The 56,216-nt window shown below is 61.0% G+C and carries 56 protein-coding genes (1 of these 56 running past the window's edge); 21 read left to right on the top strand and 35 right to left on the bottom strand.

The features are described from left to right. Positions 1-212: 212 nt before the first annotated feature. Complete coding sequence (locus N5D22_RS20055; RefSeq protein ID WP_279657491.1) at positions 213-2,162, bottom strand: methyl-accepting chemotaxis protein; 1,950 nt, start codon at positions 2,160-2,162, stop codon at positions 213-215. Positions 2,163-3,217: 1,055 nt separating this feature from the next. On the opposite strand from N5D22_RS20055, the gene N5D22_RS20060 reads away from it, so the two are divergent. Continuing rightward, positions 3,218-4,288 (top strand): GNAT family N-acetyltransferase, encoded by a 1,071-nt coding sequence (locus N5D22_RS20060; RefSeq protein WP_279657542.1) that lies wholly within the window; start codon positions 3,218-3,220, stop codon positions 4,286-4,288. 41 nt (positions 4,289-4,329) lie between these two features. On the opposite strand, the gene uppG is transcribed toward N5D22_RS20060, so the two are convergent. Then, entirely contained in the window at positions 4,330-5,409 is a 1,080-nt protein-coding gene (uppG, locus tag N5D22_RS20065) for a polysaccharide biosynthesis glycosyltransferase UppG (RefSeq protein ID WP_279657541.1), read from the bottom strand. A 2-nt stretch (positions 5,410-5,411) separates the two neighbouring features. After that, complete coding sequence (gene uppI / locus N5D22_RS20070; protein WP_279657490.1) at positions 5,412-6,482, bottom strand: polysaccharide biosynthesis UDP-hexose transferase UppI; 1,071 nt, start codon at positions 6,480-6,482, stop codon at positions 5,412-5,414. 213 nt (positions 6,483-6,695) lie between these two features. Here uppI and uppH point away from each other — a divergent pair, with 213 nt between their 5' ends. Beyond that, positions 6,696-7,607 (top strand): polysaccharide biosynthesis endo-1,4-beta-xylanase UppH, encoded by a 912-nt coding sequence (gene uppH, locus N5D22_RS20075; RefSeq protein ID WP_279657489.1) that lies wholly within the window; start codon positions 6,696-6,698, stop codon positions 7,605-7,607. An 8-nt stretch (positions 7,608-7,615) separates the two neighbouring features. Beyond that, the gene (uppJ, locus tag N5D22_RS20080) at positions 7,616-8,560 is read left to right on the top strand and encodes a polysaccharide biosynthesis UDP-hexose transferase UppJ (protein WP_279657488.1); all 945 of its coding nucleotides are present in this window, start codon (positions 7,616-7,618) and stop codon (positions 8,558-8,560) included. Between the two features lie 24 nt (positions 8,561-8,584). Here uppJ and N5D22_RS20085 read toward each other — a convergent pair whose 3' ends face one another. After that, on the bottom strand, positions 8,585-8,833 hold the full coding sequence (locus tag N5D22_RS20085; protein WP_279657487.1) for a hypothetical protein: 249 nt from the start codon (positions 8,831-8,833) through the stop codon (positions 8,585-8,587). A gap of 177 nt (positions 8,834-9,010) precedes the next feature. Then, positions 9,011-9,811, bottom strand: a complete 801-nt coding sequence (gene uppL / locus N5D22_RS20090; protein ID WP_279657540.1) for a polysaccharide biosynthesis UDP-hexose transferase UppL — start codon at positions 9,809-9,811, stop codon at positions 9,011-9,013. A gap of 245 nt (positions 9,812-10,056) precedes the next feature. Here uppL and N5D22_RS20095 point away from each other — a divergent pair, with 245 nt between their 5' ends. After that, entirely contained in the window at positions 10,057-10,266 is a 210-nt protein-coding gene (locus N5D22_RS20095) for a hypothetical protein (RefSeq protein ID WP_003509414.1), read from the top strand. Positions 10,267-10,285: 19 nt separating this feature from the next. Here the strand turns inward: N5D22_RS20095 and uppM are convergent, their stop codons facing one another. Continuing rightward, on the bottom strand, positions 10,286-11,914 hold the full coding sequence (gene uppM / locus N5D22_RS20100; RefSeq protein WP_279657486.1) for a polysaccharide biosynthesis protein UppM: 1,629 nt from the start codon (positions 11,912-11,914) through the stop codon (positions 10,286-10,288). Between the two features lie 256 nt (positions 11,915-12,170). On the opposite strand from uppM, the gene uppO reads away from it, so the two are divergent. From uppO to N5D22_RS20125, 5 genes are all read left to right on the top strand, one after another. Further along, positions 12,171-13,586, top strand: coding sequence for a polysaccharide biosynthesis phosphomannomutase UppO (gene uppO, locus N5D22_RS20105; RefSeq protein WP_279657485.1), 1,416 nt, complete (start codon positions 12,171-12,173; stop codon positions 13,584-13,586). A 38-nt stretch (positions 13,587-13,624) separates the two neighbouring features. Next, the gene (locus N5D22_RS20110; RefSeq protein ID WP_279657484.1) at positions 13,625-13,921 is read left to right on the top strand and encodes a nucleotidyltransferase family protein; all 297 of its coding nucleotides are present in this window, start codon (positions 13,625-13,627) and stop codon (positions 13,919-13,921) included. Between the two features lie 202 nt (positions 13,922-14,123). Continuing rightward, positions 14,124-14,273: a HepT-like ribonuclease domain-containing protein gene (locus tag N5D22_RS20115; protein ID WP_279681058.1), complete on the top strand. Its 150-nt coding sequence runs from the start codon at positions 14,124-14,126 to the stop codon at positions 14,271-14,273. Between the two features lie 103 nt (positions 14,274-14,376). Continuing rightward, positions 14,377-14,778 (top strand): group II truncated hemoglobin, encoded by a 402-nt coding sequence (locus tag N5D22_RS20120; RefSeq protein WP_279657482.1) that lies wholly within the window; start codon positions 14,377-14,379, stop codon positions 14,776-14,778. Further along, complete coding sequence (locus tag N5D22_RS20125) at positions 14,775-15,185, top strand: DUF423 domain-containing protein (protein ID WP_279657481.1); 411 nt, start codon at positions 14,775-14,777, stop codon at positions 15,183-15,185. The genes N5D22_RS20120 and N5D22_RS20125 overlap by 4 nt, the downstream gene beginning before the upstream one ends. Before the next feature lie 6 nt (positions 15,186-15,191). On the opposite strand, the gene N5D22_RS20130 is transcribed toward N5D22_RS20125, so the two are convergent. The 3 genes from N5D22_RS20130 to N5D22_RS20140 form a co-directional block, all read right to left on the bottom strand. Next, positions 15,192-15,479 carry a hypothetical protein gene (locus tag N5D22_RS20130; RefSeq protein ID WP_279657480.1) on the bottom strand — a complete coding sequence of 96 codons (288 nt, stop codon included), beginning with the start codon at positions 15,477-15,479 and terminating at the stop codon, positions 15,192-15,194. Continuing rightward, positions 15,460-15,885, bottom strand: a complete 426-nt coding sequence (locus N5D22_RS20135) for a DUF2325 domain-containing protein (RefSeq protein WP_279657479.1) — start codon at positions 15,883-15,885, stop codon at positions 15,460-15,462. The genes N5D22_RS20130 and N5D22_RS20135 overlap by 20 nt, the downstream gene beginning before the upstream one ends. A 161-nt stretch (positions 15,886-16,046) precedes the next feature. Then, the gene (locus N5D22_RS20140) at positions 16,047-16,688 is read right to left on the bottom strand and encodes a TetR family transcriptional regulator C-terminal domain-containing protein (RefSeq protein WP_279657478.1); all 642 of its coding nucleotides are present in this window, start codon (positions 16,686-16,688) and stop codon (positions 16,047-16,049) included. Between the two features lie 255 nt (positions 16,689-16,943). On the opposite strand from N5D22_RS20140, the gene N5D22_RS20145 reads away from it, so the two are divergent. The 6 genes from N5D22_RS20145 (at position 16,944) to N5D22_RS20170 (ending at position 26,171) form a co-directional block, all read left to right on the top strand. Continuing rightward, positions 16,944-18,191, top strand: a complete 1,248-nt coding sequence (locus tag N5D22_RS20145; RefSeq protein WP_279657477.1) for a Zn-dependent hydrolase — start codon at positions 16,944-16,946, stop codon at positions 18,189-18,191. Continuing rightward, the gene (gene hydA / locus N5D22_RS20150) at positions 18,188-19,645 is read left to right on the top strand and encodes a dihydropyrimidinase (RefSeq protein ID WP_279657476.1); all 1,458 of its coding nucleotides are present in this window, start codon (positions 18,188-18,190) and stop codon (positions 19,643-19,645) included. Before N5D22_RS20145 ends, hydA begins: the two co-directional genes overlap by 4 nt. After that, positions 19,642-20,082 (top strand): NUDIX domain-containing protein, encoded by a 441-nt coding sequence (locus tag N5D22_RS20155; RefSeq protein WP_279657475.1) that lies wholly within the window; start codon positions 19,642-19,644, stop codon positions 20,080-20,082. Before hydA ends, N5D22_RS20155 begins: the two co-directional genes overlap by 4 nt. Positions 20,083-20,531: 449 nt before the next feature. Further along, positions 20,532-21,725, top strand: a complete 1,194-nt coding sequence (locus N5D22_RS20160; RefSeq protein ID WP_279657474.1) for an efflux RND transporter periplasmic adaptor subunit — start codon at positions 20,532-20,534, stop codon at positions 21,723-21,725. Positions 21,726-21,738: 13 nt separating this feature from the next. Continuing rightward, positions 21,739-25,059 (top strand): efflux RND transporter permease subunit, encoded by a 3,321-nt coding sequence (locus tag N5D22_RS20165; protein ID WP_279657473.1) that lies wholly within the window; start codon positions 21,739-21,741, stop codon positions 25,057-25,059. A gap of 422 nt (positions 25,060-25,481) precedes the next feature. Then, on the top strand, positions 25,482-26,171 hold the full coding sequence (locus N5D22_RS20170; RefSeq protein ID WP_279657472.1) for a Crp/Fnr family transcriptional regulator: 690 nt from the start codon (positions 25,482-25,484) through the stop codon (positions 26,169-26,171). Between the two features lie 70 nt (positions 26,172-26,241). On the opposite strand, the gene N5D22_RS20175 is transcribed toward N5D22_RS20170, so the two are convergent. From N5D22_RS20175 to urtE, 16 genes are all read right to left on the bottom strand, one after another. Continuing rightward, complete coding sequence (locus tag N5D22_RS20175; protein ID WP_279657471.1) at positions 26,242-27,066, bottom strand: MBL fold metallo-hydrolase; 825 nt, start codon at positions 27,064-27,066, stop codon at positions 26,242-26,244. 3 nt (positions 27,067-27,069) lie between these two features. Next, entirely contained in the window at positions 27,070-27,681 is a 612-nt protein-coding gene (gene ureG / locus N5D22_RS20180; protein WP_003520595.1) for an urease accessory protein UreG, read from the bottom strand. 255 nt (positions 27,682-27,936) lie between these two features. Then, positions 27,937-28,608, bottom strand: coding sequence for an urease accessory protein UreF (locus N5D22_RS20185; protein ID WP_279657470.1), 672 nt, complete (start codon positions 28,606-28,608; stop codon positions 27,937-27,939). Between the two features lie 3 nt (positions 28,609-28,611). Beyond that, on the bottom strand, positions 28,612-29,097 hold the full coding sequence (ureE, locus tag N5D22_RS20190) for an urease accessory protein UreE (protein ID WP_003520598.1): 486 nt from the start codon (positions 29,095-29,097) through the stop codon (positions 28,612-28,614). Between the two features lie 297 nt (positions 29,098-29,394). Next, positions 29,395-29,931: a peroxiredoxin gene (locus tag N5D22_RS20195; RefSeq protein ID WP_279657469.1), complete on the bottom strand. Its 537-nt coding sequence runs from the start codon at positions 29,929-29,931 to the stop codon at positions 29,395-29,397. A gap of 143 nt (positions 29,932-30,074) precedes the next feature. Further along, on the bottom strand, positions 30,075-30,755 hold the full coding sequence (locus tag N5D22_RS20200) for a TIGR02117 family protein (protein ID WP_279657468.1): 681 nt from the start codon (positions 30,753-30,755) through the stop codon (positions 30,075-30,077). A gap of 9 nt (positions 30,756-30,764) precedes the next feature. Next, positions 30,765-32,474, bottom strand: a complete 1,710-nt coding sequence (gene ureC, locus N5D22_RS20205) for an urease subunit alpha (RefSeq protein ID WP_279657467.1) — start codon at positions 32,472-32,474, stop codon at positions 30,765-30,767. A 4-nt stretch (positions 32,475-32,478) separates the two neighbouring features. Next, positions 32,479-33,123 carry a Urease operon accessory protein gene (locus N5D22_RS20210; protein WP_279657466.1) on the bottom strand — a complete coding sequence of 215 codons (645 nt, stop codon included), beginning with the start codon at positions 33,121-33,123 and terminating at the stop codon, positions 32,479-32,481. A 4-nt stretch (positions 33,124-33,127) separates the two neighbouring features. Next, complete coding sequence (locus N5D22_RS20215) at positions 33,128-33,550, bottom strand: lysozyme inhibitor LprI family protein (RefSeq protein WP_279657465.1); 423 nt, start codon at positions 33,548-33,550, stop codon at positions 33,128-33,130. Positions 33,551-33,553: 3 nt separating this feature from the next. After that, positions 33,554-33,910, bottom strand: coding sequence for a GFA family protein (locus N5D22_RS20220; RefSeq protein WP_003520606.1), 357 nt, complete (start codon positions 33,908-33,910; stop codon positions 33,554-33,556). A 1-nt stretch (position 33,911) separates the two neighbouring features. Further along, positions 33,912-34,217 carry an urease subunit beta gene (locus N5D22_RS20225; protein WP_020808767.1) on the bottom strand — a complete coding sequence of 102 codons (306 nt, stop codon included), beginning with the start codon at positions 34,215-34,217 and terminating at the stop codon, positions 33,912-33,914. Positions 34,218-34,236: 19 nt separating this feature from the next. Further along, the gene (locus tag N5D22_RS20230; RefSeq protein WP_279657464.1) at positions 34,237-34,494 is read right to left on the bottom strand and encodes a DUF1272 domain-containing protein; all 258 of its coding nucleotides are present in this window, start codon (positions 34,492-34,494) and stop codon (positions 34,237-34,239) included. A 9-nt stretch (positions 34,495-34,503) separates the two neighbouring features. Beyond that, positions 34,504-34,806, bottom strand: coding sequence for an urease subunit gamma (locus N5D22_RS20235; protein ID WP_279657463.1), 303 nt, complete (start codon positions 34,804-34,806; stop codon positions 34,504-34,506). Between the two features lie 108 nt (positions 34,807-34,914). Beyond that, on the bottom strand, positions 34,915-35,766 hold the full coding sequence (locus N5D22_RS20240) for an urease accessory protein UreD (RefSeq protein WP_279657462.1): 852 nt from the start codon (positions 35,764-35,766) through the stop codon (positions 34,915-34,917). After that, on the bottom strand, positions 35,673-36,926 hold the full coding sequence (locus N5D22_RS20245; RefSeq protein ID WP_279657461.1) for a PHB depolymerase family esterase: 1,254 nt from the start codon (positions 36,924-36,926) through the stop codon (positions 35,673-35,675). Before N5D22_RS20245 ends, N5D22_RS20240 begins: the two co-directional genes overlap by 94 nt. Positions 36,927-37,181: 255 nt before the next feature. Continuing rightward, positions 37,182-37,877: an urea ABC transporter ATP-binding subunit UrtE gene (gene urtE, locus N5D22_RS20250; protein WP_279657460.1), complete on the bottom strand. Its 696-nt coding sequence runs from the start codon at positions 37,875-37,877 to the stop codon at positions 37,182-37,184. Between the two features lie 250 nt (positions 37,878-38,127). Here urtE and N5D22_RS20255 point away from each other — a divergent pair, with 250 nt between their 5' ends. Further along, positions 38,128-38,412, top strand: coding sequence for a GIY-YIG nuclease family protein (locus N5D22_RS20255; RefSeq protein ID WP_059754500.1), 285 nt, complete (start codon positions 38,128-38,130; stop codon positions 38,410-38,412). A 149-nt stretch (positions 38,413-38,561) separates the two neighbouring features. On the opposite strand, the gene urtD is transcribed toward N5D22_RS20255, so the two are convergent. The 5 genes from urtD to N5D22_RS20280 form a co-directional block, all read right to left on the bottom strand. After that, complete coding sequence (urtD, locus tag N5D22_RS20260) at positions 38,562-39,323, bottom strand: urea ABC transporter ATP-binding protein UrtD (protein ID WP_020808761.1); 762 nt, start codon at positions 39,321-39,323, stop codon at positions 38,562-38,564. Between the two features lie 7 nt (positions 39,324-39,330). Further along, complete coding sequence (gene urtC, locus N5D22_RS20265; RefSeq protein ID WP_279657459.1) at positions 39,331-40,506, bottom strand: urea ABC transporter permease subunit UrtC; 1,176 nt, start codon at positions 40,504-40,506, stop codon at positions 39,331-39,333. After that, entirely contained in the window at positions 40,503-42,116 is a 1,614-nt protein-coding gene (urtB, locus tag N5D22_RS20270; RefSeq protein ID WP_279657458.1) for an urea ABC transporter permease subunit UrtB, read from the bottom strand. The genes urtC and urtB overlap by 4 nt, the downstream gene beginning before the upstream one ends. Positions 42,117-42,399: 283 nt before the next feature. Beyond that, on the bottom strand, positions 42,400-43,689 hold the full coding sequence (gene urtA / locus N5D22_RS20275) for an urea ABC transporter substrate-binding protein (protein WP_035219970.1): 1,290 nt from the start codon (positions 43,687-43,689) through the stop codon (positions 42,400-42,402). Positions 43,690-44,056: 367 nt separating this feature from the next. Beyond that, positions 44,057-44,263 (bottom strand): DUF2735 domain-containing protein, encoded by a 207-nt coding sequence (locus N5D22_RS20280; protein ID WP_279657457.1) that lies wholly within the window; start codon positions 44,261-44,263, stop codon positions 44,057-44,059. Positions 44,264-44,743: 480 nt separating this feature from the next. On the opposite strand from N5D22_RS20280, the gene N5D22_RS20285 reads away from it, so the two are divergent. From N5D22_RS20285 to N5D22_RS20305, 5 genes are all read left to right on the top strand, one after another. After that, a complete protein-coding gene (locus N5D22_RS20285) occupies positions 44,744-45,778 on the top strand; it encodes a glutamine synthetase beta-grasp domain-containing protein (RefSeq protein ID WP_279657456.1) in 1,035 nt (344 codons plus the stop codon). Positions 45,779-45,938: 160 nt separating this feature from the next. Continuing rightward, positions 45,939-46,709: an SDR family oxidoreductase gene (locus N5D22_RS20290; RefSeq protein WP_279657455.1), complete on the top strand. Its 771-nt coding sequence runs from the start codon at positions 45,939-45,941 to the stop codon at positions 46,707-46,709. Positions 46,710-47,100: 391 nt separating this feature from the next. Next, the gene (locus N5D22_RS20295; RefSeq protein WP_279657454.1) at positions 47,101-50,496 is read left to right on the top strand and encodes an ATP-binding protein; all 3,396 of its coding nucleotides are present in this window, start codon (positions 47,101-47,103) and stop codon (positions 50,494-50,496) included. Then, positions 50,493-51,422, top strand: coding sequence for a response regulator (locus tag N5D22_RS20300; protein ID WP_279657453.1), 930 nt, complete (start codon positions 50,493-50,495; stop codon positions 51,420-51,422). The genes N5D22_RS20295 and N5D22_RS20300 overlap by 4 nt, the downstream gene beginning before the upstream one ends. A 280-nt stretch (positions 51,423-51,702) precedes the next feature. Further along, positions 51,703-52,227: an AAA family ATPase gene (locus tag N5D22_RS20305; protein WP_279657452.1), complete on the top strand. Its 525-nt coding sequence runs from the start codon at positions 51,703-51,705 to the stop codon at positions 52,225-52,227. A 30-nt stretch (positions 52,228-52,257) separates the two neighbouring features. Here the strand turns inward: N5D22_RS20305 and N5D22_RS20310 are convergent, their stop codons facing one another. From N5D22_RS20310 to N5D22_RS20330, 5 genes are all read right to left on the bottom strand, one after another. Next, positions 52,258-52,974, bottom strand: coding sequence for a polysaccharide deacetylase family protein (locus N5D22_RS20310; RefSeq protein WP_279657451.1), 717 nt, complete (start codon positions 52,972-52,974; stop codon positions 52,258-52,260). 126 nt (positions 52,975-53,100) lie between these two features. Further along, a complete protein-coding gene (locus N5D22_RS20315) occupies positions 53,101-54,219 on the bottom strand; it encodes a branched-chain amino acid ABC transporter substrate-binding protein (RefSeq protein ID WP_279657450.1) in 1,119 nt (372 codons plus the stop codon). 118 nt (positions 54,220-54,337) lie between these two features. Then, positions 54,338-54,691, bottom strand: coding sequence for a DUF6867 family protein (locus N5D22_RS20320; protein WP_279657449.1), 354 nt, complete (start codon positions 54,689-54,691; stop codon positions 54,338-54,340). Positions 54,692-54,873: 182 nt separating this feature from the next. After that, positions 54,874-55,602 (bottom strand): ABC transporter ATP-binding protein, encoded by a 729-nt coding sequence (locus N5D22_RS20325; RefSeq protein ID WP_279657448.1) that lies wholly within the window; start codon positions 55,600-55,602, stop codon positions 54,874-54,876. Further along, on the bottom strand, positions 55,602-56,216 hold the 3' portion of the coding sequence (locus N5D22_RS20330) for an ABC transporter ATP-binding protein (protein ID WP_279657447.1). 252 nt of this gene lie beyond the right edge of the window; 615 of the gene's 867 nt are visible here — the last part of the coding sequence; the start codon falls outside the window, past its right edge — the gene reads right to left on this strand; it ends in the stop codon at positions 55,602-55,604. The genes N5D22_RS20325 and N5D22_RS20330 overlap by 1 nt, the downstream gene beginning before the upstream one ends.

Below are 56,216 nucleotides of genomic sequence, written 5' to 3' on the forward strand. Positions count from 1 at the left end.
AAACCGAGCGCGAATATCCACGGGCCCTGCAGCGAAAATTTCGATTTCAACAGGTGGATGTTTTCTCACGCGAACCGGTGCTGGAGAGCCAGGACATCTGGATTGGCGGAGATGCCGTCACATGCGTTGACGGCGCAGTCTCTCTTTAATCGTCGTTGAGCACCGGCGGGGATGTCTCCCCGCCGAAACTCCTGCCGGCAACCCGTCGCCGCTCAGAACTCCTGCCAGTCGCCCTTCGACGTATCCACGGCGGCATTGCCGGAGAATGCGGAGGCGATCTTGCGGCCCAGCGCCCGGACGGGGGAGGCCACATATTTGTCGCCGCCGCCGGCGCTGCGCACCGGTGCCGGCTGGCTTTTCGGCTGATGGGCAAGATCGGCGAGCCTGAACTGGGAGAGCAGCTGGTTGAGCGACGCCACTTCCTTGGCAAGGCCGTGGCTTGCGGCATTGGTCTCTTCCACCATGGCCGCATTTTTCTGCGTGTCCTGGTCCATCTGGTTGACGGCGGTATTGATCTGCTGCAGGCCGGAAGATTGTTCCTGGGCGGCCTCCACGATGGAAACCACATGCCGGTTGATTTCCTGCACTTCCGAAACGATGGTCTGCAGCGCTTTGCCGGTGTCGCCCACCAGCTGCACGCCCTGCTGCACCTGATCATTCGAGGTGGTGATCAAGGCCTTGATTTCCTTGGCCGCATGGGCGGAGCGCTGGGCAAGTTCGCGGACTTCCTGGGCAACCACGGCAAAACCCTTGCCGGCCTCTCCCGCACGGGCGGCTTCCACGCCGGCATTCAGCGCCAGCAGATTGGTCTGGAAGGCGATTTCGTCGATCACACCGATGATATTGCTGATCTCATTGGCGGATTTGGCGATCTGCTCCATGGCGACCACGGCGCGGCGCACCACTTCGCCGGATTGTTCGGCGCCCGCCTTGGCGCGGCTGACGATCTGGCCGGCCTCCTGCGCGCGCTTGGTGGAATCCCGCACCGTCGTGGTGATTTCTTCGAGGGCGGCGGCGGTTTCCTCCACGGCGGCGGCCTGCTGCTCGGTGCGCCTGGCCAGATCGTCGGCGGCCGACTTGATCTCGTCCGCGCCGGCGCCGATGCCGTTGGCGTTCTGCGCCACCTTCGTTAATGCCGCCTGCAGTTTTTCGGCGGACATGTTGAAATCATTGCGAACGGCATCGAGCGTGACCGTGAACGGCTGGTCGATGCGATAGGAAACATCGCCTTCCGAAAGCTTGGAGAGGCCGGCTGCGAGATTGTCGACGGCGAATTTGACGTCGGCCGCCTCCCTCGCCTTCTGCTGCTCGCGCTCGATCCGGTCTTTTTCCGAGAGGCTGCGATTGGCTTCGGTTTCCTGTTCGAGACGAATGCGCTCGATGGCATTTTCGCGGAAGACCTGAACGGCCTTCGCCATCTGGCCCACTTCATCCCGCCGCGTCGTGCCGTCGATTTCGCTCGCCGTCTCGCCGCCGGCAAGCGACACCATGCGCTGACGCAGACGGGCGATCGGCGTCGTAATACCGCGGGACGCCACAAAGAGCGCCAGAAGGATGCCGATCGCAAAAGCGATGCCGACAATCACCAGCGAGGTCAGGATGGTCGAATTGGTCTGGTCCGTCAGGTCGCCGCTTCCCTTGGCGACACCCGCGGTGAGTTTGTCCAGAAACGTCATCATGGCGGCCGAAGTCACCTGGATCGAGGCGTCCGCCTTGAAGAGCTCCGCGGCGGATTCATCGTTGCGGTCCGCCAAACCAAGTTCGACAGCCTTGTCCGTCAGGGCCACTATGGCCTGTGACTGCGTTATGAAGGCATCCACCGCGGCGGCCTCCTCGGGGAAGGTCGCCTTCACGTTGTTGAGACGCCGCCAAAGCAATTCCTTGCTTTCACTGTAAGTCTGTCTGGCGACCTTTATTTCCGGCCCGTTCGCGTCATAGGCCATGACCTGATAGGCGCCGTAGGCCACCGCCAGCAGGTTGCGATTGGCGCGCGCAAGCTCCACCAGAGCGGCATTGTCGTTGGCGATAAAGAACGAATAGGCGGTGTCCGCTTCCTTGTATCGGGTGGACATGAAGGCAGCGGCGCTGAGGCCGACGATGCAGAGCGGGAGAATAAGCGACAGGATTTTGGTGCGGATACTGGCGTTTTGAAGGAAGGACACGGAAAACCTCACGTCAATGAAAACCGCTCCTTCCCCGTGCCGGAGGTGTTCGGCAAGACTGGCATTGCACGTCGAGCGCCCCGATCATCAGGGCTCCGCTAGCCACATCATGGGCTCTGGCCGCATCCGCATCATGCATGCGCCGAAGAAAGCCGCCGTCCCTTTAATTACGGACAGACCGCCGCTCCGGGTGGCGTGGCGGCCCGTCAGCAAACGGAAACGCCAGGCCGATTTTCCAAGGAGGAGGAAGCAACCTCTCTCAACCGCTGCTTTCATATTGTTCCCCGGCAAAATGATTATAATCAAAAACTTTACAATTCCTTCACGCTGCCGCAGACAAAATACGGGTCCTTTCTCTTCCAGACGCGTCGTCAGACGCCCGGCATTAAAAGGTCGGGCGCTTCCCACCGCCACCCAGCGCCGCTAGATGGCAGTCACGCACCGCAAGTCCGGCCATGGGCGACGTTCAGGGGGCGAGAACTGCCGGAAACAGCGTTCCGCCAGTAACTCCACAGGGGACCTTTCTTCCCCTTCTTTCCTGAATCCATCCGCGTTGAAACTCGTGCTTCGCGTATTCGACAATACGAATACCCGTGCGGATCCTTGTTGGGCTATCCTTCATACACGTGAAAATAGCATCGTGATTGTGCGTTTTTCCTGGAGAGATCGGAATCGGGAGATAAAGGACAAGGCGGCCACTTTGAGACGTTGAGCTTCCAACCCTAAAAAAGCGTCTACAAAAATTTCTCCCTATTTCACCCATCGGTTGCTTTCTTGAGTATATTTTGTTAACCTCAATTATGTCGGGTTAAATCAATTAATACACTGATATCTTTAAGATTTATCTTCAATTATATATTTTCCACTCGGTCGGATTACTGGTTTTATATCTATATTAAGATATTCAAATATACGCTGCCTATGGTTGATTTCGTCAATGCGTAAAAAGCTGGAGACCGGCGGTGAACGTTCCGATACACACCAATATGGACGATGGCGATAGCGTTCAGTCGGCACAACGCCCGGTTCAGTGCAGTGTGTCCGGTGTCCGCCCCATGCGCAGGGATGATGTGCCGGCTGTCGAAGCCGTGCTCAACAGCGCATTCAAGAAGAACGGGCAAGAGCGGAACTTCAATTTCCGCGCCTATATCGAAAAGCTCTTCTTCGGCAGTCCCGCCTTCAGTCCTGAGAATGGCAGCGTTGTCTACGACGCCGGCGAAAACAGGGTCACAAGCGTGATCCTCGCCGTGCCCATGCGTTTCGTCGTGAACGGGAAAACCGTCACCGCAAGGCTGCTCTGCGCCTTCGCATCCGATGGCAAACAGGGGGCGCTCGGGGCGGCGCGCCTGTCCCGCGGCATGCGGGCATCGAAACACGACATGCTGTTTTCGGATACGGCTTCACCCGTCAGCGCCGATCACTGGGTGGCGACCGGCGGCAACATGTTGCCGATTGAAAGCCTGCAATGGCACAAGGCGCTCAAGCCCTTCTGCACCATCGCGCTACGCATGCCGCGCCGTTCTAAACTGGCCAAAACCACGCTTGCCCTGACCACGCTCGGTTTTGTGGATGGAATCCTGCGGCGGTGGAAAAAGGGGCTGAGACCGCAGGAAGCCGCCGGCGCCAGGGTAAGAACCGTGGACTACGAAACCTTCCGTCGCAGGGCGCTCGCGATGATCGAGCGTTTTTCCATTCGCCCGGAATGGTCCTACGAGGAATTCCACTGGCTGATAGAGATGAGCAGGGCCAATGAAAGCCTCGGTGAGCTGAAAGGCGTGATGATCGAGAATGCCGAAGGCCATGCCATGGGCGCCGCGCTGTTTTTCGGCCAGCGGGGAAAAACGGCCTATGTGCTCAATCTCGTCTGCGATGCCGGCCGCGAAAACGATGTGCTCAACACCCTGTTCCGCCATTTCGATGACGAGAACTATGCCCATGTCACCGGCATGGCGCAGCCCTTCCTCATCAATGCGCTTTACCGCCAGAACCATATGAGCTTCCGCCATGACGGTTATTTCTGCATGGCGACCCGGGATGACGCCCTGAGGGAAAAAGCGCTGGCCGGCGATATCTATATTGGCGGCCTCTGCTCTGAAAGCTGGAGCAAGCTCATCACCGACTATTGAGGCCCCCGCCCCATGGCGGGACGGGGTAGCGGCACGCCGCGTCAGGCCTTGCCGAACCGCCCGACATTGGCCGAAATCAGATGGCGCAGCGCTTTGGCGTAGCGTTTGGAGCGCGTCTTGGCCGCCAGCGCGCTCGTCCAGTCCACCATCGATCCGTTGATATCGAAATCGCCAAGCTGGCCCTCGGGAATATCGCCCTTTTCGATGCGTTCGACGATGGAGGCCAGCGCCGCGTAGAATTCCGGCGAGCGATAGGGCGGATGCAGCGAATACATGCCCTTGCCCGTGCCGAGAAAATCGAGGCGGTAAACGCCGCTGCGCATCATGTTTGTGCTCAGCACTTCTTCGGCGGGCATCGAGACGGGCTGCTGGTTATAGGCATAGGAGCGGATGCGCCGTTTGACATCGGGCCTGAGCAGTTCCAGCGAGCCGATCCGCTTGGCAAAACGCTCCATGTCGATCATGAAAAGCCGGGTGGAAACGGTGGCGAAACGCCAGGTGGGAATGCGCGACGGCAGCTTGCGCGGCGCAGGGATGTCCTTCACCCCGGGCATGCCGACATGGCGGGAAATATCGAGGTCGCCACGCACCGTCGGCGGCCCGGAAAAGGGCGTGATGCACAGCGCATCCGGATTGGCCTTCTGCAGCGCGATGGCCTCGTCGAACCAGCTCTGGCTGCCGCCGCCGAACATCATGTCGCTGTCCATATGCAGCACATAACGGGCATTGGCGCGTTTGATACCGTGGAAATAGACATGGAAAGGCCCGCCATCGAAAGCCTTGGCGGGATAGGGGATCGGCGAGCGCGAAAAGAAGGTTTCCGTCACCGCGTCGCGCGCCGCATCGCTGTAATCGACGATGTCGACATGCAGATGCGGATAATTGGTCTGCATTTCCTCCAGCATGGCGAAGAGACGCTGGCGCGCCGCATCGAAACCATTGCCCTTGTAGCGACCGGCCCCCACCTGGCCGGTATCGACCGTCAGGAGAATGCGGTCCACCTGCCCGCCCCAGACCCGGAGCTGATGCGGCAGCGTCAGGGCCGCATGCGGGGCATCGAAGGGATGGAGATTGATCTGCAGCGCCTTTTGCACGGGAGGAAGCGGCATTTCAGCATTCATAGTCATGCACCACGGTTGCGGAATTCATTGATGACGGCCATCATCGGTTTTTCGTTGAAACTCCAGTCGAGCGGCAGCGGCCGGTTGGCGGTGCCGTCGCGGCGCGGATAGGCCCAGCGGATCCAGCTATATTGATCCGAAATACCCCATGTGGTGATGGAGGAAAGCGGGCCGCCCGCCGTGGCCGCCTGAAGAAACTCGCGGACCTGGCCGTTGATCAGCGCGTCACGCTCGGCTTCCGGCGCGGGCAGCGTCTGGTCCGTCACGTCAAGTTCCGTCACCAGAACGGCAAGGCCGTAACTGCGCATTTCCGTCGTGAAGGCGGCAAGCTCGTCCTTGGCGATCGGCCAGCCGCCACGCAAATGCCCCTGCAGGCCGACGGCATTGATCGGCGCGCCCTTCTCGAGCAGTTCCAGGATGAGATTGCGGAAGGCCGCGCGCTTGGCCGGCGATTTCTCGGCGGCAAATTCCACATCATATTCGTTGAGCACCAGCTGCGCCTTCGGATCGACGGCATGGGCGATCTCGAAGGCCTTCTTGATGGCGTCAGGCCCGGCGCCATAATACCAGGCGTCACGCCGCGCGCGCACATTGGCCGGAACGTCGGGGATCGGCTCATTGACCACGTCCCAGCTATGGATCACGTCCTTATAGCGCTCCATCACCGTGACGATATGGGTCTCCATCAGCTTCTCGACTTTCGCGCCGCCGCCGATGCTCGCAAGCCACGGCGCGTTGGAGGCATACCAGATCAGCGGATGGCCATGCATGGAAAGCTTGTGCTGGCGCGCGAAATTGGCGATTGCATCCGCGGCGGCGAAATCGAACACGTCGGCCGAAGGCCGCATCACCTCCCATTTCATCTCGGTGACAGGGGTGATGCGCGAGCAATATTTCACCACCGCTTCGCCGATGCGGCTGTCGGCATTGAGATCCGGCAGATAGACGGCCGCGCCAAAAGGAGCGGTTTTGATTGCCGCTTTCTTCTGCGCGGCAAAGGCCGGGCCAGCCATGGCATGCAACAGGCCGGCGCTTGCCGCACCGCCCATAAAATTCCGCCGCCCGATCCGCATCAACCCGCCTCCGCAACCCCGGCGCATCGGCATCCTTAAGGACGCACCCCCGCGCTAATTCTCAAAACATAACATTTCAATCATGCCAAAAGGATATTAAAGATTTGCAAGGTTAACCGACGCTATACCACGTCATAATTGGTGAGACCCGCTTAATGCGGTAGTAACTTGGCTGTGAGAATTCTTGGGCCGCCACTCATGGAGTTGAAAAGCTTGGTTTCCGTTTCGATTGTCATTCCCGTTCGCAATGGCGAACGTTACATCGTGGAAGCGATCGAAAGCGTCTTGCTGCAGGGCGAGACCATCCGCGAGGTGCTTGTCGTTGATGACGGCTCCACCGACGCCACCGCGCAAAGGGTGGAAGGCTTTTCCGATCCGCGCGTCAAGCTCCTGGCCCGGCCGCAGGGCAGGCAGGGCGTTTCCGCGGTACGCAATTTCGGCCTGTCCCAGGCGCGCGGTGAATGGACGATGTTTCTCGATGCCGACGACCGCCTGAAACCCGGCGCCATCGCGGCCCTTTGCGCCGGCATTTCCGGGCCGGATGTCGTCGCCGTCTATGGCGATTACGAGCGCATCGACGAGAACGGCGTGAAAATCGGCCGGCGCAACCTCATCCGCCGCCGGGAAAAGCCTGACGGTTTCATTCTTCAGCCGCTGCTCGGCGGCAATTTCATCGTCAATGGCGGCATCATGCTGGTCAAAACCCGCATCTTTCAGGAGTTCGGCGGTTTCGACGAAACATTGCGTTATGCGGAAGACTGGTATGGCTGGTGCAGGCTCGCCGCCGCCGGCCGTTTCGTTTATCTGCCCGGCTGCCATGTGCTGGACTACCGGGTGCACAGGACAAGCGTGATGATGAACCGGCTTTTGACCTTCCGGGATTGCGAACCGGCCATCGAGGCGGTTTTTTCAGATCCCGCCATCGTCGCCGCCATTTCCCCGCAGGAGCTGCGGCGGCTTCGCCGCCGATCCGAAAACCACATGAATGCCTATACCGTGGCGCAGGCCTTCCGCGCCCGCCGTTACCGCGAGGCGTTTTCGGCGCTCGCCGATACCTTCCTCAACCGCCCGCGCCAAAGCCTCAGGGCCGTCGTTTTTTCCGCCGCGGCGCTTGCCGGAATTTAGGAGTTTCCATGTCCGAGACCATGCCGGAAGCGGTGGTGTGCATTCCGAGTTTCCGCCGGCCGGAAGGCCTGAAAAAGACGCTCGCATCGCTCGCAGCCCAGAAGGTCGATTTTCCCTTCGCCATTGTCGTGGTCGACAATGACGGCGCGGGCCAGGCGGGCCTTGCGGTCGCGCGCGCCTTTTTCGCCGAAAGCGACGTGGCCGGAGAGGCATTGGTCGAACCGACGCAGGGCAATTGTTACGCCATCAACACCGCCTTCCACACCGCCCGGCAGAACTATCCTTCCGCCCGGTGGTTCCTGATGATCGATGACGACGAAGCCGCCTCCCCCGTCTGGCTTGCCGAAATGGTCGCGGCGGCAAAATCCTTCGACGTCGATATTGTCGGCGGACCGGTCAACCGCGAATTCGACGCACCGGCTTCGAAGGCGGTCCTGTCGCATCCGCTGTTCGGCTCCATCGAAGCACCGACCGGCCCCGTCGAGCAAATCCATGGATCGGGCAATTGCCTGATATCGCGCCGGGTGTTCGAAACCCTGCCGAAACCGGAATTCGACGTGCAGTTCAATTTCCTCGGCGGCGGCGACATGGATTTCTTCACCCGCTGCCGCAAGGCCGGTTTTAAATTCGCCTGGAATGCGCAAGCCGTCATCATCGAATATGTGCCGGAAAGCCGCATGGCGCCGCGCTGGATCATGGAACGCTCGCTCCGCACCGGCATCATCAATTACAGCATCGACCGCGCCCGCCGGCCCGGCCTGAAGGGCGGGCTGATGCTGGCCGCCAAAAACGCCGTCAGCCTGTGCCTGTCCCTCATTCGCGCCGTTTCCGCCGGGTTGAAAACCGGCGCATGGCTGCCCGCCACCCATCCGCCGCTGATGTCCATCGGCCGGGTCATGGCGAGCCTCGGCATCACGCTCACGCCTTACAAGGCGCCGGCGAAAAAGAGCTGAACCGCAATCGTTCCCGCCACCGGGTTAGCTGAGGGTTTTTTCCCTGCCAAGCGGCAGCATGGTCGTGCACCGTTTCGGCAAGCCGAGCGACGAAAAGGCCGTCGCGAGAACGAGAAGCGGCACGAGCACCGGCCAGAAGAAACAAAGGACGATACCGGTCACCCGATAAAAATCCCAACTTTTGTCGCGGCGTGCACCTTCGATATAGGTCATGGCAAGAGAGGTGGCGGTGCCAATTCCATATATGAAAAGAGAAATGGACGTAATCACCATGGGTGCCCCCAAAATATCTCTGATTCGAATAAATTTCTAATATCGGGCCAGTGTAGCGCGGTCCTTCGCAGTTGCAACGAATTTCAGCGGTCAAGCCCGCCGCTTCAACATCTTAGGGAAGTCTGATGCATCTGGCGCTATGCGACTGGCCCGCCGCATAAAAGAGAATTGGCGGCTTTAGCCGCCCTGGCCCGACGCCGCGAAGCGATGTTTCAGCAGCGAATATATGGCGATGGGATTGGTCAGCAGGTACCGTTTCCCAAGACGCTTCGGCTCGAGCATGGCGCGGTAGAGCCATTCCAGCCCCATATCCTGCATCCATTGCGGCGCCCGGCTGTTCTTGCCGGCAAGGAAATCGAAAAGGCCGCCGCAGGTCTTGATCACGGCGACGCCGGAAAGCCTGTCCAGATTGCGCGAAACGAAACGCTGCTCCAGCGGTATGCCGAAACCAACCCAGAGAATATCCGTTCTCGACGCGACTATATCGGCGAGGATCGCCTCTTCTTCGGCCCGGCTGAAATAACCGTTGCGCCGGCCCGAAAAGACGAGGCGCGGATAGAGCCGCTGCATTTCCTCGACGGCTGCGCGGTTCACCTCTTCGGAACCGCCAAGGAAATAAAACCGGCTGCCCGTCTCTTCGGCGCGCTTGGCCGCCGCGTGGACGAGATCCGTCGTTGCGACCCGTTCTCTCAGCGCCTTCGGGCAGAATTTGCGGGAAAAGATCACCAGCGACATGCCATCGGCATGAATCTGGTCCGCCTGCCGCAGCATGGCGTCGAATTCCCTGTCGTGATGGCAGAGCGCGATGACCTGGCCGTTTGCCGATGTCGAATAAAACGGTCTTGCCCCGGCCGCACGCGCCGTCGTCGCACGCTGGATGAAATCCCGCGCCGTTTCATCGATGGTCGCGTCAGTGATGGGCAGCGCCGCAAGCGGGATGACCGGCCAGACCTGGCCCGGCCCTTCCGCATCCGACATATCTCTCCCTGTCATAATCTGTCCGGTGTCCAAGATAGGCATCGTTTCATTGTTATATTCACGCATATGCTTAGGGTATAAGGCTTCAAACACTACGAAGAACTATCATTAATATTTTTATAAATCCCCTGCTCGAAGCAGACAATTTACCCATCTGAAGGTTGCTCATCCTTTTACTGCCTATTCCGCTTTCCCGGCCGATGGGTTAAGGGACGCCTTCATCAAACCACGGAAAGGCTCCGGCCATGGAAACAATCTCGATCGACAATCGCGGCGATTTCGGCCTCTGGGCGATAGAACGGGCCAAGGAAATCGTGGCCAACGAGGCCTCCGATCTGGCGATTTCGGTTCGTGACGGCGATGAGGCCGGCATTCGCGACGCCGGCAATGCGCTGGGCGCGGCCATCGCCGCCGCCCTGCTCGAGGTCTATGACGGCCTGATTTCGGAAGAATAGGCAAGATGCGGCGTCACCCTCAGGCGTGATGCGCCGCGACCTCCGCATGATCGTCCCGGCGCAGATAACCCCAGAGGCCGAGCGCCAGGGCAATTGCAAGGCCGAGGAACAGGCCGCCCATGCCACCGGCAATCAGGAAGGTCAGCTTGCCCGGCGGCCAGCTTCTGGAATTGGGCGCGACCGGCTGCGAAATCACCCGCACATTGGTGGAATCGATCGATTGCTGTTCGGCAAGCTGGCGCGAGCGGGTGAGATAGGTCTCGTAGATCGCCGCCGCCGAGCGGGCATCGCGCTCGAGATCGCGCAGCCGCACCTGCGCTTCATTGTCGGTAAAGACATTGGCGCGCTCGGCCACCGCCTTCAATCGCAGGGCGTCGAGCGAGGAGCGGGCCTCGGCGACATTGATCTTGGCCGCCTGCAGAATGCGCCGCGCCTCGTCCGCCATGCCCTGTTCGAGCATGGCTCGTTCCGCACCCGCCGTCGCCAGACGCGGATGGCGCGAACCATAGGTCAGCGTCATCGCACCGATCTGCTGCTGCAGGGTGCTATATTGGGCGCGAATGGTATTCATGGTCTGGCTGTCGAAGATGGCGTCGCTCTGCGTGCGGTTCTGGGCAATCGCCGCCTCCATCTGCTTGAGACGCGATTCTTCCTGGATGACCCGCTGCTGGGCGGCAAGCACCTGGGCATTCAGCTCGCTGGAGGCGAGATTGCTGACCAGCTGGCCGTTATTTTCCTGCAAACCGTTCTCGCGGCGAAAATCGGCCACGCGCTTTTCCGCGGCGGTCACATTCTCGCGCATTTCCTCAAGCCGTTTCCGGAGATCGTCGACGACACGCTGGCTGCTGTCGGAGGTCGTCTGGAAGAGCTCGCTTTCGAAGGCTTTCACGATGGCCTTGGAAACCGTCACCGATTTTTCCGCATCGTTGGTCCAGACCGAAAGCGTGACCACGAAGGACCGCGGGTCGCGCTCCGCCGCCACCCGCTCGCCGAGCGAGCGAAGCGCGCCGACCCGGTTGTCGCCATCCTCGGGCGCCGATGAAAACGCCGCCTTCAGCCGCGCGAGCGGCGGCGGCGCGGTGAATTCGGGGTCCTGATCGAGCTTCAGCTCGTCCACCACCCGCGCCAGCACGTTGCGCGAGGTGATGGTGCGCAGCTTGCTCTCCACTTCCAGAATCTGCGTGTCCCGCTGCTGGCTGGGCGAAAACACCCCGTCATTGACGACATTCAGGTTGGAGGGATTAACGACGATATCCGTATAGGCCTTGTAGCGCGGCGGCGTCATATAGGCATAGGTGAGCGCGCCGGCGACGCAGAGAACGATCGCCAGCACGATCCAGACAATGCCCCTGCGCAGCCAGATGAGCACATCGTCAACGCCGATCCTGTCGATATATCTGAGGCCGGGCAGCGCATTGGCCAGACTACCGGTCGGCGAGGCCGTCTTCACCGGTGTCTGCGCCGCTGCGGGCTCGGGCGCACTCGCCGCCGGTTTCGGCTCGAGATGTTCCTTCAGCACGGTGCGCTCGAAAACCGCGTCCTCATCCGCCAGATCGTCCAGCAGGGAACCATGGGTTTTCGCGGCGGGCGGCATTTTTTCCTCGAGCGGACGTGCCTGCTTATGTCCCGCCTTTTGAAGCCTGTACATCAGCCAATCCAACTCGAACGAACCACAAAAAAGGCCGGCGACGCAGGATACCCATCGTCGCCAAAGCCGCTATCGACGGACAAGTCTAAATATGACGAGTGAATTTTAGGTTACCCGCGTCATTTCCGCCATCATCGCCTATTCGCGGCCGCCATGAAAGCGATGATTGACTTGAATGGATCGATACGGTTCTTTCAACCGTTATATTTTTAGATTATCCATTTGCCCTCAAAGATTTATGGAAACGGAGTTTGGAATGAGCCTGAAATTCGGAACGAGCGGCCTTCGCGGTCTCTCCGTCGATCTGAAAGGAAAAGCCTCCGCCGTCTACGCCACGGCATTTGCAAGGCATCTTCTCGCATCGGGCCAGGCAAAGGCAGGCGATCCCATTCTCGTCGGCCGCGATTTCCGCGATTCGAGCCCGGATGTTTCCGCCACCTGCATCGCCGCGCTGAAAAAGGCCGGCCTCACCCCGTTCGACTGCGGCGCCGTGCCGACGCCGGCGCTGGCGCTTTACGGCCTGTCGCTGAAGGCGGGCGCGCTGATGATAACAGGCTCGCACATCCCCGCCGACCGCAACGGCATCAAGTTCTACCGCCCGGACGGCGAAATCGACAAGCAGGACGAAACGGCAATCGCCGCCCTTGCGGCCGAAATCGAAGCGGAAGGCATCAGCGACGAGGCGGCGACGGCAGAAGACCATTCCGCCATTGCAGCCGAACTTTTTTATGAACGCAACATCGCTCTGCTGCCCGAAAAGGCGCTCTCCGGCCTCAGGATCGGCGTTTACCAGCACAGCACGGTAGCGCGCGATCTCTTTGTCGACGTTCTCGCCCATTATGGCGCCGACGTTGTGCCACTCGGCCGCTCCGAAAGCTTCATCCCCGTCGATACCGAGGCCGTTTCGCCTGAAACGCTCTCGCTTCTCAAAAAATGGTCGCCCGAGCACGGCCTCGACGCCATCGTTTCCGCCGATGGCGACGGCGACCGTCCTCTGCTGACCGATGAAAAGGGCGTACCGCTGCGCGGCGACCTGATCGGCCTCATCACCGCCAATTTCCTCGATGCCGGCGTCGTCGTCACCCCCGTCACCTCCAATTCGGGTATCGAGGCGAGCGGCTCCTTCGAGGTCGTCCGGACCAGGGTCGGCTCCCCCTTCGTGATCGCCGGCATGGCGCAGGCGCTTGCCGAGGGAAAAAACGGCGTCATGGGCTTCGAGGCCAATGGCGGCCTGCTGACGGCTTCCGCCTTCACCCTGAACGGCAGGCCGCTTTCGCCGCTGCCGACGCGCGACAGCTTCCTGCCGGTGCTTGCCGTGCTGCTTCTGTCGGCCGAGCAGAAGAAACCCCTGTCGCAGATCGCCGCCGCCTACAGGCTGCCGGTCGCCGCCGCCGACCGCCTGGAAAATTTCGCGCGGGAAAAGAGCGCCGCCCTGATGGCGCATCTGCGCGCATCGCGGACCAATCTCGACGCCTTCCTCGCACCGGTCGGCACCGTCAAGGGACTGAGCGACATTGACGGGCTGCGCGTGGCGTTGACCGATGGCAGCACCATCCATTTCCGCCCTTCAGGCAACGCGCCCGAAATGCGCTGTTACGTCGAAGCCGCCAATCAGGATGAGGCCGAAACGCTTCTGAACAAGGGGCTCGATCTCATCCGCAATTTCGGGTGAGAGTGGATGCCGCATACGCGATGGTGTAAGCTGCGCGCATGAAGAGAACGGACGCAATAAGGAAACTCAAGCGACACGCCCAAGCAGTGAAAAGCATGGGCGTGACGTCGCTCTATCTTTTTGGATCGACGGCCCGCGATGAGGCCCTTGCCTCCAGCGATCTGGACATCTTCATCGACTATGATCCGGGCCGCCGTTTTTCGTTGATCGATCTCGTCGGTATCAAGCAGTTTCTGGAAAAAGAATTGGCCGTGGAAGTCGACGTGACGACACGCAACAGCCTCCACCCGCTGCTCCGGAACGACATCGAACAATCCGCCGTACGGATATTTTGATGACCAGACGCAGGATCGGGCCGGTTCTCGCGGAAATTCTGGAGGCCATAAACGGCATTGAGACCCACACCGCAGGCCTGTCACTCGTTGATTTCCAGCAAAATTAGCTCCTCAAACTCGCCGTACAACGCGCCCTCGAAATCGTTTCCGAGGCGTCCCGTCACCTACCCGATGACTTGCTGGAGCTTACGCCGGACGTACCGTGGAAACAGATTCGCGGAATCGGCATATTCTGCGTCATGAGTACCACAAGATCGCTAATGACGTCGTTTGGGCCGTGGTCACCGAACATGTGGCGCCGCTCAAAATCGCTGTTGAGGCTCTTCAACGATCCGTCGAAAATGAAAACTGAGGACTTATCAGTGCGGTGTCCCAGATGTCGCACCCCGCTAGTGCCCTGTTGCTCTTCCGGCTCCATGGAGCGATAAGAACCGCAGGGCCACAAGAGGCGGATGATGAGCGGCGAGACCATTACCCTTTATGAAGCGATCGGTGGCGATGCGACCGTCAGGGCGCTCACCCGGCGCTTCTATGAATTGATGGACACCCTGCCGGAGGCGGCGCGCTGCCGCGCCATTCACCCGGCCGATCTTTCCGGCAGCGAGGCGAAGTTTTACGATTATCTGACGGGATATCTTGGCGGACCGCCCGTCTATGTCGAAAAACACGGCCACCCGATGCTGCGCCGCCGCCATTTCGTCGCCCCCATCGGCCCCGCCGAACGCGATGAATGGCTGCTGTGCTTCCGCCGCGCGATGGACGAGAACATCGAGAACCCGAAGCTGCGGGAGATCATCTGGGCGCCGATCGAACGGCTGGCCTTTCACATGCAGAACCAGGAGGCGGACAGCCCATGACCCATTCAAGCATGAGCAACGCAGGTTCGACCGGCACGGCACTGCCGCGTGAAAGGCTGCGGGCCCTCATTCTGCTGCTCGGCGGCCTTTTGGGGGCTGCCGGCGTCATGCTTGCCGCCGCCGCCACCCATACGGGTGAGACCTATATGCTGGGCAATGCCTCGGCCATGGCGCTGGCGCATGCGCCGGTGCTGGTGGCGCTCCATATCGGCGCGGATCGTATCAGGACCGCCATCCCGGCAGGCCTGATCCTCGGGCTCGGCACCGCAATCTTCGTCGGTGACCTCGTGCTCAGGCATTTTTCCGGCAACAGCCTGTTCCCCTTCGCCGCGCCCGTGGGCGGCCTCGGCATGATTGCCGGATGGCTCGTGCTCTGCACCGGGGCGTTTCTGAAACCGAAGGGTTGAGCGGCCCTAGCGCCGTCTCCAGCAGAACGGCAGGATATTGCGACCCTCTTCGGCCGCCGTGCCGATGACGAAGGTCGGCGCTTCGCCAGGCTGGCGGGTTCGCAGATAGGGGAAGGCCACGATATTGCGGCTTTGGATGACGGCGCGGTTGCGTCTTTCGCGCTCGCCGACGATTTCATAGAGGTCGGCCAGGGCCGGGTCGCCGGCCTGCTCGGCCATCTTGTGCAGTTCCACGCGGCAGGCCTCTGCCGCCGCGCGCTCTTCACCGTGGAAATTATTGCGCTCGTCGCTCATCGATGGAGGTCCGTTCATTCATCGTCTGCAGCGCCCGCTCCAGACTGGATTTGCTGCCGTTGCGCAGCGGAATGAACGTCTTGCCGAATTTCTTGCAACCGGACTTCACCCGCAGACACGCATCGTGGCTGATACAGTCGATCGGGCAGAAGACGCAGTCGACGGAGGGAAGCACGGTATCGATGCGCGACACCGCCTCACGCAGGCCGCCATCGTGATGGATCAGTTCCGCGCCGAAATTGCTGGCGATCTGACGGAGATGGGCAACCTGACAGTCACGGCCGCCGACATAAAGAAAGCTTTTCGGACCGGAAAGCTGCTGTTCCGCCGCTTCCCTTTCGGTCTGAGGCGCGCCCTTGCCCTGCTTGTCGCCGCGTCCCGCCTTCTTCTTTTCCTTGCGTGCCATACCCTCACCTGCCGGTTGTTTTCCATGCCCCGACATCAGGGCCCCTGAGCGGAATGCCGGCACCATAATAAAGATGAGTTTTGGAGTAAAGTATAAAGATGATAATTTTCCTCATGTTTTGACATGGGAAATCGATCACATATTCGCGAGAACCATCCCGCTCAGCCGTTTATCCGCAATCCGCCCATGAAAAGCTGTTCCAGATGCCGGGCCGCATCTTCGAAACGGCCCTCGCCGCCATTCTTCTCGCCCAGCACCGCCCGCACCTGCACATCGAAATCCGCATAATGCTGCGTGGTCGACCAGATCGAGAAAATGAGGTGATAGGGATCGCATTTGGCGATCCGCCCGGCCTTCACCCAGGCGCGGATCACCTCGGCCTTTTCATCCACCAGTTGTTTGAGCGGCCCTTTCAGCTCGTCCTCTATATGCGGCGCGCCCTGCAGGATTTCATTGGCGAAGAGGCGGCTTTCACGCGGAAAATCGCGCGACATTTCCAGCTTGCGGCGAATATAGGAGCGGATCTCGCTTTCGGGATTGCCCCCGGCATCGAAAGCGCGCAACGGGTCGAGCCATGTGTCCAGCACCCGCTCGATCAGGGCGCGATGCATCGCCTCCTTGGTGCGGAAATAATAAAGCACGTTCGGCTTCGACATGCCGGCCGCCTCGGCAATCTGGTCGATGGTGGAGCCCCGAAAGCCATTGGTGGAAAACACACTGAGCGCAGCCTCGAGAATAGCCTCCTGCTTCTCTTCCTGGATGCGGGTCCGCTTCTGTGTTTTCGCTGCTCGCGGTATGGCCATTCTCTGCTCTCTGTTTTCGGTGCAATTGCCGCTACGGCATGCTTAAAAAATAATCTTCGCGTACAGCTTAGGCAAAATTAGTGCGATTCGTCACAAAAGTCCCTTGCTGACGCCGCCGCGAATTTGCAATGTTTACCGGCCGGTCAATTTATCCATCATCGCCGCCACAAGGCAATGGCTGTTATCTTAGCCGGCAAAAACGGGAACGGCACGAGCTTTGCTTCGACAAGGCAAAACGGGTGAGGACGACATTTCATGACGGCGGGTATGAACTTGACGGTCAATGGCGACCGTCTGTGGGACAGTCTGATGGACATGGCGAAGATCGGCCCCGGCATTGCCGGCGGCAACAATCGCCGCACGCTGACGGATGAGGATGCGGAGGGACGCCGGCTGTTCCAGCGCTGGTGCGAGGCGGCCGGCCTGACGATGGGCGTCGACCGCATGGGCACGATGTTTGCGACCCGCGCCGGTGAGGACCCGGATGCGCTTCCCGTCTATATCGGCAGCCATCTCGATACCCAGCCGACGGGGGGCAAGTTCGATGGCGTGCTCGGCGTGCTGGCAGGGCTGGAAGTGGTGCGCAGCCTGAACGACCTCAATATCAAAACCAGACATCCGATCGTCGTCACCAACTGGTCCAATGAAGAGGGCGCGCGCTTTGCCCCGGCCATGCTGGCATCGGGCGTCTTCGCCGGCATTCACGATCTCGAATACGCCTATGGCCGCACCGATACCGACGGCAGGACCTATGGCGACGAGCTGGAGCGTATCGGCTGGCTGGGCGAGGAAGAGGTGGGCGCGCGCAAAATGCACGCCTATTTCGAATATCACATCGAGCAGGGACCTATTCTGGAGACGCAGGATAAGCAGATCGGCGTCGTCACCCATTGCCAGGGCCTGTGGTGGCTGGAAGTGACGCTGACCGGCAAGGAGGCCCATACCGGTTCGACGCCGATGGCCATGCGCGTCAATGCCGGCCTTGCCGCCGCCCGCATCCTTGAAAAGGTGCAGGAAGTGGCCATGGCCCACCAGCCCGGCGCCGTCGCCGGCGTCGGCCAGATGATCTTCACGCCCAATTCCCGCAACGTGTTGCCCGGCAAGGTGGTCTTCACCATCGACCTCAGAACCCCCTCACAGGCGAAACTCGACAGCATGCGCGCCATCTTCGAACGCGAGGCGCCTGAGATCGCCGCAGAACTCGGCGTCGGCTGCTCGATCGAGGCCATCGGCCATTTCGACCCTGTTACCTTCGATCCCGTGCTGGTCGGCCGCGTGCGCTCAGCCGCGGAAAGACTGGGTTACAGCCACATGGACATCATCTCCGGCGCCGGCCACGATGCCTGCTGGACGGCAAGGGTCGCGCCCTCCACCATGATCTTCTGCCCCTGTGTGGATGGACTTTCCCACAACGAGGCCGAGGAGATTTCACCGGAATGGGCAGCAGCCGGCTGCGACGTGCTGCTGCATGCGGTGCTGGAGACTGCGGAGATCGTCGAATGACCGCCACCATCATCAAGAACGGCACCATCGTCACCGCCGACCTCACCTATAAGGCCGATGTGAAGATCGAAGGCGGCAGGATCACCGAGATCGGCCCCGATCTGACGGGCGGCACGGTACTCGATGCCACCGGATGTTACGTCATGCCCGGCGGCATCGATCCGCATGTGCATCTGGAAATGCCCTTCATGGGCACCTATTCCGCCGATGATTTCGAGAGCGGCACGCGGGCGGCGCTTGCCGGCGGCACCACCATGGTGGTGGATTTCTGCCTGCCCGAACCCGGCCAGTCGCTGCTTGAGGCGCTGGCGCGATGGGACAACAAGGCGACCCGCGCCAATTGCGATTATTCCTTCCACATGGCCGTCACCTGGTGGGGCGAGCAGGTCTTCGACGAGATGAAGACGGTGGTGCAGGACAAGGGCATCAATTCCTTCAAGCACTTCATGGCCTATAAGGGCGCGCTGATGGTGAATGACGACGAGATGTTCGCCTCCTTCTCGCGCTGCGCGGAACTCGGCGCCATCCCCTTCGTGCATGCGGAAAACGGCGATATCGTCGCGCAGATGCAGGAGAGACTGATGGCGCAGGGCAATGTCGGGCCGGAGGCGCACGCCTATTCCCGCCCGCCCGCCGTGGAGGGAGAAGCCACCAACCGCGCCATCATCATTGCAGACATGGCGGGCGCGCCGCTTTATGTCGTGCATACCTCCTGCGAGCAGGCGCATGAGGCGATCCGCCGTGCCCGGAGCAGCGGCATGCGCGTTTATGGCGAACCGTTGATCCAGCACCTGATCCTCGACGAAGGCGAATATGCCAATGCCGACTGGGATCATGCCGCCCGACGGGTCATGTCGCCGCCCTTCCGCAACCGGCAGCATCAGGACAGCCTCTGGGCGGGCCTCGCCTCCGGCTCGCTGCAATGCGTGGCGACCGACCATTGCGCCTTCACCACCGAGCAGAAGCGCTTCGGCATCGGCGATTTCCGCAGGATACCGAACGGCACCGGCGGACTGGAAGACCGCATGCCGCTGCTCTGGACCCACGGCGTGGCGACCGGCCGCCTGACGATGAACGAATTTGTCGCCGTCACCTCCACCAATATCGCCAAGATCCTCAATATCTATCCGAAAAAGGGCGCGATCCTCGTCGGCAGCGATGCCGATATCGTCGTCTGGGATCCGCAGCTCACAAAGACCATCAGCGCGGCAAGCCAGCAGTCGGCCATCGATTACAACGTGTTCGAGGGAAAGAAGGTGAAGGGCCTGCCGCGCTACACCCTGTCGCGCGGCCTCGTCAGCGTCGAGGAGGCCACCATCGAAACGCAGGAAGGCCACGGCCGGTTCGTGGCGCGCGATCCCTATCCCGCTGTCAGCCGGGCGCTTTCCACCTGGAAGGAACTCGTTTCGCCGCGCCGGGTGGAACGCAGCGGCATTCCGGCATCGGGAGTATGACCGTGAGCACCGAACAGAAACGCGAAATCGTCATCGCCGCCGCCATTCTCCTCAATGAGCAGCGGCAGATGCTGGTCGTGCGCAAGCGCGGCACCACGCAATTCATGCAGCCGGGCGGCAAGATCGACCCGGGCGAAACCCCCGAGCAGGCGCTTCACCGGGAACTTGCCGAGGAAATCGGGCTGGCGCTGCCCGGACATGTCTTTCGGTACGAGGGCGTCTTTCGCGAGGAAGCCGCCAATGAGCCGGGAGCCGACGTCGTCGCCCACGCCTTCACCGCCAGGCTTCACACCGAGGTCGTGCCGCAGGCGGAAATCGAGGAGGTGCGCTGGCTGGATCTCGACCGCCGGCCCGGCGTGGCAATCGCCAGGCTGACGGAAACCCAAATGCTGCCGCTGGCGCGCGCGCTGACGGCAAGCGACAAAAAGCCGCGCTGAAAGAGGCCTCTCCGTGCCCGACGCTTCCGTCAGAAACGGGCTGAGCTTCGAAACGGGAGAGGACCCGGCGCATGCAGTGTCGAATGAGGCGGCAAAGGCGATGAAATCAACGATTTGCGGCATCCCAGAACGCTCATGCCGCTGGTAACCCAATTGACGAATTACAATATCCGTACCTATACAAAAATGTATATCAACCATCGCGGCTATGCGGATTGATTTGTACGACAACAAGAATTACAGTCCCGCCCACAAGACTGCCAAATTTGATCTTGTAAAAAAAGCACTCGGCAAAGGTGCTTGAGATTCGCGTTGAGGGGCGTTTGAATCGGGAGGATCGAAAAGGAAGTATTGTGATCCCTTGTTTCACATTCGCCATCGCATGACCTTTTGAGATACGGCCCCGAGCCTGCAGGACATGTGAGCGAATATTGCGCGAGCCAAGACACATGCAGCATAAAGTCACGTTTAACCGCTTTGTATTCCTGCTTCTTTCCGCAACGGCGCTCCCTTTTTCCGCAGCCGCCCAAGGAGAGGTGCAGGCGCCGGTCAAACAGCAGAACCTGCCCTCCATCATCGTCGCGCATGCCGCAAAACGCGATCTCGTGGACCGCATCATCGCCACCGGCACGATCCGTCCCGTGGACGAGATTTACGTCCAGCCGCTGGTCGACGGCCTGTCGATCGACACGCTGAATGCCGATATCGGCGACCGGGTGGAAGCGAATTCGGTTCTGGCCGTGCTGTCCTCCGACAGCCTCGTGCTGCAAAAGAGCCAGCTTGAGGCCAACAAGGCCAAGGCTGAAGCCTCCGTCACCCAGTCGAAGGCGCAGGTGCTGGAAGCGCAGGCCAATCTCAACGATGCCCTTCGCCAGCGCGACCGCGCCGCCAAGCTCGGCCAGAGCGGTTCCGGCTCCGTTTCCGAGACGGAAAAGACCGAGGCAGCCGCTCAAGTGGCGCAGGCCCGCCTGGATGCGGCCAAACAGGCCGTTTCCGCCGGCGAGGCAGACATCAAGGTCGTCGACGCGCAGATTGACGACATCGATCTGAAGCTGACGCGCACCGGCGTGAAAACCCCGGTCGCCGGCATCGTCTCCGCCAAGAACGCCAAGGTCGGCGCCATCGCCAGCGGCGCCGGCAATCCGCTGTTTACCGTCATCAAGGACGGGGCGATCGAACTCGTCGCCGATCTGTCCGAAACCGATATCCAGAAGGTCAAGGCGGGCCAGAAAGCCTATTTGACGGTTGCCGGCGGAGCTGAGAAAATAGAGGGCAAGGTGCGCCTCGTTTCGCCCACCGTCGATCCGACGACGCGCCTCGGCTCCGTGCATGTGGTTCTGCCGAACGACAGCCCGGCGCGCTCCGGCATGTATGCCAGCGCGGCGATCATCGTCGAGGAGACGAATGCGCTCGCTTTGCCGCTGTCGGCCGTCACCTCCGGGCGTGAGGGCTCGACCACCCGCAAGGTGGAAGGTGATGTCGTCAAGCAGGTGAAGATCGAGACCGGCATCGAAGACGGCGGTTTCATCGAGATTGTCAGCGGTCTTGCCGCTGGCGACAAGGTTGTCGAGAAGGCTGGGGCATTCGTGCGTGATGGTGACCGGATAAAGCCGGTTGAAGCCCAGACGGCTGCGTCCAACTGACTGAGGGATTGAAATGAACTTTTCCGCATGGTCAATCCGTAACCCGATTGCGCCGCTGCTCGGCTTCGCGCTTTTGATGATCCTCGGCATGCAGGCGTTCAACACGCTGCCGATCACCCGTTTTCCGAATATCGACGTTCCCGTCGTCGCCGTCACCGTGACCCAGAGCGGCGCTTCGCCGTCCGAGCTGGAAATGCAGGTGACGAAGGAGATCGAGGACGCCGTCGCCGCCATTAGCGGCGTCGACGAAATCCAGTCCACCGTGGTCGACGGCCAGTCGACGACGACTGTTGTCTTCCGCATCGAAAAGCCGACGGAAGAAGCGGTTCAGGACACCAAGGACGCCATCGACAAGATCCGCAGCGATCTGCCCGCCGATATCGAAGTGCCCGTCGTCAGCAAGATCGACGTCGAGGGCCAGGCGATCCAGACCTTTGCCGTCTCTTCGCCCAACATGACGCTGGAGGAACTGTCCTGGTTCGTGGATGACACGATCAAGCGTTCGCTCCAGGGCCAGTCCGGCATCGGCAAGGTCGACCGTTACGGCGGCGCCGACCGCGAGGTGCGCGTTTCGCTGAGCCCGGAAAAGCTCGACGCCTATGGCATCACCGCCACCGAGGTGAACAGCCAGCTGCGCGGCACCAACATCGATCTCGGCTCCGGCCGCGGCCAGGTCGGCGGTAACGAACAGACCATCCGCACGCTCGGCGATACGCGCGATGTGAGCCAGCTCGCCAACACCACGATTGCGCTTTCCAACGGCCGTTTCGTCAAGCTTTCAGAGCTCGGCACGGTCTCGGATACCTATGAGGAGCAGAAATCCTTCTCACGCTTCAACGGCAACCCCGCCGTCACCTTCGCGGTATTCCGCTCCAAGGGCGCGAGCGAGGTCTCGGTCGCCGAAACCGTGGCGGCAAGCCTCGATGAGGTGCGCAAGAATCATCCGGACGTCTCGATCGAAATGGTCGATGACGCCGTCTATTTCACCTATGGCAACTACAAGGCGGCGCTCGATACGCTGATCGAAGGCGCGATCCTCGCCGTCATCGTCGTCCTGCTCTTCCTGCGCAACTGGCGCGCAACCCTGATTGCCGCCGTGGCCCTGCCGCTTTCCGCGATCCCGACCTTCTGGATCATGGACATCATGGGCTTCTCGCTCAACCTCGTCAGCTTCCTCGCCCTGACGCTCGCCACGGGTATTCTCGTCGACGACGCCATCGTGGAAATCGAGAACATCGCCCGCCATATCAAGATGGGCAAGACCCCCTATCGGGCGGCGCTCGAAGCGGCGGACGAGATCGGCCTTGCCGTCATCGCCACCAGCTTCACCATCATCGCGGTCTTCGTGCCTGTCTCGTTCATGCCCGGCATTCCCGGTCAGTACTTCATCCAGTTCGGTCTCACCGTCGCCTTCTCGGTGTTCTTCTCGCTTGCCGTGGCCCGTCTCATCACACCCTTGATGGCGGCCTATCTGATGCGCGCCGAAGACGCGATGGACGATCACCACGACAATGACAGCCGGTTGATGAAGGCCTATACGCGCATGGTGACCGCCACCACCCGCAAGTGGTGGGCGCGCTATCTGACCCTGCTCGGCGCCATCGGCTTCCTCGTCGCTTCCGTCGTTCTCCTTGCCGGCGTTCCGGGCAGCTTCCTGCCGCCGGACGACGCCTCGCGCGTGACGCTTTCGGTGGAACTGCCGCCCAATGCGACGCTCGATGAAACCGACCGGACGACGACGCAGATTTACCACGCCATCCGTGACATCAACGGCGTGGAAAGCGTCTTCATCCTCGGCGGCGCTTCGCCCAAGGGCGATCTGGAGCTTCGCCGCGCCACCGTCAACGTCATCCTCGAGCATATCGACCATTCGCTGCTGAAGGTGCTGGTCAACAAGGGTCTCGGCTCCATTCCGCTCATCGGCCAATATCTGCCGAAGGTGGAGGAAAAGGGCCGCTTACGTCCACAATGGGACGTGGAACGGGATATTTTCGCGCAGGTGCGCGGCATTCCGGATGTCCGCATCATCAAGCTGAACGACCGTGCGGAACGCGAGCTCTCCTTCAACTTCCTCTCGACCAACGAGAAGGATCTGAACGACGCCGTCGGTGTGCTTGAAAGCCGCCTGCGCGCCTCGCCCATCCTCGCCAATGTCAGCTCGGAAGGTGCGTTGCCCCGCCCCGAGCTGCAGATCCGCCCGCGCAAGGATGAGATCGCCCGCCTCGGCATCACGCCGCAGCAGATTTCGCAGACCGTGCGTGTCGCCACCATCGGCGATATCGATGCGCAGCTGACGAAGATCTCGCTGGATGACCGGCAGATTCCGATCCGCGTGCAGGCCTCGCTCGATACCCGCCGCGATCTCGCCACCATCCGCGCGCTGAAGATCAAGACCGCCTCCGGGTCGCTGGTGCCGCTCTATAGCGTTGCCGATATCGACTATTCGGAAGGTCCAAGCTCGATCAAGCGCAACGATCGCAACCGCGTCGTCTCCATCGGCTCCGACGTTCCCTTCGGCACGGCGCTCGATACATCGACGGCCGAGTTCAAGCGCATCGTGTCGGAAACCGACCTGCCGGCAAGCGTTCGCCTTGCCGAAAGCGGCGACGCCAAGGTGCAGGGCGAAATGCAGCAGGGCTTCGTCAACGCCATGCTGCTTGGCCTGATGCTGGTGCTGGTGGTGCTCATCCTGCTGTTCAAGGATGTCATCCAGCCCTTCACCATCCTGTTCTCGCTGCCGCTTGCCATCGGCGGCGTGGCCGTCGCGCTCATCATCACGCAGAACGCGCTGTCCATGCCCGTTCTCATCGGCATCCTGATGCTGATGGGCATCGTGACGAAGAACGCCATCCTGCTGGTGGATTTCGCCATCGAAATGCGCCGTCACGGCATGGAACGGGTGCATGCCATGGTCGAGGCCGGCCGCAAGCGCGCGCGCCCGATCATCATGACCTCCATCGCCATGTCGGCCGGCATGTTGCCTTCCGCACTCGGCGTCGGCGAAGGCGGCTCCTTCCGCGCGCCGATGGCGATTGCGGTGATCGGCGGCATCATCGTCTCGACGGTGCTGTCGCTCATCGTGGTGCCGGCCTTCTTCCTGATCATGGACGACCTGTCGCGCCTTCTCGCCCACCTTTTCGGCCGCTTCGTCGGCAAGAAGGAAGAGGAGGAAGAGGCCCTCTCCAACGAGAAACTGTCGGAGATCGCCCGCGAAAACAGCCTGGCGCTCTCCTCGCTGGAGGCGCGCGTCGCCAGCATGGAAAAGGGCGCCGGCGACAAGGCCGCGGACAAGGGCAGCAACATATTGCGGCTGCCGCCGCTTGCTGCGGAGTGAGAGTTGCGACTTAGAGATTTGAAATGCCGGGTCCTGTACCCGGCATTTCTTTTTGTGGCAAAATCCCTCTTCCGTCATCCTCGGGCTTGACCCGAGGATCCATGACGCCGCCAGTTTACGGTCGAGGGATAGATCCTCGGGTCAAGCCCGAGGATGACATCGAGCAAGTGGAAATTTTCCACGACTGAAGCTGAGGCACAACTGCCGCCCCGCCGCATCTCTCCCCCCGACCTAACAACACCAGAACCCATTTGATCGAAATCAATTCGCTTTCCAGGTGAACTGCTAATCTCCCTCGCATCGGGAATTGCCGGTCGAGGGATAATGCGATGAGTTCTGTGCAGATAGGCGCGAGGGAAAAGGAACATCCCCGGTTTCGTATTGCTTCAGACAGCCCGGCAAAAGGTTTGAGCGGGAGCCGGATGGACGTGAACAAGACCGTGAAGCTGAGCAACAGGGACAGGAACATTCTGCTGCGTGCCCCCCTGATCGGGATAGCGGATGATGCGGCGGCGCTGAAGCTGATGGAGGCGGCGACCATCGCCAATGTAAACGCCCGCCACGTGCTCTTCAAGGAAGGCGAAGCGGCGCAGCATTTCTACTGTGTCCTGTCGGGTTATATCAGGCTTTACCGGCTCGACCGGCACGGGCGCGAGGCGGATGTGCGCGTCAGCGGCCCCGGCGATACTTTCAACGAATGCCTGATTTTCGGCAGCGATACCTATCGTTACAGCGCGCAGGCGGCGGAAAGCTGCACCGTGGCGCGGTTCGAACTTGCGAGAATTCGCGGCCTGATCGATCAGGAGCCGGCCATCGCCAGGGCTGTCATGCGCTGCCTGTCCAACAGCCTGCTGGCCACCATGGACTGCATCGCCAACGACCGGCTGCAGACGGCGCCGCAACGTGTCGCCCACTATCTCATCAACCAGGGCCCGCGCGACGCGACATCCTTTTCGCTGCGGCTGCCGTTCCAGAAAAGCCTGCTCGCCGGCAAGCTCGGCCTTGCGCCGGAAGCGCTGTCGCGCGCCTTTTCAGCACTGAAAAAGGCCGGCGTCACCGTGCGCGGCCGCATCGTGCAGGTCAATGACGTCGCCGCATTGAAGAAGATCTGAAAATACCGGGAGAGGACGATGGGCGGGATGCCTTAGCGCATTCCGCCCATTTGCATGTCCGAAATCGGAATCAGTCCGGTTGCGGCACGAAGCGGAAGCTGTCGCCCTGCCGCTCGACACGGAAAAATCCGCCGAGATGACCGCCCGACACCAGCCAGCCGCGATCGGCAGCCTCGGCCAGCGCCTTGAGGCGTGTTTGGTAACCAAGCGCGGCATCGATATCATAGACGAAACCGACACCGGGGTCCCTCACCTGCAATTCGCTGACATGCAGCACATCGCCCCACAATAACAGCCGCTCATCGCCATTGCCGATCAGGTAACCGGTATGTCCCGGCGTGTGGCCGGGCATGGCGATTGCCTCGATATCCTCGGCAACCACACCGATGGGGATCGGCCGCAGCATCGGGCCGCAAATGTCGAGCAGCCGCGCGGCAAGATCGAAGCCGCCCTGCCGGGCGGGCGGCACGGTCTTGCGCGCCTCCGCGCTGCTGAAAAATCCAAGATCGGCCTCGGGAACCCATATCTCCGCATTGGGAAAATAAGGCCGCTCACCATCGATAAGCCCCAGCGCATGGTCGCCATGAATATGGGTAAGGATGACACGCGTCACATCGGCCGGCTGAATGCCGGCGGCAATCATCGCCGCGCGGGCATGGCCATAGGCCTCACCCCAGGCCGTGCCGCAACCGGCATCGATCAGCCAGATGCCGTCAGGCCCGGGCAGCGCAAAGCAGTTGACGTCCATATCCACCGTTTCGCCCTGATGGCCCGCAAGAGCCGCAGCCAGCGCTTCGGCGCCCTGCCGGTGGATGAGATGGCCGACCGGCGCCTTGTAGACGCCGTCGACAAAACGGGAAACCTCGTAAGCGCCGAAACGGCGGGACATTGCCATATTTCAGAGCCCCCCCTGCTCTTTCAGGAAACCGACGATGCGATCCACGCCGTCGCCGCGTTTCATATCGGTGAACACGAAAGGCATGGCGTTGCGCATGCGGGTCGCATCGCTGTCCATGACGGTGAGGTCAGCACCGACATAGGGTGCGAGGTCCTTCTTGTTGATGACCAGCAGGTCCGAGCGGGTAATGCCCGGCCCGCCCTTGCGCGGAATTTCCTCGCCCTGGCAGACGGAGATGACGTAGATGGTGATATCGGCCAGATCGGGCGAAAAGGTCGCGGCGAGATTGTCGCCGCCGGATTCGATGAAGACCACATCGAGATCGGGAAAGCGCGCATTGAGCCCGGCAATCGCCTGCAGATTGATCGTCGCATCCTCACGAATGGCGGTATGCGGGCAACCGCCCGTCTCGACCCCGACGATACGCTCGGACGGCAGCGCCTGCATGCGCACCAGCGCCTCGGCATCTTCCTTGGTGTAGATATCGTTGGTGACGACCGCGACGGAATAATCCGCGCTCATCGCCTTGCAGAGCTTCTCCGTCAGCGCCGTCTTGCCAGAACCGACCGGCCCGCCAATGCCGACGCGCAGCGGCCCATTACCCGATTTCATCACTCTGTTCCCTTCGACATGCTTTGGTCTTGTTTCACCATAGTCCCTCAACGGGACGCTTCAATATATGCAAGGACCGTGCCGCGCGTTTCTTCTCCCCGCCGGGGAGAAGGTGGCCCGAAGGGTCGGATGAGGGGGTACCCTCTCCGAATATCGCTACCCTTGCCCCCTCATCCCGCTGCCGCGACCTTCTCCCCGGCGGGGAGAAGAAACAAGCGGCATCCGCTCGTTCAATACGATCGTCATGCAGCACGATCAGGACCGGAAAAGCCGGGTGCCCTGCGTTTCATGGCGCATGGTTGCCGTATCGGCGATGATCGTCGCGCTGCCGAGATCGTCGAGCGTGGATTGCATCGCCCGCGCGGCCATCTCCGCGATGATCGCCTCGCTTGCGGCCAGAATGGTAACGCCATCCTTCTGTCCCGCGACCCCAAGGCGGATGCCCGCTGAAAGGATCTGCGAGACGCCGGCATGCAAAAAGGCGGCGACCGTTTCCCTGAGCGGCACGGCGTGAGCGGAAGCAACCGCCCCGACGGCGACGGGATAGGGAACGTCTTTCGGCAGCAGGGCCAGAACCGCATGCGGCCATGCGCCGGCGGCGGCAACGAAAGCATCGCCCAGAAGCACCGTCTCACGATAGCGCTCCGCCGAGCCGGCCAGCGCCCGCGCCAGATCGGCCGTTTCGCTTAGGACGTTGGCCTCCCCCGCGCTTCGCCAGGCATGCGCCAGGAACACCGCATCGTTCCACAGGCTGCCGTGGCGCAGCAGCGTTTCGAGCCAATCGCGCAGGGCCGCCGCATCGCCGACGCGCCGATCCTCCACCGCCTTTTCAAGCCCGCCGGAATAGGAAAAACCACCGACAGGAAAAGCCGGCGACATCCAGGCCATGAGCCGCAGCAGCGCGGCAACGCCGCGATCTTCGCTCACGGCTCAGCCGTGATCGTGATGGTGATGGCCGTGGTCATGACCATGGGAATGGCCGCCATGGGCGTGGTAAGCGCCGCGCGCCGGCTGGAATGGCTCTTCCACCTCACGCACGGTGGCGCCCAGACCTTCCAGCATGGCGCGGATAACGTGGTCACGCAGGATGAGAATGCGTTCCTCCTCGATCTGCGCGGAGAGATGCCGGTTGCCCAGATGCCAGGCAAGCTCGATCAGGTGAAGACGGTCCTTCGCCTTGATTTCAAACAGCTTTTCATCCGCCGCACGGACCTCGATCAAGTCGCCGTTCTCCACCACCAGAAGATCGCCATGGGCAAACAGCACGGCTTCCTTCAGGTCCAGCATCACCATCTCGTCATTTTGCAAATGCAGCAGCTTGCGGCGCAGATGCCGCTGGTCATGCGCCAGGGTGACATAACCGGAAGCTTCGTCGGCAGGAGTTCCGGCCGGATGATAGGAGGTGACGCGCAGCATGGGATGATCCGTTTCAGAAACAGTCTTGGAGGTCTGATTTTTGCCGGATAGGCGGGGTGATTTCAAGGCGCGATTTCAGGGCACATGGCCACCAGAATGACAAAGCCCGGCATCACAGCCGGGCCAGGTGCAAACCTTTCTCCACTTTCGACGTCATCCTCGGGCTTGACCCGAGGATCCACCCGTCAGACGCCTATGGATCCTCGCCTCAAGGGCGAGGATGACGGAGGAAAGGTTTTCGCCTCCTGTCGGCACCCGAAGACACGGCACCGGTGCCGTGTCTTCGTAAAACCAAAATCAGGCTGCAGCGCGTGCCTTCAGGTTTTCCAGAATGTTCTGCGGCGCGGAAACGCCATAGGGGTCAGATTCGCAATTGTCCTGATAACCCTCTTCCTCGAACCACTGCTCGACGATGCCATCGTTGACGACGGCGGCGTAACGCCAGGAGCGCATGCCGAAACCGAGATTATCCTTGGCGACCAGCATGCCCATCTTGCGGGTGAACTCACCCGAACCGTCAGGAATGACCTTGACGTTTTCGAGGTTCTGGCCCTTTGCCCAAGCATTCATGACGAAGGCGTCATTGACCGACAGGCAATAGATTTCATCGACGCCGAGCGCGCGGAATTCACCCGCCAGCTTTTCGAAATCGGGAAGCTGGTAGGTAGAGCAGGTCGGCGTGAAGGCGCCGGGCAGCGAAAACAGAACGACCTTCTTGCCCTTGAAATAATCGTCGGAGGTCATGTCCTGCCAGCGGAACGGGTTGGGGCCGCCAACGGCCTCGTCGCGAATACGCGTGCGGAAGGTTACGGCGGGCACTTTTTTGCCGAGCATGTCTTGTCTCCTGTTCTGGCGTTTTACGCGGATCGCTTGGGATCGATCCGCGCGGAATTCTTTTGCCGTGTCCATAACGCAAGACGCGCTGCGGTGCAGCATAAAAATCGGATTCTCCGGAGGAAAACCGCGGCTTGCGACGATCAGTTATGCAGCGTCGCCGACCAGCGCAGAAGCAGCGGCAAGGGTGTCCACCAGCCGGTGCGAATACCGGCTTCCTGAAGCATCGCGGCCGACCATGTGTTGCAGCCGGCAAGGGCGTTGAACCAGCCCTTCGCCTCGAAAAACGCATCCGTCAGGCCATAGGAAACGCCTGATATCAGCCGCACCTTGCCCCCGTCCCTGCCATCGTCCCGCAGAAAACTTGCGCGAATGGCGGTTACGAGGCGCCGATAACCCGCTTCGGAAATGCGAAGGCGTTTCACCCCGGCGAGATCGGCGGGAAAATCCCCCGTCACATCCACATGCATCACCGACCGGTCGAGCGTCAGCGAGCGCAGGACCGGCATGGGTTTCAGATCGGCCCAGGTGGGCGTCTCGGTATAAAACGACCGGCCGCCCCAACCGAACACCAGATAGGCCGCTGCCGGATGATTGACGGCAATGCCGCCCTCCTGCAATTCGGAAAACACCCGCCGCAGATCGTCATCGACCGGCAGGGCGATGTCGGTATGGATCGGGTTGGACAATAGCAGGATTTCGCGATCCCTGACGCCGCTGGCATCGCCAGCGAAAAACGGGCGCGGTACGACGGTGCCGAGCACGAGAAGCAGGACAATCAGCAGCAGGCCGCCGCCGATGGATTTCAAGACGGTTCTGAACACGAAATGCCGTTAGAACAGGAAATAACGCTGCGCCATCGGCAGCACCGTTGCGGGTTCGCAGGTCAAAAGCTCGCCATCCGCCCGCACTTCATAGGTTTCCGGATCGACCTCGATATGCGGCGTCAGCGAATTATGGATCATCGACGCCTTGGAGATGCCGCCGCGGACATTCTTCACCGGCAGCAGCTTCTTGGCGACGCCGAGGCGCTGGGCAAGGCCGGCATCGAGCGACGCCTGCGACACGAAGGTGACAGAGGAATTGGTGCGCAGCTTGCCATAGGCGGCGAACATCGGCCGGTAATGCATCGGCTGCGGCGTGGGAATGGAGGCATTCGGATCGCCCATCGGTGCGGCGGCAATCGAGCCGCCGAGCAGCACCATCTCCGGCTTCACCCCGAAAAAGGCCGGGTTCCACAAGACAAGATCGGCGCGCTTGCCAACTTCGACGGAGCCGATCTCATGGCTGACACCCTGGGCGATGGCCGGGTTGATGGTATATTTGGCGATGTAACGGCGGACACGGAAATTGTCGTTTTCGCCGGTCTCTTCCTTGAGACGACCGCGCTGGCGCTTCATCTTGTCGGCCGTCTGCCAGGTGCGGATCGCCACTTCGCCGACACGGCCCATGGCCTGGCTGTCGGAAGAGATGATCGAAAACGCGCCGATATCGTGAAGAATATCCTCCGCCGCGATGGTTTCCTTGCGGATGCGGCTTTCGGCAAAGGCGATATCTTCAGGAATGGACGGCGAGAGATGGTGGCACACCATCAGCATGTCGAGATGTTCGGCGAGCGTATTGACGGTATAGGGCCGCGTCGGGTTGGTGGAAGACGGGATGACGTTGGGGTTGCCGCAAACCTTGATGATATCGGGCGCGTGCCCGCCGCCCGCGCCTTCGGTGTGGAAAGCATGGATGGTGCGGCCACGGATGGCGGCGACGGTGTCCTCCACGAAACCGCTTTCATTCAGCGTATCGGTGTGGATCATCACCTGCACATCGTATTGATCGGCCACCGTCAGGCAATTGTCGATGGCGGCCGGCGTCGTGCCCCAGTCTTCATGCAGCTTCAGCGAGGAGGCACCGGCAAGGATCATCTCTTCCAGCGGTGCGGGCAGCGAGGCATTGCCCTTGCCAGCCAGCGCCAGATTCATCGGAAAAGCATCGAAGCTTTCGATCATCCGCTCGATATGCCATGCGCCGGTGCAGGTGGTGGCAAGCGTGCCATGCGCCGGGCCGGAACCGCCGCCCAGCATGCAGGTCACGCCGCTCATCAGCGCTTCTTCGATCTGCTGCGGGCAGATGTAATGAATATGCGCATCCATGCCGCCGGCGGTCAGGATTTTGCCTTCGCCGGCAATCGCTTCCGTCGAGGGGCCGACGATGATCGTCACGCCGGGCTGCGTATCCGGGTTACCCGCCTTGCCGATGGCGTGGATGCGGCCGTTCTTCAGGCCCACATCCGCCTTGTAGATGCCGCTATGGTCAACGATCACCACATTGGTAATGACGGTATCGACAGCGCCTTCGGCCCGTGTCGCCTGGCTCTGGCCCATGCCATCGCGAATGACCTTGCCGCCGCCGAATTTTACTTCCTCGCCATAGGTGGTGTGGTCCTTCTCGATCTCGATGAAGAGTTCGGTATCGGCAAGACGCACCCTGTCGCCCACGGTCGGGCCGAACATGCCGGCATAGGCGGCGCGGGAAATCTTGTAGGGCATGGGCTCAGGCTCCTTCGGACGCGGAGAAAATCGATGTGGGAGAAATTCGTGTCAGCCTGCCCTCGCCCGCAAGGGCTTCGACCAGCTGTTGTTCGGCGGCAAATGGATGGCCGCTCCAGCCCCTATGGCCGAAACCGGCAATCGCCACCTCGTCCCCATCGTCGCTCACACTCTCGAGAACATGGGCGATGGCGACAAGACCGGTGCTGGGGCAGACATAGGGCGCGGGCGCATAAGCTTCGAGCGCGGCATCGAGCCTTTCATGCACGTCGCGCGGAATGACGACGTGGCTCTTGCCGGTTTCGCGGGCGATGGCTTCGAAGCTTTCGGTGTAATCGACGCAGAAATCGGTCAGTTCCGGCCAGCGTGCGCGTATATCAGGTTCCATTTCGGAAAACTTTGCGGGATCACGCACGGACCAGATGGCGACGGCCCGCCGCACGCCATCACTCTCGCGCCATTCGCTCCCCTCAGTCATCTCAAGGCCCGGCCGCCCGGTGTTGCAAACGGCCACCACATCGGTTCGCGTGCCGCCCGGCCCCAGCGACCGGCAATCGTTAAAGCGGATGACAATGTCGGATCGGTCGATGAAACCAGCCGCGCCCGGCGGCAATTCCCCGTTTCCGACAATCGTGATCCGCCGCCCCATGCGTTCAGAAACCTTCCGATAGCTGGCGCAGTTCTTCCGCCCGCTTGCCGCTCATATCGGCGAGGCAGGAGGAAATCAGCATCGGTTCCATCGAGCCGCCGCGCGCCTGGAAGCCTGAAAGCGCGCAATTGGCGTCACGAAACGCCACCCAGGCGCGCTGGGCAGCCACCAGAGCGTCGGTCGCACCCTTGCCATCTGCATCCGCCGCCTTGTCGCGCTCGGTGAGCAGCTTGCGCAGCTTCTGATATTCGGCGTTCAACTGCTTGTCGGCCTTTTCGTAATCCTTGCCGGCGCAGATGGTCATGTCCGCCTGCGTCTGCGGGGCCTTGCAATCCGGCTCGCCCTGCGCAGCGGCCGGCGTGGAAAAACCGGCGGTCGCGCTGAGCAGCGCAATCGCCATGAAGAGGTTTTTGCGGTTCATACCCATAGCTCAGGCCGCCGCGCCATCGAAAGCCTGCGGTTTCAGCGCCCGGGGATCGACACCATCGAGACAATTGGCGTTGACAGCCACCATCGGCGTGCCATCCGGCCCGTCGGCATAAGCAAAACTCTCGATACCGCAGGTGGAGCAGAAAAGATGATGGATCTTGTGCTTGTTGAAGAGATATTCCGCCAGCTTGTCCTCGCCGGAAAGCAGCGTGAATTTCTCACGCGGCGCGAAGGCGAGCGTGGAACCGAGACGCTTGCAGCGCGAACAATTGCAGACGATGGTGTGATCGAGATCGGCATCGACCTCGAAGCTCACATCGCCGCACTGGCAGCTTCCATGATAATGCGCCGTCGCCATTTCATAACCTCCCCATGACCTGTTGACGGAAACCATAAACCTCACGCTTGCCGGAAAGCGGCACCAGCGTCACTTCCCGCTTCTGGCCGGGTTCGAAACGAACCGCCGTGCCGGCGGGAATATCGAGGCGCATGCCGCGCGCCTTGTCTCGGTCGAAGAGCAGCCCGGCATTGGTCTCGAAGAAATGATAGTGGCTGCCCACCTGCACCGGCCGGTCGCCCGAATTGGCGACTTCGATGGTCACGGTCGGCTGGCCGGCATTCAGTTCGATGCTGCCTTCTGCGGCAATGATTTCGCCTGGTTTCATGGTGCTCCCCTTGTCTTTCTCAGGCGACCGTGGCTGCCGCGCAGCCTTCCGCCTTCAGCACCCGCTTTGTCGATGCCGGGTTGTTGATGAGCTTGGCCGCCGGACGAACGGGCCTGCGGACCAGCTCGCCGCCGCAATTCGGGCAGACGCCATCAAGCACGCCAGTCACGCAATCGACGCAGAAAGTGCATTCGAACGAGCAGATCATCGCATCCCTGTTATCGGGCGCAAGATCGCGGTCGCAGCATTCGCAATTGGGCCGAAGTTCCAGCGCCATGTCACCCCCTCAGCGGATCGGTTCGTGAACGGTCACCAGTTTGGTGCCATCGGGAAAGGTCGCTTCCACCTGCACATCATGGATCATCTCGGCGATGCCTTCCATCACCTGATCGCGGGAAATGACATGCGCGCCGGCTTCCATCAGCTCGGAAACGGCGCGACCGTCGCGGGCGCCTTCGACCACGAAATCGGTAATCAGCGCAATCGCTTCGGGATAGTTGAGCTTCACGCCGCGTTCCAGCCGGCGGCGCGCCACCATGGCGGCCATGGAAATCAGCAGCTTGTCTTTTTCTCTTGGGCTAAGGTTCATCGTGGTCCCGCAGCTTGGCGCCTGCCCCGCAAAAGCACGGTTGCGGCAGGCAGATCCGACGTGTTGACAGACACCGAAGGACGCCTGTCGCGGGGCAACCTTAGGGGTTTACAGATTCCAGACTTTCGGCACTGGCGCACCGTTTCGCAAGAGCGAAATGATCGGAAAAAGTAATTTTCTCAAGGAGAAACCATCTTCGGCGGAGACACGAACCACAAGCTTGCCCTGCCATTCGCTGGCGCCGCCGCTTTCTCCGGCAATAGCCCGGATTTTAGGCAGGAGCGCCTCGGCCAGCGGCCCGATATAAAGCAGCGTGGCAAAGGCCACCTGACCGGCCAGAACCGCCGGTTTCGCCGTCAGCGCCGCCACCTCGCCCTCAAGCAGAAGCTCCTCCGCATGCACCAGCCTGCCGCCATGGCGAATACGCCATCGGTCACGAAAGAGACCATGCGCCATCGCCTCGCCCATGGCCTGACGGCCGAGGAGCACGGCTTCGACGGCGATGAATTCGGAGGATTGATCGAGATCGGCTTCCAGCCGCCGGGTCAGTGACGCCCGGTCGAAGAGGATGGTTTCCTGCGGCAGCCAGTGCAGCTTCGCACCCGGCCCGGCGGAAACGCGGGCGGTGACAGCGGCGGTGCCGGAGGATGCCTTGTAGACCTTTTCGCAGGCCTGTGTGGTCACCACGAGCGAGGTGCCGGCGCCGGCAACCGCCTGCCATTCGATTTCGTCCCCGCCGGTCAGACCGCCGGAGGAATTGATGAGAATGGCCTCGGCCTCATTGGAAAAGGTTTCCGGCAGGCGGATTTTGGCGCAGCCTTCCTGGAACAGCTCGTCCAGCCGGCTGCGCCCTGCAACCGCCTTGGTTACAATGCGTCCTCTGCCACGGGCGCGCTGCTGCCGGACAGGTTGAGCGTCTTGGCGACCGGAAGGGCCGATGGCTTGCTGTTGCTGCTGCACGCGGTCTCCGAAGCGGTTGCGGAAGCGGAAGAGGCCTTTGCGCCGCAATCCTTCTTGACGACGGCATCCACGACCAGCTGCCCTTCCGTATTGCGGAAGAAATCCCACATTCTTTCGGCCGCATCAACCGTGCGCGTCACTTCGCCTGTGGGCATCTTACGCTCCACGGCCGGTTCGGCCTTCGGCGTCTGCTCGCCGCCCGGCTTGCGGGTAACGACGGCGCTCGCCGCCAGCACTTCCGCCTTCATGGTGGCGCGCGGCCAGGCGTGGTCCCAGTCGTTGATGACATAGGACTGAATGCGTGCGCCGGCCTTGCAGACATCATAGGAATTGACCGTGAAACTTTCGCCCACCTTGCTTTTGGCAGCGCCCTTGCAGCCGTCCATCTCGGCCCAGCGCTTCAGCGCCGTCTCGCCGCCATATTGCCAATAGGACTTGCCGCCGCCCTGATAGGGGTTAGCGGGATCCTTCAACCCGGCAAAGGCGATGATCGACATCGGCCGCGCCGGCGTGCAGCTTGCCGCATCCGGTGCCCATTTGCCCTCGGTCTCCAGCGGATAACCCGCGCGCAGCGAGGCGACGAAACCGGCAGCGGTGAAATCCGCGCTGCCATTGCAGATGAATTGCGACAGCATGCGCCCGCCGCCGGAATAACCGGAACCGTAAAAACGCTCCTCATCCACGCAGAACTTGCCCTTCACCATGGTGATGGCATCGCGAATGAAGCCGACCTCGTCCAGCCCGCCCGGACGCTTGGTAACACCGGGAACATTCCAGGCATGGGTGCCGGGCAATTCGCCATTCAGGCTGCCGGCCAGCGCCACGACCATGAGACCGTCGCGCTCGGCCAGCTTGTCCCAGCCGCTGCGGTTCAGCTGACCGTGCGGATTGCTGTTGGAGCCATGGAAATCGAACACGACAGGCAGCGGCTTTTTTCCGTCATAGGCCGAGGGAACAAAATAGACGCCGTCGCGTTTTTCACCGTTGGAGAGAATGGAAAAATCATGCCTGCCCGGTTCCATGCCGGGTCCGGGCAACTGACCGCAGGTCGATGCCGACGCTGCGACACTGGCGCTCGCGCACATCGCAAGACCCAGAAACAGGGTGCGGGCGGAGCGGAACAGCCGGGCGGCCCGGCCAATGGCAAAGTCTTGATTCATTGACACGCCTTTATTGGGCACGGTTTCCCCGACGATACGTCGGACGTGCGTGGAATGTAAGGGATCAACTGTCGCGGCGTGCGAATAGACTTTTCCTGTGTCTCGCATGCAGCATTTGCGCTGCCAATATCACAGGCAATTATTCAATGAAATGCTAAAATTACGCATGAAAGCCATGTCGAGACGCATAGGCTTTCAAAATATTAATCGGCCGTTTGCACGCCGTGATCGGCGCACAGGGGTTTTAGTCTCGATTTATACTGTCAGGTGACGCCGCGCTTCCGGCGTATCCAGCGTTTCGGCCAGCCCCTGATGCACGATTTCACCGCGGTCCATGATGTAGACGTAATCGGCAAGCTCGCGGCAGAAATCCAGATATTGCTCGACCAGCAGGATCGCCATGCCAGTGGAATCGCGCAGATATTTGATCGCCCGGCCGATATCCTTGATGATCGACGGCTGAATGCCCTCGGTCGGCTCGTCGAGAACAAGGATCTTCGGCCGCGTCACCAAAGCCCGGCCAATGGCGAGCTGCTGCTGCTGGCCGCCGGAGAGATCGCCGCCGCGCCGCGACAGCATGGATTGCAGCACCGGAAACAGGCTGAAAATATCGTCGGGAATGAACCGTTCCTTGCGCGGCAGCGGCGCATAACCGCTTTCGAGATTCTCCTGCACGCTGAGCAGCGGAAAGATTTCCCGCCCCTGCGGCACGTAGCCGACGCCGCGCTTGGCCCGGTGGTAAGGCGCCAGCCCATCCAGCGCTGCCCCTTCAAAGCTGATCGTCCCGCCACTGATGGCGTGCTGGCCGGTAACGGCCCGCAGCAGCGAGCTTTTGCCCACCCCGTTGCGGCCGAGGACACAGGTGATCCTGCCCATCTCCGCCGTCAGCGAAACGCCGCGCAGGGCCTGCGCCGCGCCGTAATGGAGGTTGATGTTGTCGACGTTCAGCATGGTGCTACCTTGTCTGAAAAAGCTTGATGGGCGCGTGGATCCTCGGGTCAAGCCCGAGGATGACGTGGAGGTGGAACGGACGGGAGGCGACATTGCCAAATGCGGATTTCGGCGCGCAATTTTGCCGTACTGAAGGGGTCACAATCGAGCGAAAATTTCTTGTAACATTGCCGGAATAATCTCCAGACGTCACCTCCGCCCACCCGTCATCCTCGGGCTTGACCCGAGGATCCACTTCCAGGAACACACCGTGGCCGGCTTCGTCTACATCGTCGCAAGCGGCAGACACGGAACGCTTTATATCGGCGTGACGTCGAATCTCGAGCAGCGAGTTTACGAGCACCGCGAAGGACTGACGAAGGGATTTACCAGCCGATATGGGTGTACGAAGCTCGTCTGGTATGAGGAGCATATGAGCATCGGCACCGCGATCCAGCGGGAAAAATCGTTGAAACGCTGGTATCGCGACTGGAAGATAAAGCTGATTGAAGATTTTAATCCGAGTTGGCGTGATCTTTATGAGGAGTTCGGCTGAGGGTTTGGATGTGGATCCTCGGGTCAAGCCCGAGGATGACGGCAGCGAATGGGGCACAGGCGATACCATACGCACTGACGTCATCCTCGGGCCTGACCCGAGGATCCACAGCGGCAAACGCCCAAGTGTTGGTGTAATACGCCGCACCATCACCGCCCCAGATAATTCTCGATCACCTTCGGATCGTTCGACACAAAATCGATCGATCCCTCAGCCAGCACCGAGCCTTCGGCAAGGCACGTCACCTTCACCCCCAGTTCGCGGATGAAACCCATGTCGTGTTCCACCACCACCACCGAACGGGTCTTGGCGATTTCCTTCAAAAGCACGGCGGTTTCGGCGGTTTCCGCATCCGTCATGCCGGCCACCGGCTCGTCCACCAGCAAGAGCTTCGGCTCCTGCGCCAAGAGCATGCCGATTTCCAGCCATTGTTTCTGGCCGTGCGAGAGGTTGGCGGCGAGATCGCCGCGGCGGTGGCCGAGGCGCACGGTGGCGAGGATTTCCTCGATGCGGGCCTTGTCTTCCTCCGTCAGCCGGTAAAACAGCGTCGCGAAGACGCCGCGCTTGCGATTGAGCGCCAGTTCCAGATTGTCCCAGACGGTATGGCTTTCAAACACCGTCGGTTTCTGGAACTTCCGCCCGATGCCGAGCTGGGCGATATCCGCCTCGTCCTTTTTGGTGAGGTCGATGCTGTCTTCGAACAGGACCGTGCCCGTATCCGGCCTTGTCTTGCCGGTGATGATGTCCATCATCGTCGTCTTGCCCGCACCGTTCGGGCCGATAATGGCGCGCAGCTCGCCGGGCTCCACCACGAAGGAGAGGGAATTGAGCGCCCTGAAACCATCGAAGGACACCGAGACGCCGTCGAGATAAAGCAGGCTTTTCGTTCTGTTTTCGGAAATCGTGTTCATGTCCGCCTCACTCCGCCGCCTGTTGCGCCACTGTCGGGCCGCTGTCATTGCCCGGCTGGGCGTCGCCTGCCGCAAGCGTGACCCGCTTTTCGCGCCGCCGGGCCAGATAGTGTTGCAGCGTGCCGACGATGCCCTTGGGGAAGAACAGCGTCACCGCGATGAACAGCCCGCCCAGCGCAAACAGCCAGAATTCGGGGAAAGCGCCGGTGAAATAGCTCTTGCCGCCATTGACCAGGACAGCGCCTATAATCGGCCCGATCAGCGTGCCGCGCCCGCCCACCGCCGTCCACACCACCACTTCGATGGAGTTGGCGGGAGAGAATTCGCCGGGATTGATGATGCCCACCTGCGGCACGAACAGCGCCCCGGCAATACCCGCCATCATGGCAGACACGACAAAGGTGAAGAGCTTGATGTTTTCCACCCTAAACCCAAGGAACCGCACCCGGCTTTCGGCATCGCGCACGCCCACCAGCACCTTGCCGAATTTGGAATTGACGATGCCCGATGCGATCAGCAGCGAAAGCGCCAGCATCACCGCCGTCATGGCGAACAGCACAGCGCGCGTACCATCCGCCTGCACCGAGAAGCCGAGAATATCCTTGAAATCGGTGAGGCCATTATTGCCGCCGAAACCCATGTCGTTGCGGAAGAAGGCGAGCAGCAGGGCGTAGGTCATGGCCTGGGTGATGATGGAGAGATAAACGCCGTTGACGCGCGAGCGGAAGGCGAACCAGCCGAACACGAAGGCCAGCAGCCCCGGCACGACAAGCACCATCAGCGCCGCAAACCAGAACATGTCGAAGCCCTGCCAGAACCACGGCAGTTCCTTCCAGTTGAGGAACACCATGAAATCAGGCAGCACCGGATGGCCATAAACTCCGCGCGTGCCGATCTGCCGCATCAGATACATGCCCATGGCATAACCGCCGAGCGCGAAGAAGGCGGCATGGCCGAGCGAGAGAATGCCGCAATAACCCCAGACGAGATCGAGCGCGAGCGCCAGCAGCGCATAGGCCAGATATTTGCCCAGCATCGACATGATATAGGTCGGGATGCGGAATGCGCTGTCATCAGGCAAAAGCAGGTTGGAGGCCGGCACCAGCACGGCAATGGCCAGAATGATGCCGATGGCGATGGAGATGCGGCGGTCGAGCGCGCGCAGGAGGAAGCCGGTAATCATGCTTCGATCGCCCTTCCCTTGAGTGCGAAGAGACCGCGCGGCCGCTTCTGGATGAACAGGATGATGAGAACGAGCACGAGGATCTTGCCGAGCACAGCGCCGACCGTCGGCTCGAGGAACTTGTTGAGCACGCCAAGCGACAGGGCGCCGACCAAAGTTCCCCAGAGATTGCCGACGCCGCCGAACACCACCACCATGAAGCTGTCGATGATGTAGCTCTGGCCGAGATTGGGCGAGACATTGTCAATCTGCGACAGCGCCACGCCGGCAAGGCCGGCGACCCCGGAGCCGAGCGCGAAGGTGAAAGCATCCACCCATGGCGTGCGGATGCCCATGGAAGAGGCCATGCGGCGGTTCTGCGTCACGGCCCGCATCTGCAGGCCAAAGGCCGAGCGCTTCAGGAGAACCAGCAGCGCGAAGAACACCGAAAGCGAGAAGCAGACGATCCACACCCGGTTCCAGGTGAAATTGAGATAACCGACGCTGAAGGAGCCGGACATCCAGCTCGGGCTGCCGACCTCACGATTGGTGGGGCCGAAGATGGAGCGCACGCCCTGTTGCAGGATGAGCGAAATGCCCCAGGTGGCGAGAAGCGTTTCGAGCGGCCGCCCGTAAAGAAAACGAATGACGCCGCGCTCCATCACGAGGCCGACGAAGGCCGTCACCAGAAAGGCGGCGGGCAGAGCGATGGCGAGCGACCAGTCGAACAGGCCGGGGAAATGCGTGCGGATCACCTCCTGCACCATGAAGGTGGAATAGGCGCCGATCATCACCATCTCGCCATGCGCCATGTTGATGATGCCCATCACACCGAAGGTGATGGCAAGGCCAATGGCGGCAAGCAAAAGCACGGAACCGAGCGACAGGCCGTACCAGACATTCTGCGCATAATCCCAGAAGGCAAGGGAGCTTTCGATGCTCGATATGGCGCTGTCGATATCCGGCTTCAGGCTCTGATCCACCGACGATGAGGCCGCCATCAGAATGCCGATGGCATCGCGCCCGCCAAGGCTCTTGATGGTGGCGATTGCTTGCCTCTTCTCTTCGAGCGACCGTTCGGAGGAGAGCAGCGAGACAGCCCGTGCCTCCTCCATCCGGGTCCGCACCTCAGTATCGGCCTCCTTGGCGATGGCCGCTTCCAGCAATTCGAGATTTTCGGCGCTCGGCGCTTTCAGAACGGCGTCTGCCGCGGAAAGCCGCACGGATTTTTCCGGGCTGAGCAAGGTCAGGCCGCCGAGTGCGGCGCGGATGACCCGGCGCAGATTATTGTTGACCTTGATCTTGCTGACAGCCGCCTTCGGCGCTTCACCCGCACTTTCGCCCGTCAGCGGGTCGATCAGCGTAAAATTGGAACCGGCAGGCTTCGTCATGAACACCAGATTGTCGGCCTTGCGCACGTAAAGATCGCCCGCCGCAAAAGCCTCGAGCGCCGGCACGACACGCGCATCGCCCGTGGCGGCAATCTGCCCGATCAGCACTTCGGCCTGCTTGAAATCCGCCGTGCCGAGCTGGTCGATCAGCGCCTTCGGCTCGCTTTGCGCGAAGGATTGGGTCGCGATCCCCAGGGTGAGCCAGAGGAATATGGCTCCGAGAAAAGATCGGATCGTCATGTCGGGTTCCTTGGGCGTTTTACGACGGGGCGTTTGTGGGTAATGCCACTTGAGTATGCCGCTCACCCCCCTCTGCCCTGCCGGGCATCTCCCCCACAAGGGGGGAGATCGGCAAGACGCACCCGCATCGCTCTATCTCGACAAACGAGAAATGCGAGGCCTCGCCACGAGTCGATCTCCCCACCTGTGGGGGAGATGCCCGGCAGGGCAGAGGGGGGCATGCTTGTTCAGTTTTCAATGAGAAAACCACCCCCAACAACGGGAGCGGCACCCACCTCGCTAATCAGCTACCCTTGCCGCCGCACTTCCCACTGGCCACATTGAAGTTGCCGCAAGACATCGGCTTCCGCCAGTCCGAGATCAGATCCTTCGAATCCGGCAGATAATCCGACCATTCGTCACCCACGACCTGCGGCGTCTGCTGCACGATCTCAAACTGGCCGTCGGCCTGAATTTCACCGATCAGCACCGGCTTGGTGATGTGGTGGTTCGGCATGACGGTGGAGTAGCCGCCCGAAAGGTTCGGCACGGAAACGCCGATGATGCTGTCCAGAACCTTGTCCGTATCCGTCGTGCCGGCGGATTCGACGGCCTTTACCCAGGCGTTGAAGCCGATATAGGCGGCTTCCATCGGGTCGTTGGTCACGCGCTTGTCGTTCTTGGTAAAGGCATGCCAGGTCTTGATGAATTCGGCATTAACAGGCGCATCGACGGACTGGAAGTAGTTCCAGGCGGCAAGGTGGCCGACCAGCGGTGCGGTATCGAGACCAGCAAGTTCTTCTTCGCCGACCGAGAAGGCGACGACCGGGATATCCTCGGCCTTGATGCCCTGGTTCGCCAGTTCCTTGTAGAAAGGCACGTTGGCGTCGCCGTTGATGGTGGAAACCACGGCGGTCTTCTTGCCGGCCGAGCCGAATTTCTTGATGTCTGATACGATCGTCTGCCAGTCGGAATGACCGAACGGCGTGTAGTTGATCATGATGTCCTCTTCCTTGACGCCCTTCGACATCAGGTAGGCCTTCAGGATCTTGTTGGTGGTCTGCGGATAGACATAGTCCGTGCCGGCCAGAACCCAGCGCTCGACGCCTTCGGTATTGGCGAGGTAGTCTACGGCCGGAATGGCCTGCTGGTTTGGCGCTGCACCCGTGTAGAAGATATTGCGCGAGGATTCTTCACCCTCGTACTGAACCGGATAGAACAGGATCGAATTCAGTTCCTCGAAGACCGGCAGAACGGATTTGCGCGAGGAGGAGGTCCAGCAGCCGAAAACGGCGGCGACCTTGTCCTGCGAAATCAGCTGGCGGGCCTTTTCGGCAAAGAGCGGCCAGTCGGAAGCCGGATCGACCACCACGGCTTCGAGTTTCTTGCCGAGCACGCCGCCCTTCTTGTTCTGCTCGTCGATGAGCATCAGCATGGCGTCCTTCAGCGTCGTCTCTGAAATAGCCATGGTGCCGGACAGCGAATGCAGCACGCCGACCTTGATGGTGTCGTCAGCGGCAAAAGCGCCATGGAAGGCGGTAGTGGACAGGATCGCGCCAAGCAGCGCGGCACTAAGCGTCTTGCGGAATATCATCGGAAGAACCCCTCTCCTTGTTGGCCTCTCGTGGAGGCTCAGCGGCATCTGCGGCCGCTGCTGGGAGGGACTATCGATCTCGTGAGAGCGAAACCGTATACGTCAATTGACGTAGGCGGGGTGGCGAAAGGTGCAGGGGGGGGTTTGGGGAGGGAAGGTAGTTGTTGAAATACAAAGCGGTTTCACGCCCGACCGTCACCACCTATTCGACGTCATCCTCGCCCTTGAGGCGAGGATCCATGGCCCCTCCAGATAGTGGATCCTCGGGTCAAGCCCGAGGATGACGCAGAGTGGGCGGTTGGTGTTGGAAACACACAGATAGATAGGCCGATTATCTGGCAATCGGTCGCAGTTTACAGATCCCACATCAGGAATGCGGCTTGTCGTTCCGCTCTTCGTCGCGGATCGCATCGTCGTGATACCACGAACCGAAATCGATATGCGGCTCCTTGGCCTGACGCTCGAGGTCGCTGAGGCTGCTGTTGCGGAACTTCGAAAGACCCGCACGCCCGCCGACCGGGAATTGATAGATCGTTGCCGTCTCGCGATGAATGCCAGTTGCCATTTCGATCATCTCACTTTGTTTGCATCGAAGCACTTCATGTCTGGAGCTAACCCGCAAAGATCAGATTTGCTCCGTTTGATTAAAAAAAAATCACGTTGCGAAAAATATAGGCATTAATCGTCTCATCTACAAGAAAAACCATTCCGAAAGCGCCGGTTTTTGGGGCAAATGCCGATCCCTCGCGCGCAATCGAAATCATTGCATCGCAGCAGGGTCTTTGCCGCGAAGACGTCGGCTATCTATCAGGATTCAATGATGAAACATGAGGGGTGAATTTGCCTGCCGCAGTGCAGCGAAACCGCACAAGGACGATATCCAAGCCTCTGCCCGTCAGGGGCCCTGAAAGATTTTTCGAAAAAATCGCCTGATATCGCCAATCTGGCACGCGGCATGCATCTAAGGGGTCAGCCCTTGAACGCGAATGCGCTTCGGTGGCCAAAGCCACGGGAGGCCTCAAGGCTTCGCATTGTTACCTATGAGAGGTTCGTAATGACTAAGTTCAAACTCGAGTACATCTGGCTGGACGGATACAAGCCGGTCCCCAACCTGCGCGGCAAGACCCAGATCAAGGAATTCGACGAATTCCCCACACTCGAGCAGCTGCCGCTTTGGGGCTTTGACGGCTCCTCCACGCAGCAGGCCGAAGGCCATTCGTCGGATTGCGTGCTGAAGCCCGTCGCGATCTATCCCGACCCGGCCCGCACCAACGGTGCACTCGTGATGTGCGAAGTCATGATGCCCGATGGCGTCACCCCGCATTCGTCGAACAGCCGCGCAACCATCCTCGACGACGAGGACGCATGGTTCGGCTTCGAACAGGAATATTTCTTCTACCAGGACGGCCGTCCGCTCGGCTTCCCGGAACAGGGTTACCCGGCTCCGCAGGGTCCTTATTACACCGGCGTCGGCTACAAGAATGTCGGTTCGGTCGCCCGCGAAATCGTTGAAGCCCATCTCGACCTCTGCCTCGAAGCCGGCATCAACCACGAAGGCATCAACGCCGAAGTGGCCAAGGGCCAGTGGGAATTCCAAGTATTCGGCAAGGGTTCCAAGCGCGCCGCCGACCAGATCTGGATCGCCCGTTACCTGCTGGTACGTCTTTGCGAACAGTACGGCATCGACGTCGAATTCCACTGCAAGCCGCTCGGCGATACCGACTGGAACGGTTCGGGCATGCATTGCAACTTCTCCACCAAGTTCATGCGCGAAGTTGGCGGCAAGGACTATTTCGAAGCCCTCATGGCCGCTTTCGCCAAGAACTGGAAAGAGCACATCGACGTTTACGGTCCGGACAACCACCTGCGCCTGACCGGCAAGCACGAAACCGCTCCGTGGAACAAGTTCTCCTACGGCGTTGCCGACCGTGGCGCGTCGATCCGCGTTCCGCATTCCTTCGTCAACAACGGCTATCGCGGTTACCTCGAAGACCGTCGTCCGAACTCTCAAGGCTGCCCCTACCAGATCGCTTCCGTCGTTCTGAAGACGATCGCGGAAGTGCCGCTCGCAAAGTCGGCTGCTGCCTGATAAGCAAAAAATGGCGTCGCCCCGAACCGGGCGACGCCATTTTTGTGTCCACCGAACGGACGGGCCGGACGGGCGGCCTTTCGCCCCCTGCTCCGCGCGACATATTCTTCTTATGCGCAAACTCGAAGAAGTTGCAGCACGTCAAGCAAGAAGGTGAGCGATGGGCATTCTCCAGAAATTCTCTCTCGAAAACCGCACGGCCATCATCACTGGCAGCGGCCGCGGCCTCGGTTTTGAAATTGCCAGCGCCTTTACCGAAGCGGGCGCGCATGTGTGGCTGACCGGCCGCAATGCCGAAACGCTGGAACAGGCGGTCGACACGTTGCGCAAGGCTGGCGGCAAGGCCGATTACGCCGCCTTCGATATTGCCGATACCGCAGCTGGCAGCGCCCTTGTTCGCCGTATCATGGACGAGTTCGGCCGCCTCGATATCCTTGTCAACAATGTCGGCGCGCGCGACCGCCGCCCGCTTGCCGAATTCAGCGACGAGGACGTGCTGGAACTCATCCGCACCGACCTCACCTCCTCCATCTCGCTCTCGCGGGATGCGGCGGAGGCCATGAACGCCAATGGTTACGGCCGCATCATCACCATCACCTCCATTCTCGGCCACATCGTCCGGCCGGGAGATGCGATCTATCCCGTCGCCAAACAGGGGCTCACCGGGCTGATGCGGGCGATTGCCGTGGAATATGGCGCACGCGGCATCACCAGCAACGCCATAGCGCCCGGCATGTTCGCCACCGAAACCAATGCCGCCCTTGCCGAAAATCCTGAGATGGTGGCCTTCGCCAGGCTGCGGGTGCCGCTGGAGCGCTGGGGCCGGCCGGATGAGATCGCCGGTGCTGCCCTGTTTCTGGCCAGCGATGCGGCCTCCTTCGTCAACGGCCATGTGCTGACGGTGGATGGCGGCATGTCGGTGCGACTGTGAGAGTGCCGAAATACTGGAGCGCCGGATGAAAAGCGGACACCACGGTACACAACACTATGCTTCGAGGCCGGTGCGCCGACGACGAAATTCGCTGTTTTCTCGTGCGCTTTCCTTCCCTCATCTCTGTGCTCGTCACAGAGATCCAGCCAGCCCAAGTCCTTGGGCTGAGGGGACTTTCTCTCGCCGCGCAGACGCGCGTCGGCTGGATTCCTGTGACAAGCACAGGAATGAGGTTAAGGGGGATGCTTCAACACACAAAACCTTGTGTCGTGTACGATGAGCAGAATCCCGTCCGCCGCTCTATCTTTCTGTTTAAGCATAGGATTTCTCCGAAAAGCGTGTGCGGTTTTTGGTCCGGTGCTCTATCCGCAGAAAGGCGTGGAATCCTAGCATGGCCGCACGGCAACGCATCATCCCCGTCAGGCGCGAATATAACCGCTGGGTCGCCAACCAGACGCTGGAAGATTATGCGCTGCGCTTCACCGCCAAAAGCGCCCGGCAATTTTCCTCCAACCGCATTTCCCACACCGCCATCGGCGCGATTTCCTTTCTGGCGCTGGAAGCCATCGGGGGGGCGATCACGCTCTCCTACGGCACCACCAACGCCTTTTACGCCATCCTCGTCGCCGCCATCGCCATGCTGGCCGTCGGCCTGCCGATCAGCCGTTATGCCATCCGCCACGGCGTCGACATCGATCTTCTGACGCGCGGCGCGAGCTTCGGTTATATCGGCTCCACCATCACCTCGCTGATCTATGCCGCCTTCACCTTCATGCTCTTCGCCATCGAAGCGTCGATCATGTCCGGCGCGCTGGAACTGGCGCTCGGCATTCCCTTGTGGATCGGCTACATCATCTCGGCCGTCATGGTCATTCCGCTCGTCACCCACGGCGTGCGCCTCATCAGTCGTTTCCAGATCATCACCCAGCCCTTCTGGATCATCCTCAACGTCCTGCCTTTCGTGTTCATCGCTTTGTTGGACTGGGAAAAATACGATCTCTGGCGCGCCTTTGCCGGTATTCACCACGCCTCCGGCCCGCCGGGAACGGTCGCGGATTTCAACCTCGTGGAATTTGGCGCGGCCTCGGCCGTCATTCTGGCGCTGATGTCGCAGATCGGCGAACAGGTGGATTTCCTGCGCTTCCTGCCGGCCGAAGGCCAGAGCCGCCTGCGCCACCGTATTGCGGTTTTCCTGGCGGGTTCGGGCTGGGTCGTCGTCGGCGTGCCGAAGCTGCTCGCTGGCTCCTTCCTCGTGGTGCTCACCTTCAGCTCCGGCGTCTCGGTGGATCGCGCCGCCGATCCGGCGCAGATGTATCTCACCGCCTTCGGTTACATGATCCCCAACGAAACCGCCGCCATGCTGCTGATGGTCGCCTTCGTGGTCGTCTCGCAGCTGAAGATCAACGTCATGAATGCCTATGCGGGTTCGCTCGCATGGTCGAACTTCTTCTCCCGCCTCACCCACAGCCACCCCGGCCGCGTCGTCTGGCTGGTCTTCAACGTGGCGATCGCGCTGCTTCTGATGGAACTCGGCATTTACCGGCTGCTGGAAGAAACGCTCGGCATCTTCTCCATCATCGCCATGGCGTGGCTCTGCACCATCTCGGCCGATCTCTTCATCAACAAGCCGCTCGGCCTTGCCCCGCCCGGCATCGAATTCAAGCGTGCCCATCTTTACGATATCAACCCCGTCGGCGTCGGCTCCATGGCGCTTTCGGCGACCATCGCGCTGATGGCGCATTTCGGGGCCTTCGGACCGCTCGCCGCATCGCTCGCCCCCTATCTGACGCTGATCGTCGCCTTCATCGCCTCGCCGCTGATTGCCTGGGGCACGAAGGGCAAATTTTATCTCGCCCGCAAACCGCGCCAGAAATGGCGTGAGGAGAGCAGCATCACCTGCTCCATCTGCGAGCACCCTTTCGAGCCGGAAGACATGGCGTGGTGTCCCGCCTATGCCGCGCCGATCTGTTCGCTCTGCTGCTCGCTGGACAGCCGCTGCCACGACATGTGCAAGCCGAAGGCGAAGCTCAACTATCAGGTCGCGACCGTCGCGAAATCCTTCCTGCCGGATCAGCTGGTGGCGAAGCTTGCCACCCGGCTCGGACGTTACGGCATGGCGGCGGCGATCGCCGTCACCGCCATCGGCGGCATTCTCGCGATGATCGCCCATCAGGTCGGCACCGCCTCGCCGGAAACGGCCGATGTGGTGAACCGCACCATCCTCATCGTGTTTTTCGTTTTCGCCGTCATCGCCGGCATCGTTTGCTGGTTCCTCGTGCTTGCCCATGACAGCCGGGTGGTGGCGGAAGAGGAATCCTCCCGGCAGAACACGTTGCTGCTGAAGGAAATCGCCGCCCACAAGAAAACCGATGCCGCCCTTCAGGATGCCAAGGAAACCGCTGAGGCCGCCAACCGCGCCAAGAGCCGTTATGTCGTAGGTCTCAGCCATGAACTGCGCACGCCGCTCAACGCCGTCCTAGGTTATGCCCAGATCCTCGAACGCGACGATACCATTCCCCCGCCCCGGCAATCGGCCATCAAGGTCATCCGCCGTTCGGCCGATCACCTGTCCGGCCTGATCGACGGGCTTCTGGATATTTCCAAGATCGAGGCCGGCCGTCTGCAGGTCTATTCCAACGAGATCAATATTCAGGATTTCCTCGACCAGATCGTCGACATGTTCCGCCCGCAGGCGCAGGCCAAGGGGCTGGAATTTCGCCACGACCGGTCGCGGGCCCTGCCGCAATATGTCCGCACCGATGAAAAGCGGCTGCGCCAGATCCTCGTCAACCTCATCTCCAACGCCATCAAATTCACCGATGAGGGCGCCGTCACCTTCGATGTCGGTTATCGCAGTCAGGTGGCGAGCTTCACCGTTTCCGATACCGGCCGCGGCATTGCCGAAAAAGACCTCGCCCGCATCTACGAGCCCTTCCAGCGCGGCGAGGCGGACAGCGTGCGCCCCATGCCCGGCCTCGGCCTCGGCCTCACCATCACAAGGCTCCTCACAAATACGCTCGGCGGTGAAATTTCCGTTTCCAGCGCAAAGGATGAAGGCTCCACTTTCCGCGTGCGCCTCATGCTCTCTGCCGTGCACCGGCCAAGCACGGCGCCGGCGGCGGAAAAGACCATCCGCTCCTATTCCGGCCCGCACCGCACCATCGTCGTGGTCGATGACAATGAGGATCACCGCGAGCTGATGCGGCAGGTGCTCTCGCCGCTGGATTTCGTGGTGCTGACCGCCCAGAGCGGGCCGGAATGCCTGACGCTCATCGAAGGCGTGAAACCCGATCTTTTCCTCATCGATATTTCCATGCCCGGCATGACCGGCTGGCAACTTGTGACGAAACTGCGTGAAGCCGGCCAGACCGCCCCGCTCATCATGCTCTCCGCCAATATCGGCGACGGAACCGTGGCGGGTGCTGGAGAAGACAACCACAATGACGCCATCGCCAAGCCTGTCGATATCCGTCATCTCTGCGACAGGCTTGCCGTGCATCTCGGCCTCAAATGGATCTACGAGGCGGATATGCCGCCCGCACCATCGCCACCGCCCGTGGCGCAGATCGTGCATCCCGGCGCAATTCATATCAGGGATTTGCAGCGGCTCGGCGAAATAGGTTACATACGCGGCATCGAGGCGAAACTCGCCGATCTCGCTCGCGACACGGAAAACCTGCCCTTCACGCAGGAGCTCGGCACCTATGTGCAGGCCTTCGATCTGGCCGGTTACGCGCATTTTCTCAAACGGTTTGCGGATAGTGACATGGGAGACGGCAAGGCATGAGCGGTCAGGCGGCGGCAGCCCCGAGAGACATCGTATTGCTGGTGGATGACAGCCCGGAAGCACTGGGGTTCCTCACCGACGCGCTGGAACAATCCGGCTTTTCCGCCCTCATCGCCACCTCCGGCCAGGCCGCGCTCAACATTGCCGAACGCATCACGCCGGATATCATCCTGCTCGACGCCGTCATGCCTGTCATGGACGGTTTCGAGACCTGCCGCCGCCTGAAGGCCAATGCGGCGGTGGCGCAGGTGCCCGTCATCTTCATGACCGGGCTGACCGAAACAGAACATGTGGTGCGGGCGCTCGAATCCGGCGGTGTCGATTATCTGACCAAGCCGATCAATATAGACGAGCTGCGCGCCCGCATCCGTGTGCACCTTTCCAATGCCCGCTCGGCGCAAAGCGCCCGCGTCGCGCTCGACGCCGCAGGCCGCCACCTGCTTGCCGTGCGCGCCAATGGCGCCATTCACTGGTCGACGCCGCAGGCGACGCGCCTCGTCAACGCCGCCACCGGCCGCGACGACGGCATGGAGATCGTCACCAGCCATATTGGCCGCTGGCTCGGCGAAAGGGCAACCTCGGAAACCGGCCGCGACGCACCGCTGACGATCACGCAGACCGGACGCCCCGCTTTGCAGCTCTCCTTCCTCGGCGCCATGGGTCCGGATGAACATCTCTTCCGCCTGACCGCCGCCAATGAGAAATCCGGCGACCACCTGCTGCGCGAGCATTTTTCCCTCACCGCACGGGAATCGGAAGTGCTGCTGTGGATCGCCAGAGGCAAGTCCAACCGCGATATCGGCGATATCCTCGGCCTTTCCGCGAGAACCGTGAACAAACATCTGGAACAGATCTATGTGAAGCTCGGGGTGGAAAACCGGGCGTCGGCGGCTGTGAAGGCAGCGCATATATTGCATCAGGGGTGACGACTGCCATTGATGTGGTAAGGTTCGCCCGACATATTTCCGCTTGAGTTCACGACGTCCGCTTATTGGGCGAGCCTCCGCCGCTTGTTTCTTCTCCCCGAGGGGGAGAAGTCCGCGGCAGCGGGATGAGGGGGTTAGCTCTCCGAAATCCGGCAACGTTTCCCCCTCATCCGACCCTTCGGGCCACCTTCTCCCCGGCGGGGAGAAGAAACAAGCGGTGACCCACCACCCAAAAATTACCGTCCGAACCACCTGAACCCTCTCACAGGATAGAAATCCCATGGACCGTTTCATCATCCTTTCCGGCTGCTCCGGCGGCGGCAAGTCCACCCTGCTCGCCGAACTCGCGCGGCGCGGTTTCGCCACCGTGGAAGAACCCGGCCGCCGCATCGTCCTCGAAGAAACCCGCAACGGCGGCACCGCCCTGCCGTGGATCGATATTGAAGCCTTCGCCCGCCGCGCCATCGCCATGGCGCTTGAGGACCGGCAGAACGCACCGCAGGAAGGTCCCGTCTTTTTCGACCGCAGCCTGGTCGACGCCGCCTCCGCGCTGCGCCATGTCAGCGGCGATACCTTCATCGAGACGTTGCGCCATGCGCACCGCTACAACAGGCTGGTTTTCCTCACCCCGCCCTGGCCGGAAATCTACAGGGGCGACGATGAGCGACGGCACGATTTCGATGCGGCGGTGGAGGAATACCAGCGCCTGCTGCGGGATTATGACGCGCTTGGCTACGATATCGACGTGCTCCCGAAATCGAGCGTCCAGGAACGCGCCGATTTTATTCTGGCGCGGATCGGCTGAACCGCGCCCTGCGGGGCAAAGCGACTGCCTTCAGCGGTTTTCGAGCAATTGCGAAACCGTCACAAACTCGAACCCGCGTTGGCGCAGCCCGTCGATGATCGAAGGCAGGGCCTGCCGGGATATCTCGCGGCTTCCATACATGACGTGCATGATGATGATGGAGCCGCTCTTCGTCTGCTCGATGACGTGTTTTGCAAAGGCGGCCGTATCCGCAGCGACATCAGGAAACGATTCCGGCTCGACATCCCACATGATGGTTTTCCGCTCATGCCGGGAAAGATACCAGGGCAAGGTGAGCAGCTTCTTGCCATAGGGCGGGCGGAACATGATCTCGCCTTCGTAACCCGCAGCGCGAATGGCCGCGTCGGTGCGCTCGATCTCTTGCCCGATCCGCGTCGGCCCCATCAGCATCATGTTGGAATGCGTATAGCTATGGTTGCCGATCTGATGCCCCTCGCCCACGATCATGCGCGCCTGCGGCAGATTTTCCTCGGTCTCCTTGCCCGTCAGGAAGAAAGTCGCCTTGACCCCGCGTTCCCTCAGGATCGCCAGAACCTCCGGCGTGAAGCCCGCCGTCGGCCCATCGTCGAATGTCAGCGCCACCACCGGCCTTTCCGTTTCGACCCTTGCGATGATCTCGCCGAATAGTTGCGTCGTTCGGGATTTGCCGAAGAGATGCAGGCCTATGAGCCCCGTTGCCAATACAGCAAGAACAAGGAAGAGAGACACGCCTCGTTTTATCGTCATTGCTACCCCTCATTGCAGTTTTCTGAGGGGATTAATTTCCTGACTTGTTGTCCCTAGTGTGGCCGAGACCGCAAAACAAAAAGCCCGGCATCGCTGCCGGGCTTCGGTAGTTTATCGCAGAAAGGCTTAGCTGCCCTGCTGCACGTAGGTGAACTTGCCGTCCGCACCCTTCTTCCACTCGTACATGACGTAACCGGGAAGCTTCGGGTCGCCCTTCTCGTCGAAGGAGATGTCGCCGAGCGCGGTCGGGAAGGTGCCGGACTTCAGGGCCTCGGCAACCTTTTCCGGCTCCACGGAACCGGCGGCCTTCGCCGCACCGGCAATCGCCTGCATCGCGGCGTAGGAGTAGAGGGTGTAGGCTTCCGGGTTGAAGCCGGCGGCCTTGAACTTCTCTACCAGTTCCTTGTTTTCCGGGCGCAGGGTCGGATCGGGGCCGAAGGTGTTGAGCGTGCCTTCGACGGCGTCGCCGGCGATGGAGGCAAGTTCGTTCGAGACGATACCGTCGCCCGAAACGAGCTTGGCCTTCAGGCCCTGGTCAGCCGCCTGGCGGATGATGAGGCCGGCTTCGGTGTGCAGGCCGCCCCAGTAGATGATGGAAACGCCGGCTTCCTTCATCTTCGAAATCAGCGCGGAGAAGTCCTTGTCGCCGACATTGACGCCTTCATACATGACCTCGGTCACGCCAGCGGCATTGGCCGCCTTCTTGGTTTCATCGGCAAGGCCCTGACCGTAAGGGGTCTTGTCGTGAATGATGGCGATCTTGGCGTCCTTGAAGTGGTCGGCCAGATACTTGCCGGCAATGCCGCCCTGCTGGTCATCACGGCCGCAGGTGCGGAAGGTGTTCCACAGGCCGCGTTCGGTGAAGACAGGGTTGGTTGCGGCAGGGGTGATTTCGAGAATGCCGTTTTCGGCGTAAACTTCAGAGGCCGGAATGGAAACGCCGGAGTTGAAGTGGCCGACAACGAATTTCACGCCGTCAGCGACGAATTTGTTGGCAACCGAAATACCCTGCTTCGGGTCGGATACGTCGTCGCCCAGCACGATCTTGATCTGCTCGCCATTGATGCCGCCGGCGGCATTGATGTCTTTCGCAGCCTGTTCGGCACCCTTCTGGATCTGAGCACCGAAAGCAGCGTTCGGGCCGGTCAGCGGTGCGCCGACAGCGATCACGACCTCGGCCCAGGCCGAACCGCCAAACGCGACCATGGCGGTCAGCGCGACAGCGGAAAGAAGAGACTTCTTCATTACTTTACTCCCAGTTCCTTGGATGGGTTGATAGCAAGAACCCGTTCAGTACCCACCTTCACTGAACAGGAAACTGTTCCACTCTGACGAGCATTGTGCAGCCGGAAAAATCCGCCTGTCAATCTTTCTTCTTGTAGGAAAATGCCGACGTCCGGTCGTAGAGCCAATAGTAGTTATTGACCATCTGGCTCGTTCGGCGCATGCGGAAACCGATGCTCGAAAAAACCAGAAGAAGAACGACGTCAAACACGTAATAAAAGCCGTTAATGAACGGCCCGTTGAAGAGCGCGTGATGCAGAAACCGCATCACCACCCCCAGAGCGAGCGTGTAGATCACCACCCGCGTATAATCGCCCCAGCCATCGGCCACGGATCTGCCCGTGCGCCATGCCGTCCAGAAACCCAAGAGGACAACCAGTGCGCGCAGAACATAACGCACGCCGTTATCGGTTTCGAAAAAAAGGCCCTGCATCTCTTTCCCCATCAGTGCCGGACGAAAACGCCCTGGCCCTGCCTTGTCTGTCGTCCCGCCGTTTTCCCGCCGGGCATTTTATTGTTTACGCCCCGCCATGGATCCTTAAGGTTTGGCCGAAAGGACGACAGGCCGCCGTTTGCAGTCTTGCGCCGCAAAATTTCCGGCGCAAGTAAAATCTTTCAGTGCCTTCCACCTTCCAGATAGGCGGCCCGCACCTGCGGATCGGCGAGCAGTTCCTTGCCCGAACCGCTCATCGTCACCTTGCCGTTGACCATCACATAGGCGCGGTCGGAAAGCTTGAGCGCGGCAAAGGCGTTCTGCTCCACGAGGAAGACGGTCAGCCCCTCTTCCTTGTTCAGCTTCTTGATCGCCTCGAAAATGCCCTTGACGATCAAGGGCGCGAGACCGAGCGACGGCTCGTCGAGCAATAGCAGCTTCGGACGCGCCATCAGCGCGCGGCCGATGGAGAGCATCTGCTGCTCGCCGCCGGAAAGCGTACCGCCGCGCTGGCTCTGGCGCTCCTTCAGGCGCGGGAACATCACGAAGATCTTCTCGACGTCTTCCTTGAAATATTTCAGGTTATCGAGATTGGCGCCCATCTGCAGGTTTTCCAGCACCGTCATGCGCGGGAAAATCCGGCGGCCTTCCGGCGACTGGGCGATGCGCTTGCGGGCGATCAGATGCGTCGGCAGATGGGTGATGTCCTCACCGTCGAAGATTACCTGGCCGGCGCGCGCCTGCGGGCTGCCGCAGATGGTCATCATCAGCGTCGACTTGCCGGCGCCGTTGGCGCCGATCAGGCTGACGATCTCACCCTTTTTCACCTCGACATCGACACCGGCCAGAGCCCGGATATTGCCATAATAGGTTTCGACACCCTGGACTTTCAGAAGCGGTTCACCGGACATCAGGCCGCTCCTCCGTCGAGTTCTTCCGCAATCACGTCTTCCACTTCATCATCCTCGACACCCAGATAGGCGGCGATGACCTTCGGGTCGTTCTTCACATGGTCCGGCGTGCCGTCGGAAATCTTCTGGCCATATTCCAGAACCACCACATGGTCGGAAATCTGCATCACCACCGACATGTCGTGCTCGATGAGAAGCAGCGACGTGCCCTCGTCGCGGATGCCGCGCAGGAGCGTGTTGAGCGCCAGCGATTCCTTCGGGTTGAGACCGGCGGCCGGCTCATCGAGGCACAGAAGCTCCGGCCCCGTGCACATGGCGCGGGCGATTTCCAGACGGCGCTGCGCGCCATAGGGCAGATCGCCGGCCGGATCGTCGGCGCGGTCGATCAGATCGGCCTTTTCCAGCCAGTATTTGGCCTTTTCGATCGAGGCATCCACCGCCCGCCGGTAAGCGGGCAGGCCGAGAAGACCGAGGATCGTGTAACCCGAGGCCTTCATCAGCGCATTGTGCTGCGCCACCAGCAGGTTTTCCAGAACCGTGAGACCCGAAAACAGGCGAATGTTCTGGAAGGTGCGCGCCACCTTGGCCTTCTTGGTGATTTCGAAATCCGGCAG

Source organism: Agrobacterium sp. GD03872, assembly GCF_029840625.1.
GTDB classification, from domain to species: Bacteria; Pseudomonadota; Alphaproteobacteria; order Rhizobiales; family Rhizobiaceae; genus Agrobacterium; species Agrobacterium fabrum_A.

Bases quoted from the DNA above. Each gene is read 5' to 3' on its own strand.
- N5D22_RS20060 (WP_279657542.1), top strand. From the start codon at position 3,218: ATGCGCAGGGATGATGTGCCGGCTGTCGAAGCCGTGCTCAACAGCGCA.
- uppG (WP_279657541.1), bottom strand. From the start codon at position 5,409: ATGAATGCTGAAATGCCGCTTCCTCCCGTGCAAAAGGCGCTGCAGATC.
- uppI (WP_279657490.1), bottom strand. From the start codon at position 6,482: ATGCGGATCGGGCGGCGGAATTTTATGGGCGGTGCGGCAAGCGCCGGC.
- uppJ (WP_279657488.1), top strand. From the start codon at position 7,616: ATGTCCGAGACCATGCCGGAAGCGGTGGTGTGCATTCCGAGTTTCCGC.
- N5D22_RS20085 (WP_279657487.1), bottom strand. From the start codon at position 8,833: ATGGTGATTACGTCCATTTCTCTTTTCATATATGGAATTGGCACCGCC.
- uppL (WP_279657540.1), bottom strand. From the start codon at position 9,811: ATGTCGGATGCGGAAGGGCCGGGCCAGGTCTGGCCGGTCATCCCGCTT.
- N5D22_RS20095 (WP_003509414.1), top strand. From the start codon at position 10,057: ATGGAAACAATCTCGATCGACAATCGCGGCGATTTCGGCCTCTGGGCG.
- uppM (WP_279657486.1), bottom strand. From the start codon at position 11,914: ATGTACAGGCTTCAAAAGGCGGGACATAAGCAGGCACGTCCGCTCGAG.
- uppO (WP_279657485.1), top strand. From the start codon at position 12,171: ATGAGCCTGAAATTCGGAACGAGCGGCCTTCGCGGTCTCTCCGTCGAT.
- N5D22_RS20110 (WP_279657484.1), top strand. From the start codon at position 13,625: ATGAAGAGAACGGACGCAATAAGGAAACTCAAGCGACACGCCCAAGCA.
- N5D22_RS20120 (WP_279657482.1), top strand. From the start codon at position 14,377: ATGAGCGGCGAGACCATTACCCTTTATGAAGCGATCGGTGGCGATGCG.
- N5D22_RS20125 (WP_279657481.1), top strand. From the start codon at position 14,775: ATGACCCATTCAAGCATGAGCAACGCAGGTTCGACCGGCACGGCACTG.
- N5D22_RS20130 (WP_279657480.1), bottom strand. From the start codon at position 15,479: ATGAGCGACGAGCGCAATAATTTCCACGGTGAAGAGCGCGCGGCGGCA.
- N5D22_RS20135 (WP_279657479.1), bottom strand. From the start codon at position 15,885: ATGGCACGCAAGGAAAAGAAGAAGGCGGGACGCGGCGACAAGCAGGGC.
- N5D22_RS20140 (WP_279657478.1), bottom strand. From the start codon at position 16,688: ATGGCCATACCGCGAGCAGCGAAAACACAGAAGCGGACCCGCATCCAG.
- N5D22_RS20145 (WP_279657477.1), top strand. From the start codon at position 16,944: ATGACGGCGGGTATGAACTTGACGGTCAATGGCGACCGTCTGTGGGAC.
- hydA (WP_279657476.1), top strand. From the start codon at position 18,188: ATGACCGCCACCATCATCAAGAACGGCACCATCGTCACCGCCGACCTC.
- N5D22_RS20155 (WP_279657475.1), top strand. From the start codon at position 19,642: ATGACCGTGAGCACCGAACAGAAACGCGAAATCGTCATCGCCGCCGCC.
- N5D22_RS20160 (WP_279657474.1), top strand. From the start codon at position 20,532: ATGCAGCATAAAGTCACGTTTAACCGCTTTGTATTCCTGCTTCTTTCC.
- N5D22_RS20165 (WP_279657473.1), top strand. From the start codon at position 21,739: ATGAACTTTTCCGCATGGTCAATCCGTAACCCGATTGCGCCGCTGCTC.
- N5D22_RS20170 (WP_279657472.1), top strand. From the start codon at position 25,482: ATGGACGTGAACAAGACCGTGAAGCTGAGCAACAGGGACAGGAACATT.
- N5D22_RS20175 (WP_279657471.1), bottom strand. From the start codon at position 27,066: ATGGCAATGTCCCGCCGTTTCGGCGCTTACGAGGTTTCCCGTTTTGTC.
- ureG (WP_003520595.1), bottom strand. From the start codon at position 27,681: ATGAAATCGGGTAATGGGCCGCTGCGCGTCGGCATTGGCGGGCCGGTC.
- ureE (WP_003520598.1), bottom strand. From the start codon at position 29,097: ATGCTGCGCGTCACCTCCTATCATCCGGCCGGAACTCCTGCCGACGAA.
- N5D22_RS20195 (WP_279657469.1), bottom strand. From the start codon at position 29,931: ATGCTCGGCAAAAAAGTGCCCGCCGTAACCTTCCGCACGCGTATTCGC.
- ureC (WP_279657467.1), bottom strand. From the start codon at position 32,474: ATGCCCTACAAGATTTCCCGCGCCGCCTATGCCGGCATGTTCGGCCCG.
- N5D22_RS20210 (WP_279657466.1), bottom strand. From the start codon at position 33,123: ATGGGGCGGCGGATCACGATTGTCGGAAACGGGGAATTGCCGCCGGGC.
- N5D22_RS20215 (WP_279657465.1), bottom strand. From the start codon at position 33,550: ATGGGTATGAACCGCAAAAACCTCTTCATGGCGATTGCGCTGCTCAGC.
- N5D22_RS20220 (WP_003520606.1), bottom strand. From the start codon at position 33,910: ATGGCGACGGCGCATTATCATGGAAGCTGCCAGTGCGGCGATGTGAGC.
- N5D22_RS20225 (WP_020808767.1), bottom strand. From the start codon at position 34,217: ATGAAACCAGGCGAAATCATTGCCGCAGAAGGCAGCATCGAACTGAAT.
- N5D22_RS20230 (WP_279657464.1), bottom strand. From the start codon at position 34,494: ATGGCGCTGGAACTTCGGCCCAATTGCGAATGCTGCGACCGCGATCTT.
- N5D22_RS20235 (WP_279657463.1), bottom strand. From the start codon at position 34,806: ATGAACCTTAGCCCAAGAGAAAAAGACAAGCTGCTGATTTCCATGGCC.
- N5D22_RS20245 (WP_279657461.1), bottom strand. From the start codon at position 36,926: ATGAATCAAGACTTTGCCATTGGCCGGGCCGCCCGGCTGTTCCGCTCC.
- urtE (WP_279657460.1), bottom strand. From the start codon at position 37,877: ATGCTGAACGTCGACAACATCAACCTCCATTACGGCGCGGCGCAGGCC.
- urtD (WP_020808761.1), bottom strand. From the start codon at position 39,323: ATGAACACGATTTCCGAAAACAGAACGAAAAGCCTGCTTTATCTCGAC.
- urtC (WP_279657459.1), bottom strand. From the start codon at position 40,506: ATGATTACCGGCTTCCTCCTGCGCGCGCTCGACCGCCGCATCTCCATC.
- urtB (WP_279657458.1), bottom strand. From the start codon at position 42,116: ATGACGATCCGATCTTTTCTCGGAGCCATATTCCTCTGGCTCACCCTG.
- urtA (WP_035219970.1), bottom strand. From the start codon at position 43,689: ATGATATTCCGCAAGACGCTTAGTGCCGCGCTGCTTGGCGCGATCCTG.
- N5D22_RS20280 (WP_279657457.1), bottom strand. From the start codon at position 44,263: ATGATCGAAATGGCAACTGGCATTCATCGCGAGACGGCAACGATCTAT.
- N5D22_RS20285 (WP_279657456.1), top strand. From the start codon at position 44,744: ATGACTAAGTTCAAACTCGAGTACATCTGGCTGGACGGATACAAGCCG.
- N5D22_RS20290 (WP_279657455.1), top strand. From the start codon at position 45,939: ATGGGCATTCTCCAGAAATTCTCTCTCGAAAACCGCACGGCCATCATC.
- N5D22_RS20295 (WP_279657454.1), top strand. From the start codon at position 47,101: ATGGCCGCACGGCAACGCATCATCCCCGTCAGGCGCGAATATAACCGC.
- N5D22_RS20300 (WP_279657453.1), top strand. From the start codon at position 50,493: ATGAGCGGTCAGGCGGCGGCAGCCCCGAGAGACATCGTATTGCTGGTG.
- N5D22_RS20305 (WP_279657452.1), top strand. From the start codon at position 51,703: ATGGACCGTTTCATCATCCTTTCCGGCTGCTCCGGCGGCGGCAAGTCC.
- N5D22_RS20310 (WP_279657451.1), bottom strand. From the start codon at position 52,974: ATGACGATAAAACGAGGCGTGTCTCTCTTCCTTGTTCTTGCTGTATTG.
- N5D22_RS20315 (WP_279657450.1), bottom strand. From the start codon at position 54,219: ATGAAGAAGTCTCTTCTTTCCGCTGTCGCGCTGACCGCCATGGTCGCG.
- N5D22_RS20320 (WP_279657449.1), bottom strand. From the start codon at position 54,691: ATGCAGGGCCTTTTTTTCGAAACCGATAACGGCGTGCGTTATGTTCTG.
- N5D22_RS20325 (WP_279657448.1), bottom strand. From the start codon at position 55,602: ATGTCCGGTGAACCGCTTCTGAAAGTCCAGGGTGTCGAAACCTATTAT.